The 57,378-nt window shown below is 52.7% G+C and carries 52 protein-coding genes and 1 rRNA gene (1 of these 53 only partly in view); 34 read left to right on the forward strand and 19 right to left on the reverse strand.

Annotation, left to right across the window (positions count from 1 at the left end):
* Positions 1–90: ribosomal RNA gene (gene rrf, locus J4E05_RS00005) — 5S ribosomal RNA — on the forward strand; the annotation flags it as partial.
* Between the two features lie 325 nt (positions 91–415).
* Here the strand turns inward: rrf and pdxR are convergent.
* Positions 416–1,849 carry a MocR-like pyridoxine biosynthesis transcription factor PdxR gene (pdxR, locus tag J4E05_RS00010; RefSeq protein ID WP_349591507.1) on the reverse strand — a complete coding sequence of 478 codons (1,434 nt, stop codon included), beginning with the start codon at positions 1,847–1,849 and terminating at the stop codon, positions 416–418.
* Between the two features lie 91 nt (positions 1,850–1,940).
* Here pdxR and J4E05_RS00015 point away from each other — a divergent pair, with 91 nt between their 5' ends.
* The 3 genes from J4E05_RS00015 to J4E05_RS00025 all read left to right on the forward strand — a co-directional run bounded on the left by J4E05_RS00015 (position 1,941) and on the right by J4E05_RS00025 (position 3,629).
* Positions 1,941–2,372, forward strand: coding sequence for a GNAT family N-acetyltransferase (locus J4E05_RS00015; protein ID WP_349591509.1), 432 nt, complete (start codon positions 1,941–1,943; stop codon positions 2,370–2,372).
* 56 nt (positions 2,373–2,428) lie between these two features.
* A complete protein-coding gene (locus J4E05_RS00020) occupies positions 2,429–2,860 on the forward strand; it encodes a carboxymuconolactone decarboxylase family protein (RefSeq protein WP_349591511.1) in 432 nt (143 codons plus the stop codon).
* A 145-nt stretch (positions 2,861–3,005) separates the two neighbouring features.
* Positions 3,006–3,629, forward strand: a complete 624-nt coding sequence (locus tag J4E05_RS00025) for an FMN-dependent NADH-azoreductase (protein WP_349591513.1) — start codon at positions 3,006–3,008, stop codon at positions 3,627–3,629.
* A gap of 83 nt (positions 3,630–3,712) precedes the next feature.
* Here the strand turns inward: J4E05_RS00025 and J4E05_RS00030 are convergent, their stop codons facing one another.
* The 8 genes from J4E05_RS00030 to J4E05_RS00065 form a co-directional block, all read right to left on the reverse strand.
* On the reverse strand, positions 3,713–4,471 hold the full coding sequence (locus J4E05_RS00030; RefSeq protein WP_349591515.1) for a siderophore-interacting protein: 759 nt from the start codon (positions 4,469–4,471) through the stop codon (positions 3,713–3,715).
* Positions 4,472–4,520: 49 nt separating this feature from the next.
* On the reverse strand, positions 4,521–4,946 hold the full coding sequence (locus J4E05_RS00035; RefSeq protein WP_085592444.1) for a MarR family winged helix-turn-helix transcriptional regulator: 426 nt from the start codon (positions 4,944–4,946) through the stop codon (positions 4,521–4,523).
* 79 nt (positions 4,947–5,025) lie between these two features.
* A complete protein-coding gene (locus J4E05_RS00040) occupies positions 5,026–6,408 on the reverse strand; it encodes an MFS transporter (RefSeq protein ID WP_349591518.1) in 1,383 nt (460 codons plus the stop codon).
* Positions 6,409–6,775: 367 nt separating this feature from the next.
* A complete protein-coding gene (gene ade, locus J4E05_RS00045) occupies positions 6,776–8,482 on the reverse strand; it encodes an adenine deaminase (RefSeq protein WP_349591520.1) in 1,707 nt (568 codons plus the stop codon).
* Positions 8,483–8,644: 162 nt separating this feature from the next.
* Positions 8,645–9,913 (reverse strand): F390 synthetase-related protein, encoded by a 1,269-nt coding sequence (locus tag J4E05_RS00050; RefSeq protein WP_349591522.1) that lies wholly within the window; start codon positions 9,911–9,913, stop codon positions 8,645–8,647.
* Entirely contained in the window at positions 9,910–10,692 is a 783-nt protein-coding gene (locus J4E05_RS00055) for an MBL fold metallo-hydrolase (RefSeq protein ID WP_349591524.1), read from the reverse strand. The genes J4E05_RS00050 and J4E05_RS00055 overlap by 4 nt, the downstream gene beginning before the upstream one ends.
* The gene (locus J4E05_RS00060; RefSeq protein WP_349591525.1) at positions 10,680–11,615 is read right to left on the reverse strand and encodes an NAD-dependent epimerase/dehydratase family protein; all 936 of its coding nucleotides are present in this window, start codon (positions 11,613–11,615) and stop codon (positions 10,680–10,682) included. Before J4E05_RS00060 ends, J4E05_RS00055 begins: the two co-directional genes overlap by 13 nt.
* Positions 11,615–12,541 (reverse strand): 3-oxoacyl-[acyl-carrier-protein] synthase III C-terminal domain-containing protein, encoded by a 927-nt coding sequence (locus J4E05_RS00065; RefSeq protein ID WP_349591527.1) that lies wholly within the window; start codon positions 12,539–12,541, stop codon positions 11,615–11,617. The genes J4E05_RS00060 and J4E05_RS00065 overlap by 1 nt, the downstream gene beginning before the upstream one ends.
* Before the next feature lie 162 nt (positions 12,542–12,703).
* On the opposite strand from J4E05_RS00065, the gene J4E05_RS00070 reads away from it, so the two are divergent.
* The gene (locus J4E05_RS00070) at positions 12,704–13,291 is read left to right on the forward strand and encodes a TetR/AcrR family transcriptional regulator (protein WP_349591529.1); all 588 of its coding nucleotides are present in this window, start codon (positions 12,704–12,706) and stop codon (positions 13,289–13,291) included.
* 315 nt (positions 13,292–13,606) lie between these two features.
* Here the strand turns inward: J4E05_RS00070 and J4E05_RS00075 are convergent, their stop codons facing one another.
* Positions 13,607–14,161, reverse strand: coding sequence for a class I SAM-dependent DNA methyltransferase (locus J4E05_RS00075; RefSeq protein WP_349591531.1), 555 nt, complete (start codon positions 14,159–14,161; stop codon positions 13,607–13,609).
* Positions 14,162–14,484: 323 nt separating this feature from the next.
* On the opposite strand from J4E05_RS00075, the gene J4E05_RS00080 reads away from it, so the two are divergent.
* Positions 14,485–16,404 (forward strand): PhoX family protein, encoded by a 1,920-nt coding sequence (locus J4E05_RS00080; RefSeq protein ID WP_349591533.1) that lies wholly within the window; start codon positions 14,485–14,487, stop codon positions 16,402–16,404.
* A gap of 114 nt (positions 16,405–16,518) precedes the next feature.
* Here the strand turns inward: J4E05_RS00080 and J4E05_RS00085 are convergent, their stop codons facing one another.
* Positions 16,519–17,733 carry a TIGR03862 family flavoprotein gene (locus J4E05_RS00085; RefSeq protein WP_349591535.1) on the reverse strand — a complete coding sequence of 405 codons (1,215 nt, stop codon included), beginning with the start codon at positions 17,731–17,733 and terminating at the stop codon, positions 16,519–16,521.
* Positions 17,734–18,077: 344 nt separating this feature from the next.
* On the opposite strand from J4E05_RS00085, the gene J4E05_RS00090 reads away from it, so the two are divergent.
* The 4 genes from J4E05_RS00090 (at position 18,078) to J4E05_RS00105 (ending at position 21,383) form a co-directional block, all read left to right on the forward strand.
* Positions 18,078–19,133: an ABC transporter substrate-binding protein gene (locus J4E05_RS00090; protein WP_085592425.1), complete on the forward strand. Its 1,056-nt coding sequence runs from the start codon at positions 18,078–18,080 to the stop codon at positions 19,131–19,133.
* Between the two features lie 89 nt (positions 19,134–19,222).
* Positions 19,223–19,993, forward strand: coding sequence for an ABC transporter ATP-binding protein (locus tag J4E05_RS00095; protein ID WP_349591537.1), 771 nt, complete (start codon positions 19,223–19,225; stop codon positions 19,991–19,993).
* The gene (locus J4E05_RS00100; protein ID WP_349591540.1) at positions 19,983–20,798 is read left to right on the forward strand and encodes an ABC transporter permease; all 816 of its coding nucleotides are present in this window, start codon (positions 19,983–19,985) and stop codon (positions 20,796–20,798) included. Before J4E05_RS00095 ends, J4E05_RS00100 begins: the two co-directional genes overlap by 11 nt.
* Before the next feature lie 129 nt (positions 20,799–20,927).
* On the forward strand, positions 20,928–21,383 hold the full coding sequence (locus tag J4E05_RS00105; protein WP_085592421.1) for a host attachment protein: 456 nt from the start codon (positions 20,928–20,930) through the stop codon (positions 21,381–21,383).
* Positions 21,384–21,473: 90 nt separating this feature from the next.
* Here the strand turns inward: J4E05_RS00105 and J4E05_RS00110 are convergent, their stop codons facing one another.
* Positions 21,474–21,599 (reverse strand): hypothetical protein, encoded by a 126-nt coding sequence (locus J4E05_RS00110; RefSeq protein WP_349591542.1) that lies wholly within the window; start codon positions 21,597–21,599, stop codon positions 21,474–21,476.
* Positions 21,600–21,633: 34 nt separating this feature from the next.
* On the opposite strand from J4E05_RS00110, the gene J4E05_RS00115 reads away from it, so the two are divergent.
* The 3 genes from J4E05_RS00115 to J4E05_RS00125 all read left to right on the forward strand — a co-directional run bounded on the left by J4E05_RS00115 (position 21,634) and on the right by J4E05_RS00125 (position 24,688).
* Positions 21,634–21,981 carry a hypothetical protein gene (locus J4E05_RS00115; protein ID WP_349591544.1) on the forward strand — a complete coding sequence of 116 codons (348 nt, stop codon included), beginning with the start codon at positions 21,634–21,636 and terminating at the stop codon, positions 21,979–21,981.
* Positions 21,982–21,984: 3 nt separating this feature from the next.
* Positions 21,985–23,190 carry a 3-oxoadipyl-CoA thiolase gene (gene pcaF, locus J4E05_RS00120; protein ID WP_349591546.1) on the forward strand — a complete coding sequence of 402 codons (1,206 nt, stop codon included), beginning with the start codon at positions 21,985–21,987 and terminating at the stop codon, positions 23,188–23,190.
* Positions 23,191–23,347: 157 nt separating this feature from the next.
* Positions 23,348–24,688: a 3-carboxy-cis,cis-muconate cycloisomerase gene (locus J4E05_RS00125; protein WP_349591548.1), complete on the forward strand. Its 1,341-nt coding sequence runs from the start codon at positions 23,348–23,350 to the stop codon at positions 24,686–24,688.
* Between the two features lie 87 nt (positions 24,689–24,775).
* Here J4E05_RS00125 and J4E05_RS00130 read toward each other — a convergent pair whose 3' ends face one another.
* On the reverse strand, positions 24,776–25,504 hold the full coding sequence (locus tag J4E05_RS00130; protein ID WP_085592415.1) for a TenA family protein: 729 nt from the start codon (positions 25,502–25,504) through the stop codon (positions 24,776–24,778).
* 204 nt (positions 25,505–25,708) lie between these two features.
* On the opposite strand from J4E05_RS00130, the gene J4E05_RS00135 reads away from it, so the two are divergent.
* From J4E05_RS00135 to J4E05_RS00155, 5 genes are all read left to right on the forward strand, one after another.
* The gene (locus J4E05_RS00135) at positions 25,709–25,960 is read left to right on the forward strand and encodes a YgaP family membrane protein (RefSeq protein WP_085592413.1); all 252 of its coding nucleotides are present in this window, start codon (positions 25,709–25,711) and stop codon (positions 25,958–25,960) included.
* Positions 25,957–26,862: an MBL fold metallo-hydrolase gene (locus tag J4E05_RS00140; RefSeq protein ID WP_349591550.1), complete on the forward strand. Its 906-nt coding sequence runs from the start codon at positions 25,957–25,959 to the stop codon at positions 26,860–26,862. Before J4E05_RS00135 ends, J4E05_RS00140 begins: the two co-directional genes overlap by 4 nt.
* Before the next feature lie 91 nt (positions 26,863–26,953).
* A complete protein-coding gene (locus tag J4E05_RS00145; protein ID WP_349591551.1) occupies positions 26,954–27,367 on the forward strand; it encodes a protein tyrosine phosphatase family protein in 414 nt (137 codons plus the stop codon).
* A gap of 211 nt (positions 27,368–27,578) precedes the next feature.
* Entirely contained in the window at positions 27,579–29,315 is a 1,737-nt protein-coding gene (locus J4E05_RS00150) for a SulP family inorganic anion transporter (protein WP_349591553.1), read from the forward strand.
* 108 nt (positions 29,316–29,423) lie between these two features.
* Positions 29,424–30,533, forward strand: a complete 1,110-nt coding sequence (locus tag J4E05_RS00155) for a GNAT family N-acetyltransferase/peptidase C39 family protein (protein WP_349591555.1) — start codon at positions 29,424–29,426, stop codon at positions 30,531–30,533.
* A gap of 68 nt (positions 30,534–30,601) precedes the next feature.
* Here the strand turns inward: J4E05_RS00155 and J4E05_RS00160 are convergent, their stop codons facing one another.
* Positions 30,602–32,563 (reverse strand): GNAT family N-acetyltransferase, encoded by a 1,962-nt coding sequence (locus J4E05_RS00160; protein ID WP_085592401.1) that lies wholly within the window; start codon positions 32,561–32,563, stop codon positions 30,602–30,604.
* Positions 32,564–32,926: 363 nt separating this feature from the next.
* On the opposite strand from J4E05_RS00160, the gene J4E05_RS00165 reads away from it, so the two are divergent.
* Complete coding sequence (locus tag J4E05_RS00165; RefSeq protein WP_349591557.1) at positions 32,927–34,960, forward strand: autotransporter assembly complex protein TamA; 2,034 nt, start codon at positions 32,927–32,929, stop codon at positions 34,958–34,960.
* Positions 34,960–39,390 (forward strand): translocation/assembly module TamB domain-containing protein, encoded by a 4,431-nt coding sequence (locus J4E05_RS00170; protein ID WP_349591558.1) that lies wholly within the window; start codon positions 34,960–34,962, stop codon positions 39,388–39,390. The genes J4E05_RS00165 and J4E05_RS00170 overlap by 1 nt, the downstream gene beginning before the upstream one ends.
* Positions 39,391–39,477: 87 nt before the next feature.
* Here J4E05_RS00170 and J4E05_RS00175 read toward each other — a convergent pair whose 3' ends face one another.
* The 3 genes from J4E05_RS00175 to J4E05_RS00185 form a co-directional block, all read right to left on the reverse strand.
* Entirely contained in the window at positions 39,478–40,479 is a 1,002-nt protein-coding gene (locus tag J4E05_RS00175; RefSeq protein ID WP_349591560.1) for a sugar kinase, read from the reverse strand.
* Between the two features lie 90 nt (positions 40,480–40,569).
* Positions 40,570–41,454, reverse strand: a complete 885-nt coding sequence (locus J4E05_RS00180; RefSeq protein WP_085592393.1) for a MurR/RpiR family transcriptional regulator — start codon at positions 41,452–41,454, stop codon at positions 40,570–40,572.
* 62 nt (positions 41,455–41,516) lie between these two features.
* Entirely contained in the window at positions 41,517–41,903 is a 387-nt protein-coding gene (locus J4E05_RS00185) for a RidA family protein (protein WP_349591561.1), read from the reverse strand.
* 183 nt (positions 41,904–42,086) lie between these two features.
* Here J4E05_RS00185 and J4E05_RS00190 point away from each other — a divergent pair, with 183 nt between their 5' ends.
* The 5 genes from J4E05_RS00190 (at position 42,087) to J4E05_RS00210 (ending at position 47,728) form a co-directional block, all read left to right on the forward strand.
* Complete coding sequence (locus J4E05_RS00190; RefSeq protein WP_085592389.1) at positions 42,087–42,608, forward strand: TRAP transporter small permease; 522 nt, start codon at positions 42,087–42,089, stop codon at positions 42,606–42,608.
* Positions 42,605–43,885: a TRAP transporter large permease gene (locus J4E05_RS00195; protein ID WP_085592387.1), complete on the forward strand. Its 1,281-nt coding sequence runs from the start codon at positions 42,605–42,607 to the stop codon at positions 43,883–43,885. The genes J4E05_RS00190 and J4E05_RS00195 overlap by 4 nt, the downstream gene beginning before the upstream one ends.
* Positions 43,886–43,994: 109 nt before the next feature.
* Entirely contained in the window at positions 43,995–45,053 is a 1,059-nt protein-coding gene (locus J4E05_RS00200) for a TRAP transporter substrate-binding protein (RefSeq protein WP_349591563.1), read from the forward strand.
* Positions 45,054–45,180: 127 nt separating this feature from the next.
* On the forward strand, positions 45,181–46,647 hold the full coding sequence (locus tag J4E05_RS00205; RefSeq protein ID WP_349591564.1) for a M81 family metallopeptidase: 1,467 nt from the start codon (positions 45,181–45,183) through the stop codon (positions 46,645–46,647).
* A 16-nt stretch (positions 46,648–46,663) separates the two neighbouring features.
* Positions 46,664–47,728: a D-TA family PLP-dependent enzyme gene (locus tag J4E05_RS00210; protein WP_349591565.1), complete on the forward strand. Its 1,065-nt coding sequence runs from the start codon at positions 46,664–46,666 to the stop codon at positions 47,726–47,728.
* A gap of 72 nt (positions 47,729–47,800) precedes the next feature.
* Here the strand turns inward: J4E05_RS00210 and J4E05_RS00215 are convergent, their stop codons facing one another.
* Positions 47,801–48,289, reverse strand: coding sequence for a hypothetical protein (locus J4E05_RS00215; protein WP_349591567.1), 489 nt, complete (start codon positions 48,287–48,289; stop codon positions 47,801–47,803).
* Between the two features lie 236 nt (positions 48,290–48,525).
* Between J4E05_RS00215 and J4E05_RS00220 the strand changes: the two genes are divergently transcribed.
* The 8 genes from J4E05_RS00220 (at position 48,526) to J4E05_RS00255 (ending at position 55,615) form a co-directional block, all read left to right on the forward strand.
* Positions 48,526–49,716: an ABC transporter substrate-binding protein gene (locus J4E05_RS00220; protein WP_085592378.1), complete on the forward strand. Its 1,191-nt coding sequence runs from the start codon at positions 48,526–48,528 to the stop codon at positions 49,714–49,716.
* 75 nt (positions 49,717–49,791) lie between these two features.
* Positions 49,792–50,706 carry a branched-chain amino acid ABC transporter permease gene (locus tag J4E05_RS00225; RefSeq protein WP_085592376.1) on the forward strand — a complete coding sequence of 305 codons (915 nt, stop codon included), beginning with the start codon at positions 49,792–49,794 and terminating at the stop codon, positions 50,704–50,706.
* Entirely contained in the window at positions 50,699–51,706 is a 1,008-nt protein-coding gene (locus J4E05_RS00230; protein WP_085592374.1) for a branched-chain amino acid ABC transporter permease, read from the forward strand. Before J4E05_RS00225 ends, J4E05_RS00230 begins: the two co-directional genes overlap by 8 nt.
* Positions 51,699–52,460 carry an ABC transporter ATP-binding protein gene (locus J4E05_RS00235; protein WP_085592372.1) on the forward strand — a complete coding sequence of 254 codons (762 nt, stop codon included), beginning with the start codon at positions 51,699–51,701 and terminating at the stop codon, positions 52,458–52,460. The genes J4E05_RS00230 and J4E05_RS00235 overlap by 8 nt, the downstream gene beginning before the upstream one ends.
* Positions 52,460–53,146 carry an ABC transporter ATP-binding protein gene (locus J4E05_RS00240; protein WP_085592370.1) on the forward strand — a complete coding sequence of 229 codons (687 nt, stop codon included), beginning with the start codon at positions 52,460–52,462 and terminating at the stop codon, positions 53,144–53,146. The genes J4E05_RS00235 and J4E05_RS00240 overlap by 1 nt, the downstream gene beginning before the upstream one ends.
* A gap of 32 nt (positions 53,147–53,178) precedes the next feature.
* Positions 53,179–54,027 carry an alpha/beta hydrolase gene (locus tag J4E05_RS00245; protein ID WP_349591569.1) on the forward strand — a complete coding sequence of 283 codons (849 nt, stop codon included), beginning with the start codon at positions 53,179–53,181 and terminating at the stop codon, positions 54,025–54,027.
* A 137-nt stretch (positions 54,028–54,164) separates the two neighbouring features.
* On the forward strand, positions 54,165–55,106 hold the full coding sequence (gene lhpI, locus J4E05_RS00250) for a bifunctional Delta(1)-pyrroline-2-carboxylate/Delta(1)-piperideine-2-carboxylate reductase (protein WP_085592366.1): 942 nt from the start codon (positions 54,165–54,167) through the stop codon (positions 55,104–55,106).
* Complete coding sequence (locus tag J4E05_RS00255; protein WP_349591571.1) at positions 55,103–55,615, forward strand: thioesterase family protein; 513 nt, start codon at positions 55,103–55,105, stop codon at positions 55,613–55,615. Before lhpI ends, J4E05_RS00255 begins: the two co-directional genes overlap by 4 nt.
* Positions 55,616–55,629: 14 nt before the next feature.
* On the opposite strand, the gene J4E05_RS00260 is transcribed toward J4E05_RS00255, so the two are convergent.
* The gene (locus J4E05_RS00260) at positions 55,630–56,166 is read right to left on the reverse strand and encodes a GNAT family N-acetyltransferase (RefSeq protein ID WP_349591572.1); all 537 of its coding nucleotides are present in this window, start codon (positions 56,164–56,166) and stop codon (positions 55,630–55,632) included.
* Positions 56,167–56,278: 112 nt separating this feature from the next.
* Between J4E05_RS00260 and J4E05_RS00265 the strand changes: the two genes are divergently transcribed.
* A protein-coding gene (locus J4E05_RS00265; protein ID WP_349591574.1) for a bifunctional alpha/beta hydrolase/OsmC family protein crosses the window boundary here: on the forward strand, positions 56,279–57,378 show its 5' portion. 154 nt of this gene lie beyond the right edge of the window; the window shows 1,100 of its 1,254 coding nt (coding positions 1–1,100); the start codon lies at positions 56,279–56,281; its stop codon lies beyond the right edge, outside the window.

Below are 57,378 nucleotides of genomic sequence, written 5' to 3' on the forward strand. Positions count from 1 at the left end.
CACCTGATCCCTTCTCGAACTCAGCAGTGAAACCTGCCTGCGCCGATGGTACTTTGTCTTAAGGCACGGGAGAGTAGGTCACCGCCGGGCCTTCAAAACACAGTTAAGTACTTTATTCCCTGTCACAGACCTTATAAAACGCTGCATCCTCACAGATGCGGCGTTTTTGTGTTTGAGCCATTAGGGTCATTTTCTGAAAGGCATTTTTTGTAAATTCAATCGGTTTCATTTTGGACCTGATTTTCGAAATTACGCAGGTCCGGATGCCAGACGTTGCCGGAGCGGCACTGTCGCTGCTGCCAATTCAGACCGCAGCCAAATTAAACCTGAGAGACGACATCCGATTTTTGCTTCCACCCGCAAGATAGTCCTCTGACTATACGCTTACGGCGAAACAGTGCTCGGGGGAACATAATCACACGTATTGATGGCCCATCAACGTTTCCAAACGCTGAGCCGATACGATAGCTTCTTCAGCCGTTGTGAAGTTGGCAAATCCCATCAACAAACCACTTTGCGATGATTTCTTGACCTGCCAGTTGGACAACGCCTGAATAGCAAGGCCGTTGGCCTCTGCCGTGGCCGAGAGTGTTTTGTCGCATTGCGAGGTGTTTAGATGCGCCAATACATGAATGCCGCCTGCTTGTGGCTGGACATTCAGACGCGTCCCCATCGTTTGGGTTAGCGCATCGACAAGATAGCGGCGTCTTGTTGCATAAAGCGAACGCATCTTTCGAAGATGTCGGGCAAAGTGCCCTTGTTCCATAAAATCAGCGACCATGGCCTGAGGCAAAATAGAACCGGGACCAGGAAGATGATTTATGGTCTCTCTGAATTTAAGAACTTGCGAGGCAGGCACAACCAGATAGGCTAACCGCAATCCGGGGAACAGTACCTTACTGAAGGTTCCAGTGTAGAGTACCCGTTTACCCCGATCGAGGCTTTTCAATGCGGGCAGCGGGTGCCCGTGATATCGAAATTCACTATCGTAGTCATCTTCTATCACCCATACATTTCGGCGCTTTGCCCATTCCAGTAATTCAAGCCGTCGTGGCAATGACAAGGCTACGCCCATCGGGCTTTGGTGGGTTGGGGTAACTATGACAAAGCTGGCATCGGCACCGCGTTGCTGGCCGGCGCGTACATCTATACCTTCTTCATCTACGGGTATTGGTATCAAACGCATTCCCGCGTGTTCCAGGAACTGCCGGGCAAGAATATATCCAGGATCCTCATACCACCCTGTTTGTCCCACTTGCAGCAACGTGTGACGTACCAGCTCTAACGCGCCCCTGTAACCTGCCGTAACAAATACCTGTTCATGAGAACAACTGATACCGCGTGAAATACCGAGGTAAGTGGCAATCGAGCGTCTGAGAGGTTCGTATCCCGCCGGATCCGGACAGGTCATCGCGACTGTTTCCAGAGTCCGGACGTTACGCCCGGCTAAACGCGCCCAGGCCTTTCGTGGAAAAGCATCCAATGCCGGTAAGCCAAGTTGAAACGGCAGGGGTTTACAGGTTGCAGACTGTATTTGAGGCCGGGGGGAGGCTGGCGAGGCGAACATATGTACAGGGTTATTTTGTTCAACAAGTTTCACCAGCTCGGAAGAAACAATTGTTCCTGCGGCGCCACGCGTAACGAAATAGCCTTCGCTTGCCAGCATTTGATAGGCCGCTTCAACTGTTCCACGTGCCAGGTTTAGTTCACTTGCGAGGCTGCGCACGGAAGGCACCCGATCTCCGGGGGAAAGCTTCCCTAAGGCAATAGCCTCCCGGTAGCGACGATATAGCTGTAGGTAGATCGGTACGTCTTTTTTCCGATTTGGCATCAAGTGCTGCAAATTCATCAATCATGTCCCATTGATTTAGTCAATTCTTGGCCCTGTGTCATAGGCCATGACCTTCTTATATTGGTGGCTGTAACACAAGGAAATCGTCATGAGCATTTTTCGATTAAGCCCTGTCACCACTGATCGGGACTATCAGGCTTGCTTTAACATTATGCGTGAATTGCGCCCGCATCTGACCGATGCATCGGTATTTGCATCGCAAGTGCGTCGTCAGGCCGCGCAGGGATATTCTCTGTTGGCGGGTTGGCAGGAAGAACAGGTCAAGGGGCTGGCCGGTTATCGCATTCAGGAGAACCTGCTGTATGGGCGTTTCCTTTATGTCGATGATTTGATCACGACGTCCGACGCCCGTTGCCACGGTATTGGGGGCAAATTGATAGATGCGCTGCGCGAAGAAGCGCGACAGCAAAACTGTGCACACTTCGTTCTCGATACGGCTTTGGGAAATGCGTTGGGACAGCGTTTCTATTTTCGCCAGGGTTTGCTGGCGAAAGGAATGCATTTCAGCCAGCCGTTATAGATGGCGCCTGCCGTCAATCTGATTAATTTTTCGTCTTACCTTACAGGAGCCCTTCCATGACAACTCTTCGTTTATCTTACTGGACACTCTCTCCCGAAGCTTATCAGGGCTTTGGTGCCACCAAGAAAGCACTGGAAAAAAGCAGTCTTGGAAAACAGTTAATTGAACTGGTTTGGCTGAGAATGTCCCAAATCAATGGATGCGCTTTTTGTCTGGAAATGCATGCCAAAGCGTTGCGCGCCAGTGGTGTTGCCGATGTCAAACTCGATAGTCTGGCAGGGTGGCGCGTCAGCGAGCATTTTACTGAACGTGAATGTGCTGCGTTGGCCTGGGCCGAAGCGCTAACCCATGTCGATCAGACGCACGCCCCGGATGATGTTTTTGACCCTCTCAAGCAACATTTCAACGACGTCGAAATTTCCGATCTTTGCTTTGCTATTGCTTTGATGAGCGGATTTAACCGTTTGGCGGTCGGGATGCGCCAATGATCTTTTTGCTTTGTTTATAAAAATACCCGCCAGACGATGCGTTCGCACACCCGATGTGAAAGCTGAAAATTATTCTGTCTTTGCAGTTTGCAACGAGTTTAAAGCGCGTGTTTGTTGAGTACGAAAGTCGTTAAAAGGACATTCCATGAATATTCTGCATATAGATTGCAGCCCCAGGGACGAATCCCACAGTCGTCAGCTTTCTTCTGCTGTCGTCGCGCGTCTGCGAGGGAAAAACGCCGGGATCGATGTTACCTACCGTGATCTGGGCCGACATCCTATACCGCATACAGGGGCCGAATACGCGATCGCTCTTTCGTCTCCTGCTACCTTGGCTGAAGGGCCGCGAAATAGCGCATTTCAGCTATCTGAGCAATTGATCCGGGAAGTGGAGGCAGCCGAGGTTTTGGTAATCGGCACTCCGATGAACAATTTCACTGTCCCTTCAGTTCTTAAAGCGTGGATCGACCAAATTCTTCGGATTGGTCGTACATTTTCGTCGTCGTCGGAAGGAAAGGTTGGTCTGTTGCGCGACCGCCCCGTTTTTATCTGTGTTGCCTCCGGGGGTGTTTTTGCCGGTGATCGCGCCAATCAACCGGATTTTCTCACGCCTTATATGAAAGTCGCACTTGGTTGTGTTGGGTTAATGGAGTTGTACTTTTTACCCCTGCAGGCGACCGCTTTTCTTGATCAGGAACAGCTTGCGACAGCCAGGGATAGTTTGATTGCCAAGGTCGACCTGGATGAAATCCTCTTTAATTTAACCTGAGTCCTTCAACTTCAGGCAGATAAAAGCAGACCCGAACCCGGCTCTGCTTTTATCATTTTTATGCACCCGTCAAAGAAACTGACTTAGGCTGCCTCCTCCTGCGCCGCATCATCCCGCTTTGCCGATTTATGCGTTTCTTCATTCGCGCCGAGTTTCCAGTAGCTGGAAATATACATTTCGCGTTTATCGATATCGCGTTCATTGCGGAAGTGGTGACGGAGTTTTTGCATGCCGGTGAATTCACACGCAGCCCAGACCGAGGGTTTGCCTTCGGGCCAATCCAGGGCGGAGACGACATTGTGCAGTGCATTGCTGTTCGTGCCGGGGTGCGGGTTGATGACCCAGTGGATGGTAATATGATCGGGTTTGCGGAGCGGCTGGATGTCGGCTTCGCTCGGCACCTCGATTACGGCATAGCCACGCGCAGACTGTGGGAGTTGTTCGAGATTTACCGATATGGCGGGCAGGGCCGTCATATCGCCGACAATGAGCATCCAGTCGGCCGTGTTATCAACCAGTTTTTTAGGGCCGGGACCACCGGTGCTGATTTTGTCGCCCGGTTGGCAATTGATTGCCCAGCTTGAAGCCGGGCCGCCATCTTCGTGCAGAACAAAATCGATATCGATTTCATTTTCCCGCTGGGCACGCACGGTATAGGTGCGCAATATGGGTTTTTCCTGACCCGGATTATCAAACATCAGTTTGACATAGGCGCTGGCCTGATCTTCGGGGAAGGTATTCATGCCCTTGCCGCCCAAAGTAATGCGCAGCATGTTCGGGGTGATGTTGGTTTTGCGGATCACGTCAAATTGCCGGGGAGCGGGTCTGGCTGGTTGTGGCATCGTGATTTCCTTTCTAAAGCTCTGATTGCGGTTGGCGCCAGATTTGCGGTTATTTCGCAAGATTGGCGCTCATGGTTGTGGCAAGGCGGTTGAAATCGGCGATCTCATCGGGGGTGAGGCCGATTGCCATGCGCGAAGCGGCGATTTCTTCGATCTCTTTGATCTGTTTGATCATTTTTTGCCCATCCGGGGTTAGGTGCAGGATGTTGCTGCGTTTATCCCGGGGGTGAGGATGTTTTTCAATCAGCTGTTCGGCCAGCAGGTCCTGTATCAGTCGGGTAACCTGGCCTTTGTCGCGTTTGGTGCGTGAAGACAGGGCAAGGGCCGTACAGTCGGGAATGGCGTTAATGCCTTTCAACGTCCGAATATGCGAGATGGCAAGCGGGATTTCTGCCTGATGATAGGCCTGGCGCAATGCCCGTTTATAGGCATGCAACAGGCTATGAAGGGTTTCGCCAATCGTGCTTTCGGGCATGTGAAGGCTCCGTTATCAAATGCGAGGTAATCATTGGTCCCGTTGGCGTCAATGCCGCCAACGGGTGCAGGCAGTGGCGTTACGAAATGATGCCAACCTGCCAGGCGCGGTTACGAATGGCACTGATGCAGGCCGAGATCAGGGCAAAGCCGGCAGCGGTATACATCAGAAGGGCCAGGTTAAATTCGGTGCTGTAGGATATCAGGATGGCTGCCAATGCAGCCCCACTGGATTGCCCAAGAAGGCGGGCGGTCGAAAGAAGGCCACTGGCAGCACCGCTGCGCTCACGGGGGGCACTGGTGAGCATGATACGGTTATTGGGCGTTTGAAACAGGGAGAACCCGGCACCGCAGATCATAAGGGCAATAATGACGGTATAATTGCCCGCATTGCCGGGGAGCCAGACGGTTGCGCCAAGGCCAATGGCAAAAATTGTCATGCCAAGTGCGGTAAATGGTGCCGCCGAATATTTATCGGCAAGTTTGCCTGCCAGAGGTGCCATCAAGGCGGTCGCCACTGGCCACGGAGTAAGCAACATGCCGGTTTTCACCGCACTATAGCCAATGACATCGTGAAAGTAGAAAGGCAGCGACACAAAGGCGATAAACTGGGCGTTAAAGCCGCAGATCGATGAAATGATCGAGCCTGCAAAGACCGGTCGTTTCAAAAGGTCTATCGGCAAAAGGGGATTGGAGCGAGAGAGCTGGCGCCGGGCGAGAAAAATACCGGCGATGATGGCAATGGCGAACTGCCCTGCGATCAACATGGTATTATTGCTGGTGCCGATACTGCCAAGGGCAGAGATCAGAAAGCCGAAGCTAAGGACATTGAGAATGGCACTGCCAATGTCAAAGCGTGTCTGGTTCAGTTTGTTGTAAGGCAGGGTGAAATAGCCCATGCCAAAGGCAGCAATGGACAATGGCACATTGATCAGGAACAGCCAGTGCCAGCTTGAAATTGCCAGAATGGCCGACGCAATCGAGGGCCCGGCAGCTGCCGATATGGCAACGACCATGGCAACCCGGCTGATCCCCTTACCCAGTTGATTGATTGGCATGATATGGCGGACAAGGGCAGCGTTAATGCTCATGAGGGCTGCCCCGCCCAGGCCCTGTAGCAGGCGGGCGAAGGTCAGAATTTCGATGGTAGGGGAGTACGCGCATAGAATGGAAGCCAAGCAAAAGACAACCAGCCCGGCAAGGTTGATTTTGCGAAAGCCGATGGCTTCGCCCAAGGCAGCCAGAGGCAACAGGGAGACCACCACAGCAAGTTGATAAGCTGTAACGACCCAGATCGCGTGGGCCGGGCTAACCTGCTGGTCATGTGCGATGGTTGGCAGGGCCACATTCATGATCGAGCCATCAAGAACGGCCATCATAACGGCAAGGGAAATGGTTAAAAAGGCCAGGGTGCGTTGGGGCTGGGGCAATCCATCTTCATGAATGACCGTTGATTTTGGCATGCAGAAATTCCTGAAACGGCGCACATATCAGTGCTGCCTGTTATGTTTTCGGGGTGACGCAATACGATATCTGGGACTGTTTCAGGTATGAAAACCTGATGAACATGTCGGAATGGCGCGAAATGCAGATCAGTGACGGGGGTTAAGTGTTGTTGATATAGTCAACTAATAAGAAAAATGGTTGATAATGTCAATGATAATAATTCTTAACTGTAATTTTTCGCAAATATTGTGTAATGCCAATCGGTTATCGAATGGTTTTGCGGTTTAAACATGCAAAACGCAGCCACCCCGGCATTTGAGATCCGGGGTGGCGAAAGGGAATTTGTAAGTTTGATGAAATTCAGGTCGTATTGAAGGGGAAGGGTTAATTGACGAAATCGAATTTATCGACATCAAACAGGCCCCGGTCCGTCATTTTTAGATGAGGGATTACAGGCAGAGCTAAAAACGCGACCTGAAGGAACGGTTCGGGCAATACGCAATCAAGCGATTTGGCAGCATTGCGCAAATGTTCGAGATCGGTTGCGATGGTTTCAAAGGGCTTTTCGCTCATTAATCCGGCGACGGGCAGGGCCAGTTCGGCGGTGATTTTGCCGTCTTCGGCCACGGCAAAACCGCCGCCCATTTCGATCAGGCGGTTTACCGCCAGCGCCATGTCGTCGTCATCGGCACCAACCACGGTGATATTGTGGCTATCATGGCCGACAGACGAGGCGATAGCCCCTTTTTTCAACCCAAAACCGGTGACGAAGCTGCGGCCGATATTGCCGTTTTTGCCGTGGCGTTCAATGACAGCAACCTTGATGACATCGCGTTCCAGGTCCGGCATCAGGCCGTTTTGCGAAACTTCCAGCGTGGCTTCTTCGCGGAAGGTCAGGATCAGGCCGGGTTTAACGCCAATTACCGGGGTCTGGTTTTGCCCTGGTTTAGGGGTGCAGATAAAGGCATCGCCCGTTACCGGCTTTGCTTTCATTGACGTAAGCCCTACGGCGGGGACAAGCTCGCGGGTGGCGAATAATTCGGGGGTGACCCGTTTGCCACCGGCGAAAACGTCGCTTACCGTGCAATCTTCCAGGCTATCAAGCAAGACAATATCGGCCCGCCAACCCGGACCGATTAAACCACGATCCTTAAGGCCGAAAATGCGCGCCGCCGAATGCGATGCTGCCCGATAGACATGGTGTAAGGGCCGCCCCTTGGCGATCAGGCGGCGGATCAGGGCATCAAGATGGCCTTCCTCGGCAATATCAAGCGGGTTACGGTCGTCGGTGCACAGGGCGACGAAACTTGACGTGTTTTCATCGAGAATTTCCGCCAGGGCTTCCAGATCTTTGGACACCGACCCCTCGCGGATCAGGATTGCCATGCCTTTTGCCAGTTTTTCGCGGGCTTCGTCGGCAGAGGTGGCTTCGTGGTCGGTGCGAATACCTGCCGCCATATACCCGTTAAGGGCCGTGCCGCGCACCAGTGGCGCATGGCCATCCATATGCCCGTCCTGAAACGCCAAAAGCTTTGCCATAATGCCGGGATCGAGATTTAGCACGCCGGGATAATTCATCACCTCGGCCAGGCCAACCACCTTGGGGTGGCTGCGAAATGGCAACAGGTCGTCAATTTCAAGCTGTGCGCCCGATGTTTCAAAGGATGTGGCAGGGACGCAGGACGACAGGTTTACGCGAATATCCATAATCGCGCGTTCGGCACTATCAAGGAAATATTTGATGCCCGGCGCGCCCAGCACATTGGCAATTTCGTGTGGGTCGCACAAAACGGTGGTGACACCATGGGGCAACACGCAGCGGTCAAATTCCAGCGGGGTGACCAACGAGCTTTCGATATGCAAATGGGTGTCGATAAAGCCCGGTGCGGCAAAACGCCCTGTGCCATCAATTTCGACATCGCCCCGGTAAGATGCGTGGGTGCCAACAATGCGGTCATCGACAATGGCAATGTCGGTAATGGTGACCGCCCCGGTCATCACATCAAGCAAGCCGACATTGCGAATAACAATGTCTGCCGGGACCTTGCCCTGACCTGCAAGAATGCATTTTGAAAGCTGGGAATGGTCCATTGCACTGTCCTTTTGTTCTTGTGGTGGGGCTGTGTTGCCGCCGCGCCAAAATGATTTTTGCCTTATATGGGACAGCATTAGACGATCCGCCGCAAGGGGGCGAATATTTTATGTGTTTCAGCACTCCGTTGTCAGCCGTTTGCTGTGCATGCGCCGGTATAATTAAGGGCTGGTTTCGATACGAATTCGGCGTCTTTTAAAATCGGTTTCGCGTGGCAGGCCATGCCGGATGGTGAGGGGGGGCACGGTAACATCCAGCCTGGCGGCCAGGGATGAAAACGCATGATGCAGTTCCGTTTCGCTGGTGGGGGCTGCACCATCCAGCCATACGGTAAGCTGGTTGTTTTTTTCGATCACCCGGTAATCAGTGATCGGGGATGGCAGGCAGGCAATGGTGGTGCGGATGGCATCGGCCGATACCATTTTGCGGCCGGTTGGGCCGTGCCACCACAAGGCATCGTCTTCCCGGCCTTCGATGCGGGTTATTCTGGTGCAGGCCGAACCGCATGGGCATGGCGACGGATCGGGGATCAGAACATCGTTTAGCCGGTAATTCAGCAACAGCAGGCTTTGACGGGTGAAATCATGAATGATCGGGCAAAATGCACCGCTTTGCGGGTCGATGATGTCACGTTCAATCCGCATCCAGGCCTCGTTTAAATGCAGGTTTCCCGCCGGGCAGGTAAAGGCAAGGACGCCTTCTGTTGCCTGATAGACTTCATCGATCTGGCGGCCAAAGGCCTGCTTCGCAATGTTGCGGTCGTCAGGGGACAGGGTTTCGGCGACAGAAATGATGCGCCGGGGCGATACCGCGATTTGCCCGGCATTTTGCGCATCCGCAAGAAGTTTAAGTATACTTGCCGGGGCAATCAGCACAGTGGGGGAAAGGTCCTGAAGGCGAGAAAGGTGCTTTTCAAGCGGGTCAAGCAAGTCGAAAAATTCAAACCGCAGTAACGGGTTGCCCAAGGTACGATATAGCGCATTATCGGCCCGCATGAAAAAGGCAACGCTTTGTGGTTTGGCAAGGTTGGGCCAAAAGCGCCCCGCCAGAATGGCCGCCCACAGCCTGCGTTCCCGGGGTGTTGCCAAAAAAAGGCCGCGCTGCCCGGATGTGCCGGTTGAAAGCCCAACCGACACATCCCCTATCATGGGGGAAAAATCCCGGCTTTGTTCGGCCTGAATGGCAATATCGAAGGCTTTTTCGCGATCAATTCCGCATGTGTTGATGGCCGAAAAGTGATCCATCAGTTTCTGTTTGTTCATGCGTGGCAGTGCCGATAATGCTGTATTTGCATAATCGGCATAGAAAGGCGAACGGGGCATAACCTCGCGGCGAAAACGGACAAAGGCGCGTTGGTGATGGTTTTCGATTGCGGCGCGCGACCGTAAGCCGTTGCCATAACGGGTTTTAAGGAAGGCCTTCAGGCTCATGGTGCGCATTCCCGACAATGAGAGGGAATAAACGAAATATCCGGCCGGGCCTGCATCAAGGCCCGCAATCGGTTAAAGGTATCGCGATAGGCTTTTGCGTTGCCAAGTGTTGCCAGAACAAAGGCCGGTGGCAGGCGACCGGATCGTAAAGCACCGCAAGAATAAGCGGCATCGGCAATTAAAAATGTGGCGGCAGCCGGAAGCCAGATACCGATTTGACCAACCCCGTGCCCGGGAAGGGAAATGGTAATGACATCGCCGGTGTCGGTCAGATCGTTTCCATAGGGAAACTGCGCCAAACCGGTGGCGACGACGGGGTGGTTTTCAATGGCTTGTGGGGTGCGTTTCAAAATGCCGTCGCGCAAATAGTGGGGGCATGCCGCCAAGGTGGCACCTAACGTTGATAATCCGCGCAAATGCGCAATTGCGTCGTGCGATGCCGACACAGGAATATGATCTGGCAGGTCCATTAATCCGGCAACATGGTCGCCATGCATGTGGGTTAGCACCACGCGGTCAGGCAAATGCGGCAACTGTTTTGTCAGATGTTCTTCGGGGGGCAGGACCACGGGCGTGACCAGGCGATAGGCTCGGCCCGGGAATTTTTCGGTTGCGACGAAAAACGCATCCCCATAGCCGCAATCGACAAGCAGTGTGGTTTTGCCGGTTTCAATAAAATGGGCCAGGGCTGGTAACATAACTTTGCCGCGATCCGGCAGGCCTGCTGCGGCGGCGGGTACACGGCAACTGCCAACGCGCAATGTGGTTATTCGAAGCATTCAGCCAATCCTTGTGCCAGGCGGACGGCAGGTTGATAGCCAAGGTCTTCGTGCGCAGCACTGATATCCAGTGTCAGCGATCGGCCAAGCGACACGACGGCCTGCCGTGTCAGGGTGGGTTCTGAACCGCCTTTCCGCAGCGCGCGTTTCTCGGCGAAACCGGCCAGGGCATAGGCTATTTTATAGGGCATCGGAATGCGACGGACCCGGTATCCCCCATGATGGGCCACAAGATCGGCGATGTGGCAAAAGGAAAAGACTTCGCCCGATGTAATGTTCCAAACCCGGCCCCCGGGGCCATTGGCCGCAAGGCGCATGCCGCGTGCGGCGTCGCTGCGATGGGTCAGGTCTATTTGGGCGTTCCCGCCTGCAATCATCGGCACAAAACCGCGCTGCATTACCTTTTGCAGGCGCGGCATCAATGTGCGGTCATGGCGACCATAAATGGCCCGGGGGCGAATGGCTGTGCAGCGCATGTTTTCGTCATTGTTGGCAAGCACGATATTTTCGGCCCGGCGTTTGGTTTCGGCATAGGGCGATAATGCCCGTGACGGCAACGCAGCATCTTCCGCCAGGTTGAATCGATCCATGCCGTTCGCATACAGGCTGGGGGTCGAGGCAAAGATAAATCGGCCCGTACCCGCACGTCGTGCCGCCTGTAACAGGCGTTCGGTGGCGGTAACGTTGGTGGCCTCAAAGTCCTGCGGGCTGCCCCAGCCTGCACTTAACGCGGCACAATGAAAGACGGCATCAACGCCCTTTACCAACGGTGTCAGATCATCATGTATTAAATCTGCGCCTATAAAATCGGGCAGATCAACCCGGTTGCGCGCTGTGGTGCGCACCGCCCAGCCATGGGCCTGAAGGTCGCAAACAAGGGCGCGGCCCAGGCAGCCACTCGCACCTGTGACAAGTGCCTTCATTAAAACCTCACCACTGTTCCGCCCAGTGAAATGCCGGCTGATGTGCCGATCAACAATGCCGTTTGGCCGCGGCACAATGTACCGGAGCGAACGGCATGATCAAGGGCAGTGGGGATGGAACTGGCGATCTGGTTGCCGGTTTGTGCAAAGATATTGACCACCTGATCGCTGCGGAAACCTAGCGCGCGGATGGCGTGTTGCAAGGCGTGCGCACTTGCCTGATGCGGGACGATGCAATCAAGCTTTTCTTGTGCGATGCCTGCGCGGGCCAACAGGGTAGATAAAAATTTTGGTAAATAGCGCGACGTTATACGAAAGGCTTTTCCGCCATCCATGCGAAATTTATCGTCTCCGCAGGCAATGCCGCGGGCTGGATTAACCCGTGTTCCCCCGGCGGCAAGCACACAGGCGTCTTTGCCTTCGCCATAGGTTTCAAACCCGTGTGCCAATATGGCCCCGTCGCCAGGCCCAACAACAACAGCCGCCGCACCATCGCCAAAAATTGCCGCACCTTCCGGCTGTGTCCAGTCCAGCCCGGAGGATGCAATGTCGGATGAAAAAACCAGCACGCGGCGCGCCCGGCCAGCTTCAATCCACATTCCGGCAAGATCAAGTGCCTGAAGAAAACTAAGGCAGGTTGCATTGACATCAAAGGCAGGAATGCCCGATTTGCCAAGACCCAACCTGTCTTGCACCAGCACGGCAGTGGACGGAATGGGCTGTTCCATAACCCCGCAAGCCCCCAGGATAAGATCAATGTCTTTGGCCTGGCATTGGGCCATGTCCAGCGCACGTTTTGCGGCTTTGGCTGCCATGAAAGATGTCGTTTCATGCTGACTGGCGACATGGCGGTTCGCAATGCCAAACCGCGCCAAAGACTGGCCTTCGGACCATCCCAGCAAACGATCAACGGCGTTCGCACTCATGCACTGTTCTGGCAGGTAGTTACCCGTGCCATAAATTGTCACCGAGGTTGGAAACATAACCAAAATCCGTTTGTGAACACTGTTTAATAACGTTGACAGAAGAAAAAATATTGTCAACACTGTTTTTAAACGACGTTCAGAAACTATTTTCAGGAGGGTTGAATGGCGCGACCCAGGCGATATGACTATGCGGAACTGCGCGTCGAGGTGATCCGTGCTGCGCGCACCCTGTTGCAAGAAGGTGGGCCTGCGGCGTTAACCGCGCGGGCGCTGTCAAAGGCAGTCGGGGTTACCAGTGGCACGATCTACGGGCAATTTGGCGATTTACATACTGTGTTGCTGGAGGTTAACCGCGATACATTCAACGAATTAACCCAAATGATCGAAGCCTTGCCCAATGATGAACCTGAACCCTGGTTGTATGCGCTGGCCGAGGGGTATGTAGAGTTTATGTTAAGCCGACACGGTGTTTGGCAGGGCTTGTTTGAAGGGCCACGCGTAACCGAAAAATTCCCTGACTGGTACATGGAAACCATTCACGGGCTATTGGCACGAATTGCGAAACCTCTGGCACAAATCGCGCCGGCGACAGATGCCTTTGCCCGCGCGGAGGAACTGTTTGTTGCAGTTCATGGCGGGGTGGCACTGGCGGCAGTTGGCAGGTTGGATATGGTATCTTCACGTTCTGCCAATGTTTTGGCGCGCGAGGCCGTTGCCACCATGATCGGCGCAATTTCAAAAGCCCCATAATGCACCATGAAATGTCTGGGTTTCGTGGTTTGCGAGGCGGGTTAAAAACTCGCCAAACCAGATATCGGCGGATGGAGATGCAGTGTGGACGTGTTTGTGGTTGAAAGGGCCGCATTCTGGCCGCACCGTGCCCAATCACCTGCTTTTGATCACGCGTGCAGGGCGGCGGTTATTTGCCGCTCGCCCCGCTATCTGGCGGTTAATGCACCCGGTAAATATCGTAATGGATGGTTTTTTCATCGCCGAAATCAGCATGATCGGGGATATAGGGCCGGGGTGGTGAATGATCTATCAGTGACCATGTGCCATCGTCGCCTAATGCCTGCAACGTGTTGGCAAATTTGCCATCATACAGGTCCACGCGATGGCTAAAAACATGATGCCACCCGCCTGCACAAGGCGCGAAAACTCGCGCATTAATCCTTCGATATTATCAACATAGGTTAGCGCGCCAATACATTGGGCAGCGGCAAAGCTGTCATCGGCAAAATCGAGTTGCTGGTTCATGTTCTGGATTTTCAGGGTTTGGTAACACCCCTTTGTTTTTGCCTGTTTTAAAGACTCAGGCGAAATATCAATACCGGTAATATGGGAATATCCCTGGTTCGATAATTCCAGCCCGGTCAGGCCGGTGCCACATCCGGCATCCAGGATCGGGTTGTTGGTGGCTATTCCGTGTTGTCTTATTAATTTTGCGGCCTCGGCCGGGGCGCGATAGCCCATCGCCAGCAAATCCTTTTCATAGGACGTTGCCCATTTATCGTAATAGGCGGCCAGGGCATCGGGGCTGGCATGGGTCATATTGACCAGGTCGGATGCGGTATCGGAAACAGAATCATGGCTGGTGTTGCCATCGCTGGCATCTACCATTTTTCACCTCGCTGATGTGGGTTTTGATTTTATTATGAGGGCATCAGTAACGCACAGGGACCGCCTTATTGCAAGGTGCGGCCCATAAACCGCAATATTGTCGTGGTTTTCAAGGGCGACTAAGTGGCTATTTATCCCGGAAAACGGGGTGCCCGCCAGTGTCGGATCGATTGTTATTTGGAATGACATCAAAGTTTTATCAAACCGTCACAGATCATCGCTAAGGTTTCTGAACTGCCTGTTCCTGTTCAGGGGCTTCCCGGGTGGTTCCATTCTTCTGGCCTCTCTTTACAACATTACCTTCGTTATCAAGGATCATAGTCATGAATAGCCCAACCGGCATTTCCCGCCGCTCGTTGCTTGGTATTCTCGCGGGCGCACCGTTCCTACCATTGCTTGAAACATCGGCCTTAACCATGATTGGTGGCTCGTCCGCCTTTGCTGCCACCAGTAAAAACCGGGTTAAATCAATTGAATTTGTTGGCATGAAAGCACCGACAAGCGATGCTGAACGTGCCACCACCACCGTCAATTCCGGCCTGATTGCCACCTATGAAAATGGTGCCACCCAAAATTTCAAACTGGCATACAAGCCGCTTTTCATCACCGGTGACGAAGTATCGGACGGCAAGGGCGGCAAGGTTGTTGCCGGGGGCTATCGCGACATCAACAACAAACCGATCATTGATGAAAGCGCGCCCGACAAACGCCAGTTCTTTTCCGATTGCCCCGATGGCTATAGCCTGATCAAACTTGATGGCGCCAAAGTACCGGGTGTTAAAGGCAATACCGTGTTTGCCGTGGTTCAGTTTGAATATACTTCGCGCGCGTTTGATGGCACCGACATGTATGGCAAACTGCCATCGCCGATTGCCGTTCTGACCTTTGATCAGGACCCGAAAAGTGGCGAACTTAGCCTGGTTCAGTATCACCCGGTTAACACCAGCAGCGTGCATGGCCTGTGGATTACCTGTGCCGCCAGCCTGTCGCCGTGGAACACCCATTTGTCGAGCGAAGAATACGAGCCGGATGCGACCAAAGCCGCCGCGTCGGAAGAATTTCAGACCTATAGCAAAAGCCTTTACGGCGACCCGACAAAAGCCAATCCGTATCATTACGGGCACCTGCCCGAAGTGGTGGTAAATGCCGATGGTACAGGCGAGATCAAAAAGCATTTCTGCCTTGGCCGTATTTCGCACGAACTGGTCCAGGTTATGCCCGACCAGCGCACGACCCTGATGGGCGATGACGCCACCAATGGTGGCCTGTTCATGTTCATCGCTGACAAACCAACCGACCTGTCATCGGGCAAACTTTACGTTGCCCAGGTAAACCAGCGCGAAGGTGTTGATCTTGATAAAGGCGGCAAGTTCGATCTGAAATGGATATTGCTGGGTCACGCCACCAGCGACGAAATCAAGGCCCTGGCCGATAAACTGACCGCAGCTGACATCATCGACGTTGCCCTTGAAGATCCGAAAGACGACAGCTTTACCGCCATCCAGTTTAGCGGCAAACAACAGTGGGTTCGCATCAAGCCGGGCATGGAAAAGGCTGCCGCTTACCTTGAAACGCACCGATATGCACCGCTGGTTGGCGGCACGCTTGCCTTTACCAAAATGGAAGGCACCACCGTTAACGCCAGGGACAAAATTGGCTATTCCGCCATGTCCTATATCTATAAATCCATGAGCGACGGCAAAAGCGGCATCAAGGTTGATCAGATCAAAGCCGGTGCGGTTTACGCATGGCCAATGACAGGTGGTCAGACCGATAGCGAAGGCAACGCCATTGACAGCGATTGGGTCCCGGTTCACATGGCTGCCGTGCCGGAACTGGTCGGTCACGATCTTGCAACTCCGGATGAAATCGGCAATACCGCTGATATTGACCGCATTGCCAACCCGGACAACATCAAGTTTTCCGAAAAAATGCGTACCCTGTTTGTCGGCGAAGACAGCGGCAACCACGTTAATAACTTCCTGTGGGCCTATAACGTCGACACCAAAAAGCTGGACCGTATCCTGTCCTGCCCGGCCGGTGCGGAATCAACCGGTTTGCATGCTGTTGATGACATGAACGGCTTTGCCTACATCCTCAGCAACTTCCAACACCCAGGTGATTGGGAAAAAGGCCTGCATGACAAGGTTAAAGAAAGCCTTGAACCGCTGATTGACGCCAACTACCGCGACCGTTTTGCCGGTGGTGTTGGCTATATCCACGGTATTCCTGTCGAAGGCTGAGAACTGAATTTATGATGGCTGGCAAGGCTTGTTTGTGTGACAGTTTCTCGCGCAATTGGCTTTGCCAGCCGTTTTTATTTGTACGGCACATTGTCGAGTTTGTGATCCGCAAGTTTAAAGGGTGTCGACGCTCAAACAACCGGTTATCAAATATCCCCCTGTCGGCGCTTCCCAATCCACCATCTCGCCGAGGCAATAGGTGCCGGGGCGTTTTATAAGCTGGAAAGTGTCGTCGAGTTCTTCCCAAGCTAAACCGCCAGCGGTGCTGATCGCTTCGTCAAGCGGGCGAGGGCGGGCGATTGGGATGGGGAGTGACTTTATGGTGCTTGCCAATTTGGCCGGGTCGTTCAAAACCTCGCGCGGGGTGATTTCGAAAATCAGGGCGATTTTGGTGGCATCCAGCCCCAGCGCTTTGCGCAAATGGTTGCCCAGCGAATTTTTGCCGCGCGGTTTGGCAAGGCGGGCGGTGACGTCGGCAAGGTCGCGGTCCGGGGTCAGGTCCAATGTCACGGTGGCGCTGCCGGTTTGTAGCCAGGTATCGCGCAGTTTGGCGGAAACCGCGTAAACGGCGCTGCCTTCGATCCCGGTTTTGGCAATAACAAATTCGCCGCGCACGGTTTGATCCTCGCAGGTCAGGGTCACGGCCTTTACCGGGTTCCCGGCGCATTTTTCAATTAAATGATCGGTCCAGCGCACATCAAACCCGCAATTGGCCGGTTTGAACGGATTGCAGGTAATTCCGGCATCGGTCAGGATTTTCATCCATGCGCCGTTGGAGCCCAGCTTTTTCCAGCTGCCGCCGCCAAGGGCCAAGATGGTGACGTCGGCTTTTGCGGTAACCGTGCCATCTGGCGTGCAAAAAACCGCGTGATTATTGGCATCCCAGCCCGTCCATTGATGGCGGTAATGAATGGTGCAGCCAAGGTTGGCCAAACGGCGCAGCCAGACGCGCAAAAGCGGGCTGGCTTTCATGACTTTGGGGAAAACCCGGCCGCTGGAGCCAACAAAGGTTTCAATACCCAAACCTTCGCACCATGCCCGAATTTCAGCGGGGCCAAATTTACGCAAATGCGGTTCCAGCCGGGCGCGCGATGCGCCATAGCGCGACAGAAACGTTTCCATGTCTTCGTTATGGGTAATGTTCAGCCCGGATTTGCCTGCCATCAGGAATTTACGGCCCGCACTGGGCATCGCTTCGTAAATCGTGACGTTATGCCCGGCACCGGCCAGCCGTTCGGCCGCCATCAACCCGGCAGGACCGGCCCCAATAACAGTGGCGGTTTTCGCGGATGTCGGGGCGTGTGTGTCGGCAGTGGGTATGGCGGGCATTTAACAAGCCTTTGTTAAGAAGGAACCTTGCAGCATTTTAGGAAGTCTGGCGCGGTTATGCCGGTTTCGGCCCGGTTTGGCAATTGATCGCAATATTGCCTGTCCCGGTTATACGATCGAAATACGATTAAACCATCGGCTCTGATCGCGCTTGGGTGGGCGGAAACCATTAAATTTGTCTGACCATACGCCAAACATTGGCAATTCGGGGCTAATTCGTATAACAAAATTCCAGTGCCATTTCGGCAATTCAGTTTGGTGTCTTATCTGGCCCAGGTTATTTCCGGCGGGGACTGGCGGAAACCAGTGGTCAATTAATCAAAAAACGTTAAGTGGAGGAAGAAATGTTCTCATCCCGGATCAGGCGTGTTGCCCGTGGGGCAATGGCGGTTGCAACCGTTGCGACCCTGTCGACCGCCCTTGTTGGCATTGCCCATGCAGCGGAGAAAATTAACATTGCGACGCTGGCGTTTGTGTCGAGCGCGCCGTTGTTTATCGCCAAGGAAAAGGGCTATTTCGCCGATGAAGGCCTGGATGCGGAACTGACATTTTTCCGCGCCGCACAGCCGGTTTCGGTTGCTATTGCATCGGGTGATGCCGATTTTGGTGTTACCGCTTTTACCGGGGGCTTTTTTAACCTGGCTGCCAAAGGCGCGCTTAAGGTTATTGGTGCGCAATTGCATGAAGAACCGGGATATGACGGGTCGGCCATTCTGGTATCAAACAAGGCCTATGACGCTGGTTTGACCAAGGTTGAACAGCTTGCAGGGCACAGCTTTGCCCTTAGCCAGGTAGGGTCGAGCTTTCATTACATGATTGGCAATGTCGCCGAAAAAGCCGGGTTTGACCTTGCCAGCATGGAATTAAAGCCGCTTCAGGCGGTGCCAAACATGATTGGCGCGCTTAAAACCGGGCAGGTCGACAGCATGATTATTGTGCCCCACATTGCCAAGCCGCTGGCCAATGCCGGTGCAGCCCATATCATTGGCTGGGTGAATGATTATGTGCCTTATCAGGTTGGCGGGTTGTTTACATCTTCGCGCAATGTTGAAGAACGGCGGGACGTGGTGGCGCATTTTGTGGCCGCTTACCAAAAAGGCGTTGCCGATTATCGTGCCGCCCTGCTGGCAACCGATGGTAATGGCAAACTGGTAAAATCTGACACCACCGATGAAATCCTGAAAATCGTTCATAAATATGTTTATGCCGAAGACCCGGAAGAAAAAGCATTTCCGAAAATTCGCAATGGCGCGATGTTTATTACCCAGGATGCCAAACTTGATGTGAATGACGTTAAAAAGCAGGTCAAATGGTATCAGGACCGGGGCTATGTATCGAAAGATGCCAACCCGGATGACTTTATTGATACGAGCTTTATTCCGCCGCTTGAGGCAAAATAAAGCTGCCAGGGTATGATTTTGGGCCGGTCCGGCAAGCGGGCCGGTCCATTTGTTTTTTCATTTTACGATCAAATAAAAGAGGGCCGGTTATGCGGCTGGAAATTTCCGGTGTAAGCCATCGTTATGATCAGGTTGAAGCCTTGCGCGATATAAACCTGACGATTGAACCGGGCGAAATTGTTGCCCTGATCGGGCCATCGGGTTGTGGCAAGTCAACTTTGTTAAGCATCATTGGCGGTTTGTTAAAACCCAGCGAAGGGCAAATTACCGCCAGTGGCCCTGTACCTGACGGATGTTTGAACCCGCTAACCTATGTGTTTCAGGATTTCGCCCTTTTGCCGTGGCGTACCGTGGCGGGCAATATCAGCCTGGTTCTGGAAGATCATAAATTAAGCAAGGCCGAACGGGCCGCGCGTATTGACGAAGTGTTGGAACAAACCGGCCTGACCGATTTTCGCAATGCATTTCCCAAGCAGTTATCCGGCGGGATGAAACAGCGTGTAGGCATTGCCCGTGCTCTTGCGGTGCGTCCGGCTGTGTTGTTGATGGACGAGCCGTTATCGGCACTGGATGCCCAAACCCGTATTTTGCTGTTGGACGAATTTGCCGCGCTGTTTGCGCGCACCGGCATGACAGCCGTTTATGTGACCCATAATTTGAACGAGGCCGTCCGATTGGCGCACAGGGTGGTGGCATTGCGTCGTCGCCCCGGCACGATTAAGGAAATTCATACAATAGATGTGCCGATTGATCAGCGCCATGAAGGCGATCCGTTAATTGTTGCGCACGAAACGTCGCTTTGGGAATTGATCCGTGACGAGGCGATTGCCGCAGACAAGGAACTTGAAAATGTCGCCTGATCACCTGGACCCTGTAAAAAGCATGAACGAACCGGTTCGTTTCCGCGCGGTTGGTTTTAACCCGCGTTCCAATCCGCTTGCGGCATGGGGCAGCTTTGTTGTGCTGATTATTCTGTGGCAAATCGGGTGCAGTACCGGGTTTATCAGCGAACTTGCCATGCCCAGCCCTGTTGCGGTTAGCAAATCGCTGTGGCAATTAATTGTTAGTGGTGAGCTTTGGGTTCATTTGGCGGCATCGGGCCAGCGCCTGGCGGTGGGCTGGGTGCTGGGCACGGTTGCCGGACTTGTGGTTGGTTTTCTGGTCGGCATGTTTTCCTGGGCGCGGTCGCCCGGTGTGGCGCTGGTTTCCGCCCTGTTTCCCATTCCCAAAATTGCGTTGTTACCACTTTTCATTATCTGGTTTGGCATTGGTGAGCCGTCAAAATTTGCTACCATCGGTTTTGGTGTGTTTTTCCCCACTGTTATCAATACCTTTGGCGGGGTGGATAATGTGGCGCGCAATTTGATCCGCATGGGGCAAAGTTTTGACATGTCGACCTGGTCGATTGTGCGCAAAATCATTTTGCCTGGTGCTTTGCCCACTATCCTGTCTGGCTTTCGTATTTCATCTTCCATCGCCATTATTTTGCTGGTTGCGGCTGAAATGATCGGGGCGCAATATGGTATTGGTGCACTGATATTGTCGGCAGGCAGCTTATACCAGACCGACCAGTTGATTGCCGGTGTGGTGGTGCTGTCGGTATTCGGGCTTGCCATATCGTGGCTATTGGGGCGGCTGGACAAATGGTTGCTGTCGTGGCGCTAGCGGACGATGCTTTGATTTTGAACGTAAAAAAGGGCCAAATGCGGCCCTTTTTTTGTGTCTAACAATCGGAACATCCTCGTGTCAGCTTGCGTTTCGGCCCTGTTAGCAACAACAAAAAGGCAGGTTGTCATGCACAATAATCAGTGGATCGTCGTGGCCGATGGCGGGCGTGCCAATATCATTGCTGTGACCCGCGATGCCGAAGGCCGCCATTTGGACATTGTTCATGAAATGTCGGCGGATAATCGCCCCAGCCAGGAAATTGCCAGCGATAAACCGGGGCGTGGTTTTGCCAATCCCGGTGGAAACCAGCAACGTCATGCCATGCCCCCCTCAACCGATCCGCATCGCCATGCGCAGGACGAATTTGTTGCCGATGTGGTGAGCTATTTGACCGACAAACGAAACCACAACAAATTTGAAAATCTGGTGGTTATTGCTCCGCCACGTATCATGGGTGAAATGCGTGCCAAAATGCCCAAACCCCTTGCCGAGGCCGTGGAAGGTGAAATCACCAAAGACCTGACCAAGATACCGCTTGCCGACTTGCCGCAACATCTTAGCGGGACGGCGGGTTGGCTGTGATCTGGCAATGGTGGCCCTTAACATGATTGTCAGCAATGAAGGTTGTTTTTTCAGCCTCGGTCTGCCCCGCGGCATGTAACCGCGCACGTCCTAGCCATATACCGACATTACGCTGATTTTTGAAAGCGGCACCATTGGCACAAAATCCGGCGTTTTGCCGTTATCGATTGGTGATGGAGAACTGCGCGAAACGGCGGTGAATACTTTACCAGTCACCGGAATGTTCCGGTGACTGGTTACGGCGAGTTTTTTGGGGGTTTTAAAACAAGGCAAACGCGGCTTTGTTGAAAAAATCGATTTTGTCACCTCGCTTGGCTATGGCAAGGGTGGGGATGATCGTGCAAGTTATGGTGTAACAACCAAAGGGCCATCGCGCCTGAGTACGAATTTGTGCATTATGGAACCGCATTCGACGGACAAGGATTTTATCGTGACATCAATCCACCCGGGTATCAGCCGTGGCGATATGATCGCTACAACCGGCTGGCAGGTGGAATTTGTTGATGAAATTGCCCAAACGCCGGTGCCATCTGACCATGAATTACAAGTTTTGTGCGACCTGCATACATGCACCAACGCCGCACACGAGGGGCAATAAAGAATGACCGACGCCTATATTTGCGATTATATCCGCACCCCGATTGGCCGGTTTGGCGGGGCGCTGTCATCGGTGCGGACCGATGACCTGGCCGCCATTCCCTTGCGCGCCTTGTGCGAACGTAATCCCGATGTTGATTTTGCTGCGATTGACGACGTGATATTTGGCTGTGCCAATCAGGCTGGTGAAGATAGCCGCAACGTCGCCCGGATGGCGGTTTTGTTGGCAGGCCTGCCCGAAAATGTGACAGGCACCACAGTAAACCGTTTATGCGGGTCGGGCATGGATGCCATTATTATGGCGGCCCGCGCGATCAAGGCGGGCGAGGCCGATATCCTGATAGCGGGCGGGGTGGAAAGCATGTCACGTGCGCCGTTTGTGATGCCAAAGGCCGGGTCGGCCTTTTCGCGCAACGCCGAAATTTATGACACCACCATTGGCTGGCGCTTTGTTAACCCGGTGATGAAAAAGCAATACGGGGTTGAGTCGATGCCCGAAACCGGCGAAAACGTGGCCGAGGACTTTGGGATTTCGCGCATCGATCAGGATGCTTTTGCTGCCCGTTCCCAAGACAAGGCAGTTGCCGCGCAGGAAAATGGTATTCTGGCCGAGGAAATCGTTGCTGTGAGCATTCCGCAACGTAAAGGTGATGCGGTTGTCGTGGACAAGGATGAGCATCCGCGCCCCGGCACAACAGCCGAAAAACTGGCAAAGTTGCCCACCCCGTTTCGCGAAGGCGGGTCGGTGACGGCGGGCAATGCATCGGGCGTTAATGACGGGGCGGCAGCCCTTATTGTCGCCTCCGAAGCTGCGATTAAAAAATATGGCCTAACCCCGATAGCCCGCATTGTTGGTGGAGCCACCGCCGGTGTGCCGCCGCGCATTATGGGCTTTGGTCCGGCACCGGCCAGCAAAAAGCTGATGGCGCGTTATGGCATGAATGTTGGCCAGTTTGATGTTATTGAACTGAACGAAGCCTTTGCATCGCAAGGCCTGGCAACCTTGCGCGATTTGGGCATTGCCGATGATGATGCACGGGTGAATCCCAATGGCGGGGCGATTGCGTTGGGGCATCCGCTGGGCATGTCTGGTGCCCGCATAACCGGCACGGCAGCCCGCCAGTTAAAACGGGTGGGTGGTAAATATGCGCTGGCGACCATGTGTATCGGTGTGGGGCAGGGCATTGCCGTTGCACTTGAAGCGGTATAGTCCGCTTTGATGGCATGTGCGGTGCGTTGATGCAATTGCACGCTGATGTTCCCCTTGAATTGACCGCGAATTAACTGCGAATTAACTGTGAATTAACAGCGCCATCATGTTGGTTTTACCGATATGATGGCGTTTGTATTTTATCACGGGGAACAAAATGACCCTGTCACCATTTGATTCTGCCCTGCTGGGCCCGCTTTTTGCCGATGGCGAAATTGCTGCCTATTTCACCGATGACGCCGTTATTGCTTCGATGGTGTTGTTTGAAGCTGCCCTTGCCAGCGCGCAGGCCCGCGCCGGAGTTATCCCGGCAGATGCGGCAAAACGCATTGGTGATATCTGCCGCGATTTCGCGCCTGATCCGGCATCGCTGGCCGCTTTAACGGCCAGTACCGGTGTGCCGGTGCCTGCACTGGTCAAGGCATTAAAAGCCGAAATTGGCGGCGATGATGCCCGTTATGTGCATTTTGGGGCCACCAGCCAGGATGTCGTGGATACAGCTTTGGTTTTGCGAATGCGGGATGTTGTTGCTGTCGTACGGCGTCGTTTGCGCAAGGTCATTAAATCCCTGATGAGGTTGGCGGAAGACCATCGCCAAACGATAATGGCCGGGCGCACACGCAGCCAGCAGGCCGTGCCGACCACGTTCGGCCTTAAAGCTGCAGGTTGGCTGTTGCCATTGGTGCGGCTGGATCATCAACTGGTGATCGCGGTCCGGCAATTTTTGCGGCTGTCGTTTGGTGGGGCATCGGGAACATTGGCATCATTAGGTGATGATGCGGCCAGTGTTGAGCGGTATCTGGCCGACGAACTGGGCCTGGACACAACTGAAATGCCGTGGCACAGCCAGCGCGATGTTGTGATAGAGCTGGCGTCAAAGTTAACGATGTTAACCGGGGCGTTAGGTAAAATGGGGCAGGACCTGGTTTTGTTGGCCCAGTCCGAAATTGCCGAGATTACACTGGCAGATGGTGGCGGGTCATCGACGATGCCGCATAAATCGAACCCGATATCGGCTGAAATGCTGGTAACGCTGGCGCGGTTTAGTGCGACGCAGATGTCGCATCTTTATCATTCGCAAATACACGCGCATGAGCGTAGCGGCACGGCGTGGTTGCTGGAATGGCTAAGTCTGCCTGAAATTGTTATGGCAAGCGGCAAGGCATTGGCACTGGCGGCTGAAATGGTGCCATCCTTGCAAATCAATGCTGAAAAAATGCGCGAAAATATGGAAATTTCACATGGTGCCGTGTTGGCGGAAGGGGCCACCTTTGCCCTTGCCAGCCATATGGCGCGGGATGATGCGGACCGGATTGTCAAACAGGCCATTGCGCGGTCCCGGCACAATCACAGCAATATGTTTGATGAACTGCCCGCGCTGAGCAACGCCCCGGTTGATTGGGACCATGTTCGCGACCCGGCCAATTATATTGGCATGAGCAACCATTATATCGACCGGGTTGTCGGTGCTGCCCAGCGGGAGCTGTCGGAAAGCTGAGCAGGGATCGATAACTGTTGAAACGATAAGGGCGGGTGTTGATATGCAACCCGCCCTTTGTTTAATTGCCGTGTTAATGGCTTGGTATTATTCGCCTGCCTGGGCGGTATCAAAAAAGTCGATTTCCAGCTTGGTCGCCCTGGCAAAACGGGCCTGGCAGGCGGCACGTTCGGCATCGCTCAAATCGGGGCCGATTGCGTCAAGTTGACCGTTTAAATAGGCAACCACGCTTTCAAAATATGCACCGGTATGCAGGTCAATCCATTCTGAGAACCAGAAATCCAGCGGCGGATTGGTCGGAACCGTTTTTGCCACCCGATCAGCCCACCCCAGATAAGTACCTTCTGCAACCGCAAGAACCGCAACCATATTGGCATAGCTGGCACTTTCCAGGGCTTCTGCCATCAGGTCTTTGAAGCCCTTGGTGGCGTCCCAGTCAGGTGTGCCCAAACGTTGGTTGTTCCGCACGCCAAGGGCGGTGAAACACCGTTCAAAATAGGTGTTTTCCTTGCCGGTAATCAGGGCCAGGAACTGACAGCCCGGAATGCGGTCGGCCAGTGTCGGCGCGCGCGATACCGCTCCGGCAAGCAAGGCGGCAAAACGGTCTAAAAACCGATGGTCCTGTACCAGATAACGGCGCAAATTCTCGGTGGGCACCTTGCCCTGACCCCAATCGTCGGTAAAGGGGTGGTGGGTAACGGCGTGCCAGTCATCGGCGACAGTTGCTTTTAGCCATTGTGAAAAACCCTGCTGCGGGTTGGCTTTGTGCCATTCGGGCCAATCCACAAACGAACCGGCAGGTGTAGAACCAGACATAGACCAATCTCCAGATGCGAAACCGTAATACGGCTAGCATGGGGTAGATGTTCCCGCAACCGGGATAAAAACATTGGTCAGGGGAGGGGCCCGATTTGAAAACTGGAGCCATTACATATTCCACACGAAAAATTGAGCAAATAACATTTGTAAAACATAATTTAATAATATAAAAAATAACCAACTCAATGAATGGAGGCTCTAATGACTAATCTTGGAAGTCTGGATCGAACCGTGCGCCTTGTTGCCGGAATTGTGTTGCTGGTGTTGCCGTTTGTATTGGCTGGTGAAACCGGCGTTATGGCCGCGATGGGTGGCTATGCATGGCTGTCGCTGCTGGTTGGTGCGGTTTTGGCCATAACGGCGATTTTCCGGTTTTGCCCTGCATACTGGATGTTTGGCATCCGGACCTGCAAAACCGGCGGGGGCGCAAAACCGACAGGAGCCGTAAAATGACAATCGATCCGGCGCAGACGGTAGGTGGAACTACGTCGCCAAATCCGGTTGTTACGGCTTTTTTTGATCAGGCCACATTTACGGTCAGTTATGTGGTGCGTGACCCGTCGTCGCTGGCCTGCGCAATTGTTGACAGTGTGCTTGATTATGACCCGGCGGCTGGACGGACCAGCCATGCTTCGGCTGATGCGATGATAACCTATGTCCGGGATCATAATCTGACAGTGCACTGGATTTTGGAAACCCACGTTCATGCCGATCATTTATCGGCGGCACCGTATTTGAAGGAAAAACTGGGCGGCAGCATGGCGATTGGTGCGCAAATTACTGTCGTACAGGATACGTTCGGCAAAATATTTAATGCCGGAACCGAATTTGCCCGTGATGGTCGCCAGTTTGACAGGTTGTTCAATGATGGCGACCAGTTTGATATTGGTTCCTTGCAGGGCCGTGCAATTCACACACCGGGGCATACACCCGCCTGCATGTCCTATCTGATTGGGGATGCCGTGTTTGTTGGCGATACATTGTTCATGCCTGATTATGGCTCTGCACGTTGTGATTTTCCGGGTGGGGATGCGCATATGTTATATCGTTCGGCCCGGCGGTTGCTGGCCTTGCCGGGCGAAACCCGCATGTTCATGTGCCACGATTACAAGGCATCGGGGCGCGATGAATATTGCTGGGAAACAACCGTTGCGGCCGAACGAGCCAACAATATTCATTTAAACGAGGATGTCACCGAGGAAGAATTTGTGCGCATGCGCACTGATCGCGACGCAACATTGGGCATGCCCCGGTTAATTTTGCCATCTGTTCAGGTAAATATGCGCGCCGGGGAGTTGCCACCAGCCGAAGATAATGGCATCCGTTATATCAAGGTGCCGCTGGATGTTCTGTAAGGATATTTTGCGGCAGTCATTTAACAAAAGCCGCTGGATGTTCTGTAAGGATATTTTGCGGCAGTCATTTAACAAAAACGGATGCCATATTATGAAACGTCTGAGTGATGATCTGACCGTATCGCCGCAAGTACCGCTTGAAGCAATCCCTGCCATTGCCGAGGCGGGTTTTAAAACGATCATGTGCAATCGCCCCGATCAGGAAGATCCCGGTCAGCCATCCTTTGACGAAATAAGCGCCAAGGCAACACAGTGTGGTCTTGAAACCGTATTTTTACCTGTTGTTAGCGGCAATGTTCAGGACAGTGACGCAGATGCCTTTGCTACTGCGCTTGCCAATGCTGCCAAACCTGTTTTCGCGTATTGCCGTACCGGTACGCGCTGTACCATTTTGTGGTCGCTTGCCAGTGCCGATAAAATGACCACGCCAGAAATTGTCACCGCTGCTGCCAATGCCGGTTATGACATGGCAGGTCTGGCCCCGCGGATCGATGCACGCCGCTAGAATATAGCTATTATTTCGGGCCGGGCAGACACGCAATGTCACCACTTTGGGGCAGGCTGGATGCGGTCGGGCCCGAACGGAAACAGGGTGTCTGCGGGCACCCTGTTTTGATCGCAATCATTCTGGCAAAGTGTGGCGATGCAATATGGGCAACAGCGAAAATGGCGAGAACGGAGACCGGCAGGTAAACACCCTGATAAAGGAATGAAATTTGCGCCCGCTTTCCCGTTTTTTCCCCATTCTGGATTGGGGTCGGCATTATAACCGGCAGACCGCCGCCAATGATTTTATCGCGGCGGTTATTGTTTCCATCATGCTGGTTCCGCAAAGTCTGGCCTATGCCATGCTTGCAGGATTGCCGCCCGAGGTTGGACTATACGCCAGTATTTTGCCGCTGGTCGCCTATGCCATTTTTGGCACGTCGGCGACATTGGCTGTTGGTCCGGTTGCCCTTATTTCCCTGATGACGGCTTCGATTATTGGCGCCGTTCATTTGCCTGCCGGGGTAAGCCCGGTTTTAGCCGCGATGACCCTTGCAATCATTTCGGCGGTTATGTTGCTGGCAATGGGCCTGTTCCGATTGGGGTTTATCGCCAATTTTTTAAGCCATCCGGTTATTTCCGGCTTTGTCAGTGCATCTGGCATTTTGATTGCGGTGGGGCAGGTACGTCATTTGGTTGGTTTGCCCAAAACCGACGGCAATTTGCCTGAGATTCTTGCGGGATTGGTGTCGCACGCGGATAAGGTGAATGTCCTGACCGCGTTTTTGGGGTTTGGCTGCCTTGGTTTTTTGTTCTGGGTGCGAAGCGGTCTGCGGCGTGTTTTGTGCCGGTTGGGCATAGCCGGTGTTTGGGCGACTTTTGTGGTTCGGGCCGGGCCGGTGTTGGCCGTTATTATTACCACGCTGGCGAGCTGGTATTTCGATCTGGCGGCGGAGGGTGTTAAAATTGTTGGTACCATTCCCCAAGGTTTCCCGGCATTTTCCGCGCCGTCTTTTAACCCCGATTTGTGGCGTCAACTGGCGTTGCCCGCCCTTTTGATCAGCGTGATCGGTTTTGTTGAAACCATATCGGTGGCCCAGACGTTGGCGGCAAAACGGCGGCAGCGCATTCGCCCTGGCCAGGAACTGATCGCGCTGGGAATGGCCAATCTGGGTGCCGGGTTTGCCGGGGGCTTGCCGGTTACCGGCGGCTTTGCCCGTTCGATGGTTAATTTTGATGCCGGGGCACAAACACCTGCTGCCGGTTTAATGACCGCGGTTGGTATTACCGGGGCGACAGTGTTTTTAACCCCGGTTTTGTATTATCTGCCCCAGGCCACATTGGCGGCTACTATTATTGTGGCGGTGTTAACACTGGTTGACCTTAAAACGATTATTCACATCTGGCGTTATTCGCGGGCCGATTTTGGCGCGATGATGGTGACCGTTGTACTGACGTTGTTTCTGGGGATCGAACCTGGCATTATGGGTGGGGTTGTGGTGTCGCTGATGCTGTATTTGCATCGCACCAGCCGCCCGCATATTGCCGTGGTAGGCCAGGTACCCGGGACAGAGCATTTCCGCAATATTTTGCGCCATGATGTGGCCACGGGAACATCGGTTTTGACCGTGCGCCCCGATGAAAGCCTGTATTTTGCCAATTGCCGGTTTCTTGAAGATCGGATTTACGCGCTGATTGCGGAAAATACCGTATTGAAACATGTGGTGTTGATGTGTTCGGCGATTAATGAAATTGATGCCAGCGGCCTTGAAAGCTTGCGTGAAATAAATGCGCGCTTGCGCGATGCCGGGGTGATGTTTCATCTATCCGAAGTCAAAGGCCCGGTGATGGATCGTTTGGCACCTAGCGGTTTTGTTGATGAATTGGCCGGGCAGGTTTTTTTATCGCAATATGATGCGCTATCCAAACTGGACCCGGCGGCGCTAACGCCGTGCCGTATTGCGTAAATTGCACTGTTCAATTGTAGGGCTTCAGAGGCAATATGCCGTGTTTCGCAACCGGAATATCGCCATTGTTTTTGTGCGAAACCCCTGATGATTGTGGGTTTAAAGTGTATGTCTGATACCGTTTTGCGCCCTGCAACGGATGTTGACCTTGCCGATCTGGTGCGTATCGAAAATATCTGTTTTGATCAGGATCGAATGTCGCGTCGGACGATGCGGCATTTCATCGCCAGTGCGACAGCCGGTTTTTGGGTGGCGGTTTGTTCCGATGTCGTGATTGCCTATGTTGTGGTGATTTATCGCCGCAATACGGCATTGGCGCGTTTATACAGCATGGCGGTGGCCCCGGCCTTTCAGCGTGCGGGCATCGGGCAGATGTTACTGAGGCACGCCGAAGAGGCCACACTGGATTTTGGTGCGCCGATGCTGCGCCTTGAAGTTCATCCGCAGAATGATGCAGCAATTTCATTGTATCGTAAAAACGGCTATCAGGAATTTGCCCTGTATCCTGATTATTTCCCCGATCATAGCCCTGCCTTGCGGATGGAAAAGGTGCTGGTTCCGCAATTAATGCACCGTCCGTCTCCCTTGCATTTTTACCATCAAACCTTGCCGTTCACCTGTGGCCCGGCATCGTTAATGATGGCGATGAATGCGTTGAACCCGGCCATTGAAATGGACCGTCGTAGCGAAATTGCGATCTGGCGTGAAGCCACCACCATTTTCATGACATCGGGGCATGGCGGTTGCGGGCCGTTGGGGCTGGCATTGGCGGCGTATCGGCGCGGTTTTGGTGCGCAGGTGCTGGTATCGCGTGAAGGACCATTATTTGTTGATACGGTGCGCAAGTCTGAAAACCGTAAGGTGGTTGAACTGGTGCATCATGATTTTACGGATCAGGCTGCAAAGGCGGGTATCCCGGTTACGGCAGGCGCGTTTGGCATTGACGAAATTGAACGCCATAGCAGCAATGGGCAAATGGCGCTGGTTCTGATCAGTCAGTATCGCATTTACGGTGATAAAATTCCGCATTGGGTTGTGGTGTCTGGTTTTGATGACCGGTTTGTTTATGTCACCGACCCCGACATTGGCGAGGATGACGAACCCTATAATGGCAGCGATTGTGTTTCGGTGCCGATCCTGCGTCATGAATTTGATTTGATGGCGCGTTATGGCAGGTCCAAATTGCAGGCTGCTGTTTTTATCAACATGCCCAAATAAAACCCCTGCCACTATCTGGTGATAGCTATTTGTGGCAGGGACCTTAAAGCAGGTGTTTGTGGATTGGTCTATAATGTCCAGGGCTGGGCAATCTGGCCTAGCAGGTGGGCAATGATCCGGCGATATAAATCCATGCCAATCACCGCATCTTCTACCCCGCCATCAATGCTGGGATTATCGTTTACTTCGATAATCATGGGGCCATAGGGCGTTTCCTTGATGTCTACACCATAAAGGCCGTTGCCCATCAATCGGGCGGCAGAAAGGGCGGTTGATACAATATCGGCCGGGGCTTCCTCGACCGGAACGGTTTCAAATCCGCCTTCTTCGTAGTTTTTGCCGTCATCTTCATGTTTTACGATCTGCCAATGACCGGGTGCCATGAAATAGCGGCTGGCATAAAGCGGTTCGCCGCCCAAAACCCCAATCCGCCAGTCAAACGTGGTTTCGACATATTCCTGTATCACCAGCAATTCGGAATTTTTGAACATTTCTCCGGCGATCTGATGCAAATTCTCGCGCGAGGTCACTTTGCGAACACCACGTGAAAAACACCCGTCCGGAACTTTCAGGACACTGGGAAAGTTAAACTGGCTGCCAATTTCGTCGATCCGGCGTTTATCAAAAATCGCACTGCGCGGGGCGGGGATATGATGGGTCCTTAACAATTCAGCCAGATACACCTTGTTGGTACAGCGCAGGATTGAGTCGGGATCGTCAATTACGGGGATGCCTTCCTTGCGTGCCCGTTTGGCAAACCGGTAGGTGTGGTGGTCCAGTGCTGTGGTCTCGCGGATCAACAAGGCATCGAATTCAGATAAATGATGAAAATCCTTTGCCGTTATCAGTTCTGCCCGCGCGCCAAGGTCGGCCGCAGCCTGTACAAAGTTTGCCAGCGCATCGCTATCGGATGGTGGCAGGATTTCGTCGGGATCGTACAGAATGGCGACAAGCGCAGTGGGTGCCCGGCCATGAGACGGCTTGCGCACCCGGCCACGCAAATAGGCTTTCAGGGCGATTTCGAATGCGGGCATTTCGCTGGCATCAAGATGATGAAGCGATGGGGCCTCTATTTCGCGCAACAGCTTTTTATCACCTGCATTTAAATGCAGTCGCAAAATCGGGCAGCGAAACTGGTCAAACGCGCGCTGGGCAAGGTCGCGAAAGCGTTTATCGGTGGTTCGGCCAAAATAAACATCTATATGGTCGGGTCGTTCGGCACCGGGTTTGTTAAGCGCATCGGCAATCATGGGGCCAATTTGGGCGCGGGCAGTTTTTTGCAGTCGCTTCCAGTTTAAATCCAGTAATACGTCGGCTTCGGGGATCACGCGTTCGCTGCGTGCTGCGGCCAAAAGGCTGCAATAATACCCGCGCGATAAATATTCATAGGAATGGCACAGGTTAATCACCCGGCGATTGCGAATGCCATGATCAAGGGCAAGGTAATCGCGCACCTTCATTACCCGCGCACCGGCCACGTTAAACGGCAGGTCGCGCAAATGGTCGACCAGAATAAGCGGTGCACCAGTTGAAACGGCGGGCGAAAGTTGCGACGTCGCATCAAATAAATGGCGTTCCATGCGTTTGCCGTTTTCACCGTCTTCATAATAATCGGGCAAAAGGGCGACGTCGATATAGCCATGTCGTTCATAAATGGCACGGGCGGAATGGTTGTCGTCGCGCACTTCCAGGCGCATCTTGTCGCAACCAGCCTCGATTGCGACACTTTCCAGCCCGGCCAGAAGCTGTGTTCCCAAACCCTTGCCACGCCAGTTTTCGGAAATGGCCAGCGAATAAATACGTGCCGTGCCACTGCCTGAGCGTAAGAGCAACATGCCATAACCGACAACGCCATCCTCCCCGGCATCCGCAACCAGAACCCGAGCGGTGGGTTGGCGTAAAAATCGCGAAAATGTCGCGCGTTTCATGCGGTCGGTTGTGAAAACGGCCTCTTCGATGGCGCATAACCCGTCAATATCAGCTTTTTGCGCGGTACGTACAACAATCGGGGTAGTTTGTGAATGTGGCATAAAAGAAACCTTCTGGCCCGATACAGTAACAGTCGTTGCACGAAAACGCCTGACTGCGATAACTGGAATGACTATATATTTTCGATCATTAGCCTGTAACACATTGCTGTGTTAAATATCAGCATTAGTGACGGTGTTCTGGTAACAGGTTACGCACAATAGCGTTGAATTTACGGTCATGTGGTTGCCATTTTTTAATGGTAGCCATCGCGAATTCGCATTGAACTGCAAAGTGATATTGAAACATTTCCAGCGGCACTGCGTATAACATACCGGATTACAATTTCGGGTACAGGGACAAAAGGGACTGGGGCGTTGCCAAAAAGATTTGATCCGTTTTCGGGCGGATGCAGAAAAAGAAGGATGATGCTGTCGGTTTGGGTCGGGGCATCGCTGCTGTCGGCATGTTCCTTTACTGAAAGCCTGCCATTCGGTGACGGTGCGGATTCAGCCACAACACAGGATGTTGGTCGCGCCATTCCCTATTCTGTAACCTATCAGGGTATGGACCCTCATGAAGAACGGTTGTTAGCCGCGCTTAAGGAAAATAGCACCGCCATTCGCTTGCAATCACGACCAACACCGACCAGGGCTGGCCTTGAACGGCGTGCGGACGATGATGTTGAACGGTTTGTTCGTGTTTTACGATCATTTGGTTTTTATGATGCGGTTGTGAATTACGATATTCGCGATGCTGATATTGGCCCGCCAAATGGCGAAACCGACATTACCCCTGATGGCGATAAAATTGAGGCGCCGACTGGTGCGCAAAATGCGTCAAATCCTGAGCCGACGTCAGATGCCGATAAAAAAACGGCTGTTAAAGCGGGTAAAACAGAGGCATCCGATAACAAGGATAAAGCCCCGGATTCGCCGGCATTAGCCAGTAAGACAGCCCCGGAACCGGTTATTCTGGAATACCGGATCGATACCGGCACGCCCTATTTGCTGGCCGATGCCGAAATAACAATAATTCATCCTGATGACAGCCGTGAAACGCGGTCGATGACGGACGAGGAATTAAAAACGGCAAATCTTTCGATTGGAATGCGTGCCGAGGCCGACCCGATCATTTTGGCCGAACAAAGTGTTCTCGATGTTTTTCGTAATCAGGGTTATCCGCTCGCCAAGGCTGGTAACAAAAAGGTTTTGGCGGATACCGCGGAAAAAACCATGCGCGTGACTTACGAAGTTATTACCGGTGAACAGGCGCGTTTTGGCAAAATCAGCGTAGTTGGCGCACAGGATGTCGATGCCGATTTTATTCGTGGTTATCATAGCTGGGGAAAAGGGCAGGTTTATTCGCCACAGGAAGTTACCACCACGCGCCGTGATCTTGCGGAATCCAACCTGTTTAATTCCGTGATTGTCAAACCGGTGGGGCCGGTGGATGAAAATGGCGAAATTCCCGTTGAAATGCGCGTGCAGGAACGCGACCACCGGTCGATCGGTGGCGGGATAGATTTTTCAACGGCGGATGGTCCGGGTGCCAATGCCTTTTGGGAACACCGAAACCTGTTTGGGGAAGGTGAAAAACTGCGTCTGAAACTGGAAGGATCAGGGTTGCAGCAAGGGGCGTCGGCCAGTTTTAGAAAACCCCAGTTTTTGCGCCGCCGTCAGGCCCTTATCGCGGAAAGCGAAGTTACAAAATATAGCACCGATGCCTATGATGGTGACCTTGCAAATGCCTTTACCGGGATTGAGCGCGAATTTTGGGAAAACTGGTCGGCGACCTATGGCGTGACGGTTGAATATTCCGACCTGACAGGTGCCGATTCTCCGAACGAGGAATTTTACCTGGGTGGGTTACGCGGTGTTTTACGCCACGACAACACCAACAATGCCCTTGATCCGACGACAGGCAACCGGATGGAACTTAGCGTTTCACCCTATATCAGCCTTGCCGGGGCGCACACACAGTTTACCTCGATCGCGCTTAACGGGTCGCAATATTATGCTTTCGATGACAGGGGGCATTATGTTTTGGCCGGCCGTGGCCGTATTGGCAGCATCATTGGCGATGATCGATCATCGTTGCCGTCTAACAAACGGTTTTATTCGGGTGGTGGCGGTTCCGTGCGGGGTTACGAATATCAGACCGTCGGGCCGCTTAACCAGGATGGCGACCCGATCGGGGGACGGTCGGTGATCGAAGCCGGGCTGGAATTTCGCGCACGTATCACAGACAGCATCGGTTTGGTGCCGTTTGTTGAAGGGGGCAATGTTTATGAAGGGGTGAAACCCGAAGATGTCAGCCTGATGTGGGCGACGGGGCTTGGCCTACGGTATTACACTGCCATTGGCCCGGTCCGGTTTGATTTTGCTGTGCCGCTCGATAAACGTGAAAATATTGATGACGATTTCCAAATCTATCTTAGCCTGGGTCAGGCATTTTAATGGCTGATATGAATAATTCAAACGGTGCGATCCCTGAACGCCCCGTATGGCGGTGGTTTAAGCGTATTGTGCTGGCTGTTCTGGCACTGTTTGTTGTGCTGGTTGGCATAATAGTGCTGGCTGGAACCGGCCCGGTTTTACGTCAACTCACCCCTTGGATCAATAAAACGGTATCGGATGCCGTGAATGGTACGTTTGTGTTGGGCCGGGTTGAAGGCAACCTGTGGGGCCAACTGGACGTGTCGGGGGTGACCCTGGAAATGCCGGAAACCGGCCTGGCAGTTCAGGGTGATGATTTGGTTTTCGCATGGTCGCCATGGGCGTTATTTGGCGCAAAAGTTGATATTGATCGCATTTCGGCATCGCACATGGCTGTGACCTTACCTGACAGGGCGGGCCCCGAAACACCGGTCGAGCCTGCAGATGAAACCGGGTCGGGGTTTGTTTTGCCTGTGTCGGTAAAACTTGGCACCCTCGAAATTCCGGACATCCAAATCACCAACCCGGTGGATGGACGTGTTTTTTCCTATCAATTAAATGCGAATGCTTCGGCCAGTCAAAATCTGTCGGCGATGCTGGGGGTTAATTTGCAACCCCGTGATGGCAGTGTTGATCATATCCGCGCAAATCTGGATTTTGATGCCGATGCCCAAAAATTAAAGGCGGATATTGACGCCAAACTGGACCGGACCGGTCTGGTTATGGCCTTGGCCGGGTTAAATCCGGACGAGGCCCCTGATGTTACGCTGTTGTTAAAGGGCAGTGGCCCGGCAAACGACTGGCATGGCGATTTGACGTTAACTGCCAGTGACCTTGCAAAAGTTGCCGGTGCTGTAAATGTGCAGTTGGGTGAAAATCGAAATATTGGTTTTGGTCTGGATGTTGCCGCAACCACGCTGGGCCAGCTTGCATCTACATTGCCTGCGCCATTGCAAGGTGATGTTGGTATAAAAACGGCCGGACGGTATGACGGCGAACACGAGAAACTTGAAATTACGTCATTAAACATTACCAGGGATAAATTACTGGCCCTGAAAGGTTCGGCGGATATTGATCTTGCCAACAGCCAGATTGATGCAGAATTGACATCTGATATTGATGGTGCCGCCAGTACCTTGATTGATGATGCGGCAACATGGCAGGGCATGCAGGTTACGGCCCATGCCAGTGGCGATTTGGCAATGCCCGATGTCGACGCGGAAATTTCAGCGCGGAATGTTAAGACGCCCGTGTCGCATCTTGAAACGCTGGTCGTTAACGCAAAGCTGGTACCAACAAATGGCGACTTTGCCATGCAGGCATCGGCCCAGACCACAGGTCACACGTTTGATGATCAAAGCCTGGGGGCAATGGTTGGAACGCAGCAGGATGTGACGATAAATGCCAGTGCCTCTGCCGATTTTTCACAGGTTACTGTTGATGATTTCACATTAAAAACACTAACGCTATCGGTGAACGGGCAGGCGGTAATTGATGCGCAGGGCAATGTGAACCAGGCATCTCTTCATGCCAATATCCAAGACCTTGTTGCCTTTGCGCCCATTTCGGGCATGGACCTGCATGGGCAGGGTACTTTGGATATTTCCGATGCCGCCTGGAATATGGCGGATGGGGGCAAAGCAAATATTGTCCTGCAAACCGCCGACACCGGTTTTGGCATTGCCGAATTGGACCATGTTGTTGGCTCCAGCCCGGCGATCGAGGCTGCGGTTACCATCAGCCCGAAAATGGACCTGATGGTTGATGTGAATAATGTGAAAACCGCGAATGTCAACGGCGGCGCCAAACTGGCGATCACCAATGATTTTAATACTTTGTCGATTGATGCTGATTTGGCATTGGCGCCAGGTATCGTGCCGCCATCGGTGCCGGTATCCTTAAAGGACAAAGCCGGGCGTTTAACGGTGCGCCTTAATGGCCCGCTGGCCGAGCCACAAGGTGATATCAGGCTGGTGGTTCCAATGCTTGGTACATCGGGCGAGGCCTTTAAAAACGTTAATCTGACCAGCCATATGGCGTGGCAACACGATAAAACCGGTAAGAATGCCCCTGCATTGCAATTGGAGAATACAGGCAAATTTGACTGGCGAGGCGCCCCTTATCATCTGGATGCCGATGTCGGTTTGCCTGCCTCCGGCCTTGAGGTATCCAATATCAGCCTGACAGGAGAGCATATCGACCTGACGGGGCGTGTGGCCTTGCCAGGTAATGCCGTGCCACTCAGTGGGAACATCGCGTTAACCCGGTTTGACGCCATGATGGCGCAGGGTTTCGGGGTGCCACTTGCCAATGGTAAAATCACTGCCAGCCTTGATTTTTCGGCAAAAAATGCGGCGCAACATATTACGGCATCACTTTCCGCCAAGGGCTTGCGCATGGTGGACCCGCAAGGGATCGAAACCACTCGGCTGGATAATGTTGCGATTGATGGCACCATCGAAAACGCCTTTGCCGACCCGGAACTGGACTTAAAGGTCTCCGGTTCGGATATTGGTGTGGCCGAGGCACGGGTTGAAAAAATTTCAGCCACGATCAAGGGGGTTCTGGCGAAACTGCAAACGACGGTAAAGGCGCAGGCCATGGTGCAAAACCGTATCCCGGTCAAACTTGATGCCGCGGCTGAAATTGCCCTTTCCAATGACATATCGGTCACTGCGAATAAATTGAACGCCGATGTCGGTACCCAGCATATTGCCTTGCGCCAGCCATTGGTTTTTCGTCAGGGCGCAAATGGCAGCCTGACCGCCGATGCAATGCTGTCTATCGGGAAAGGTCAGCTTGACGCGAAACTTGACCTTGCGCCGGGCAAAAGTTTTGAGGCAACCGCCGATATCAAGTCGCTGGTGTTAGGACCGTGGGGGGCAATGTTTGATGTTGCCGGGCTGGATGGCACCTTAACCTTGAATGCGGATGCCCATGAAAAACCGGGAAAACCTGCCAGCGCCAATATTGATGGTAAAATTAGCGATATCAGTGTTGCTGCGGCGGCGCAATTGCCGCCCCTGGCCCTGAACCTGACGGCATCTTTGCGCGACGGCGGGGTTTCCGCCGATGTTGATATGGGCCGACCTGATATGCGCATCATTACCGCAACCGCCAAATTGCCGGTGGATGTGTCTTTTCTAAAAGGGCAGTTTGCCGTTTCACCAGACCAGCCCCTTTCTGCACAGGTAAAAATGGATGGTGAAATAGGGCAGTTTTGGCCCTATGTGCCCTTACCCGACCATGCGCTTGCCGGGGAAGTAAAGCTGAATGCCAGTGTTGACGGAACTTTGTCCGATCCACAATGGGAGGGTACCGTATCGTTGCGCGACGGGCGCTATGAACATATGCAATATGGTACGCTTGTGCAGGATATCGTACTTGACGGTGTGTTTAACAATGACGGGTTTAAACTGACAAAATTAACAGCCGATGATGGCGGGCAGGGCACGCTGACAGGTAAGGCTGATGTCGAACTTGGTGACGGGATAAATTACACCGCCAATATCACCATGCGTAATATGGCGATAACGCGTATGGACGAATTGCGTGTCTGGACGGATGTTGATGTGGATGTAAAAGGCGATGAAAACAAAGCTGATATTGAAAGCAAAACCACATTACGCCGGGGCGAGGTCGATTTAAGTGTTGCCTTGCCAGCATCAGTGCCGGAACTTGATGTTCAAAACCTTGCCAAAACGCAGACTGAAGAACAGAAAAGGGATGATGCTGATAAGGGTGGTTTTGTCGCTAACCTAAATGCCAGGGTTGATGTGCCTGGGCGCCTGTTTGTGCGGGGCAAGGGGCTTGATTCCGAATGGGGCGGCCACCTTGATATTACCGGTCGGGCGGATAACCCGAAAATTGTGGGTGAATTGCGTGCCTTGCGCGGGCAACTGGATCTGATTGGTAAAACCTTTGTTATCAAGGATTCCAAAATTACGTTTTCCGGGGCACAACCACCTGATCCGCTGCTTGATATCGCCGGTGTTTATACAACAGATGATTTGACGGTTACGGCATCCTTGTCAGGCCCGGCCAACGACCCGCAATTAAGCCTGAGTTCGGAACCCGCCCTTCCGCAGGACGAAATTCTGTCACAGGTATTGTTTGGTAAATCGCAAGGCAGCCTAAGTGCTGTGGAAGCCGTGCAATTGGCGAATGCCGCAGCTCAGCTTTCGGGCAGTGGCGGCGGGCTCGATGTTATTGGCAGCATTCGCAATTTCATCGGTGCTGATGTCTTGCGTGTTGATGGTGGTGACGAAGGGCCAACAGTCAAGGCGGGTAAATATCTGACAGATGATATTTATGTTGGCACCAAACAGGGCACGACGCCGGGTTCCAGCGGGGTTGAAGTGGAAATAGAACTATCCCCGCATATTAAAATCACCACGGAAACCAGCGAGATAGACAGCAAGGCCGGCATTCAGTTCAAACTGGATTACTAAGCGGTATCCTACGAAAAATGCCCCGGCTGCTTTATTGCGCCGGGGCATTTTTATGAAATGGACGATACGACGGGCTGGAGTGGTGGGTTAAAGAACCAGATCGTCGATATCAACCAGTGCGCCGCGTGTCCCAATGACACGACCTGCAACTTTCTGAGCAATTTGAATGGCATTTTCAATGTCGATGCCATTTTTGCGGGCAGCAAGGTAACTGCCATTAAACGAATCGCCAGCCGATGTCGTATCAACAACGCGGTCGATTTTGGGGGGTGTTACAGTGCCGCTTTCGCCGGTCTGGGTAATATAGGTGGATGGTTGCGCGCCATTTTTGACAATAACTTCACCCGCCCCGGCGCTAAGCCAGCGTCTGGCACAATCTGCGGGTGTTTCATCGCCAAAAAGCGCTGCTTCATCATCGAATGTCGGCATCAGGATATCGCACAGCGGTGCCATCGTGGCATAGGCGTTTTTGGCGGTCGTTGTGTCGGCCCAAAGGCGGGGGCGGTGGTTGCTGTCAAAACAAACCCGGGTGCCGTTTTGCCGTAACGTTGCCAGCATTGTGAACAGTTTGGCGCGGTCTGCGTCGGATAGAATAGCCAATGAAATACCCGAAAGATAAACCATGCCATACTGAGCCAGTTTGCCGGTTAGGACAGTTTCATAACCGTCTTTTAGCAATTGTTTTGCTGCAGCATTTTGCCGCCAGTAACTAAAACTGCGTTCGCCGCTGTTATCGGTCTGAATGGCATAAAGCCCGGGCAATTCCCCGTCAATCTGGCGCACAAGGCTGGCATCCAGCCCATCCTGCTGCCAGGCGGTTATCATTGCAGTGCTATAGGGGTCGGTTCCCAAGGCTGTGACATAGGAAATGGCAGCATCGTTTTGCGCCGTATCCAATGCTGTCGGGGCTGTTTTACCCTGTTGTAAAATCAGCTTGCTTGCGCGTGCCATATAGACCGCTGCATTCAGGGTGTCGCCCGCATAAGACAGCTTGGCAGGGCCAAAAGCGGATGAAGGTTCGGCGCTGTTACTGGAACTGGCAGCCGAAATTTCGATCATGCATTCACCGATGAAGGCAGTTTTGGTCATTTAAAAAATCCTGTTTGCGGGTTTACCGTGAAAAGTAAAACCGGTTTTCAATCTGGTTGCAGGGCAACTTGCCGTGAAGTTTGGTGCGGGTCAATCGCCGATGGGCAGGCGGCCCACTGTTGGCAGCAAGGTTAACAGCGATGAGCGGATACGGCGGAGCTTTTCCTTGCTGCGGACGGTATTGCGCCGGGCAACGGCGGTGGCAAGAACATCAATCGTTGCCATAAACACATGCCGGGTGGCAGTGGGTTTATAAATATCGGGGCTTTCGGGCATAATCAGGCTGATAACGATGTCGCTTTCAACGGCAAGCGGGCTATCGGGTTTGGTTAGGGAAATTACCTTGGCCCCATATTGGCGGGCAATCGCGGCACTGTGTATCAGTTCTGCCGGGCGGCCACTGGTGGATATGGCGACGATAACATCTTCCTCGCCCAGCGTGGATGCCAGCATACGCTGTAAATAACCATCATTTTGCGATTGCGCAGGAATACCCAGACGGAAAAATCGGTTGGCGGCGTCAAACGCCACGGTGCTGGACCCGCCGCCAACCCCGAAAAATGCAATTTGTCGGGCGCGTGCAAGGATATCGGCAGCGGCATCAATGTCAGACTGCGGTAACTGTTCACGTAACAGGCGTAAACTGTCGATAATGGTGCCGATAACGTGGCTGCTCAGTAAATCCGGGTCTGTAATGTGGTCTTCAATTGGTTCGGGGGCCAGATACTGCATACTGACAGCAAGGTTTTGTGCCAGTTTCAGTTTAAAATCACGAAACCCTTCACAGCCAAGACTGCGACAAAACCGGATCACGGTCGGTTCGCTAACGCCAATCTGTTTGGCAAGATCGGAAAGCGCAATGGATGTGACGTCTTCAAGATGCTCCACCACATAATCGGCTACTTTTTGTTCGCGGGCGGGCAAAATGCCGGGCGCACGGTTAAGCTGGCTAATAATATCGGCTGGGCGTTGCATGTGAAGTGTCCCGGTTTTTAATCAACAGGGTGCGTTTTGCGGCACCCTGTTGATTGCTACCATCATTCAGGTTTATAGGCGATAGCCTCGATTTCGATTTTGGCATCGACCATCAGTTTTGCCTGTACGGTCGAGCGTGCTGGGCGTTCACCAGGGAAAAATTCGGCATAAACCCGGTTAAAAGTCCAAAAATCGCGGGTATCATCCAGCCAGACGGTCATTTTAAATACGTCGTCCAGCGTGCAATCGGCCAATGCCAGCGCAGATTTGACATTTTCCATCGTGCGTCGTGTCTGTGCTTCGATGCTGCCATATTCAATTTCACCATTTTCCTGCATCGCAACCTGACCGGAAATATATACAAAATCACCAGCACGTACTGCAGGCGAAAACGGCAGCTTCTGCCCGCCAGCACCACTGCGTTCATTCCCGAAATGTTTGATCGTCATGAAAATCTCCTTGATTTTGATAGATGTTTTTGCCGCAAAAGTAGCTTAGCTACTTATTTGAAGGGTGATTGATTTTAATTTGCGCTAATTTTATCGGATTTTCTAGAAAAATATGTAGACAAGCTACAATTATGTGACCAAAGTGTAGGAAAAATACAAACACCTAATCAGTGGAGACAAAAAATGGGTTTGCAGCGCGTTGAGGCTTCTGCCCGGACGCTTAGCAACGGACTGAACTGGGGTGTGGAGCGGATTATTGCCGTTTTAATGCTGGCCCTGGTGCTTGATGTCTGGCTGGGTGTGGTTGACCGCTATCTTGTTCACTGGCAATTGAACTGGCCCGAGGAACTGGCGCGATATCTTATGATCTGGGCTGCATTGCTGGCGGTTTCAGCTGGTATTGCCCGGCGTGAACATATTGGCATTGGCCTGTTTGTTCTTAACCTGCCCATGGCACTACAGCGCACAGTCCTGTTTGCCGTCGATATCATTGCACTTGCGGCATTTATTTACCTGGCATTTTACGGGTTTGATTTTGCCGTTGGTGGCATGAAACGCCACGCCATGATCTTTGGCATGACGCTGGCCCTTCCATATGCCGCCGTGCCGGTTTCAGCTTTGCTTGCTGCTATTCAGTTGTTGCTGGTCGCCCTGCGCGATCAGGGGCGCTACATCCCGGTCGATCTGACGGAGGGCGCGGAATGATCATCGCCATTATTTTTGTTGTTTTAATGGTTTTGGGCATGCCAATCGGCTTTGCCCTTGGCGTTGCCGGTGTGGCAGGTCTTTATGACATGGGCGGGGGGCTGTTTCTGGTGCAGGGCCCCAGCAAGGTTTTTAACGGGCTGAATGTGTTTCCGTTTCTTGCCATGCCGTTCTTTATTCTGGCCGGCGAAATCATGAACCATATCGGCATTACCAGCCGGCTGGTCAAATTCGCCCAATCCCTGGTTGGTCATTTTCGCGGGGGGCTGGCCCATACCAATATGTTGGCCAGTGTGTTTTTTGCAGGCCTTACCGGGGCGGCGACGGCCGATGCGGCGGCCTTTGGCAAAACACTGGTTCCTGCCATGGTCGAACGTGGATATCGCCGCGATTATGCCTGTGCGGTTACCGCTGCGGGTTCCATTATCGGGCCGACCATTCCGCCGTCCGGTTTGATGGTTGTTTATGGCTCGCTAATGGGTGTTTCAATCGGGGGCCTGTTTGCTGCGGGTATTTTACCTGGCCTGATGATTTGTCTGATCTGCATGACGGTGATTGCCGTTACTGCGCGTCGTAAAAACCTGCCCAAGGAAGAACGCCGCGCCAGTCTGCTTGAAATCTGGAAAATCTTTAAATCATCCATTTCGGCCCTGATCATGCCCCTGATCATTCTGGGGGGTATTTTGGGGGGGATTGTAACGCCTACCGAAGCGGCATCTGTCGCGGTGGCCTATGCCCTGTTCATTGGCGTGTTTGTGTATCGTGCCCTGACTGTGGCCGATTTTATCCAGATGCTGATCAGAACGGCACGTGTGACAGGGGTGATTTTCATCATCATCGCCTTTGCCTCGATCCTGGGCTGGTGGCTTAGCTTTAACCGCATCCCGCAAGAAGTTGCCGCTGCCGTACTGGGCGTTTCAAGCAATCCTTACATGGTCATTTTAATGATTGTCGGGTTGTTGATGGCGATCGGCATGGTGATGGATATCAACGCCATTCTGATCATTCTGGCCCCGGTTCTGGTGCCGTTAACCGTGCAAATCGGTATGGACCCGATCCATGCAGGCATCATCTTTGTGCTGGCGCTTAACATTTCCCTTATGACGCCACCGGTGGGGGCCTGCCTGTTTGTGCTGGCATCGGTGACAGGGGAAAAACTTGAAAAAATTGCGGCGCAGTTGTGGCCCTTCCTGATTGCTGAAATTGGGGTGCTGTTGTTGTTCGCTTTCTGGTCCGATCTGGCGCTTCTGGTGCCCAGATTGTTGGGGTTCCGATAACCCCAATGTAACGACGTTACGGTTTTCCGCCCTGGCCCCGGGCGGATCACCCTGGGGGACAGGGTGATTTTGGGGCGCAATGAAAATCAATCCAATCAGGAGAGGTGTTATGAACACATTCAAACGTTTCGGGGCCGCTATGGCTGCGACGGTACTGCTGGCGGGCACCATGGGCACCGCCCACGCCGAAGCCAAAATTTTGAAATTCGCCCACGACAATAAGCTGGACCCGTTTGAAAACCCGGCCCAGGCCTGCACCGCAGTTTTCGCCAATATCGTCGAAGCCGACACCAATGGTGCGATCAAGGTTGAAGTTTATCCGTCCAACCAGCTGGGTTCGGCTGCCGAACATGTCCAGATGGTGCGTGATGGCCTTATTCAGGCAACGCTGACCTCGACCGGCGCAATTGCATCTTATTACCCGCGCATTGACGTTTTGAACCTGCCATTTGCGTTTGATAGCAACGCTGCCACCTATGACGTCTATGACGGGCCGTTTGGTGTGGCTTTGGCCAAAGACATCGAAGCCACCCTGGGCGATGTGGAAGTTTTGGGTTTCCCAGATACTGGCGGGTTCTTTGCTGTGACCAACTCGCAGCACCCGATCAAAAACCTGGAAGATTTCAAGGGCGTTCGTATTCGTACCATGGCCCTGCCGTCACATCAGAAAATCATGCAGGCATTGGGTGCTGAAGCCTACCCGATGGCATGGGGCGAAGTGTATGCCGGCCTTCAGACCGGCGTGATTGATGGTCAGATGAACCCGGTTCCGACTGTTACCTTCGCGAAGTTTAACGAAGTACAGAAATACCTGACCCTGACCAACCATTTGTTCTCGCCCTACACCATGATGCTGTCCAAAGCATTCTGGGATGATCTGACCAAAGATCAGCAGCGCATTATCCGTTATGCTGCACAATCCTGTGTTGTTGCCAGCCGTGGCGTATCGCGCGTGATCGAAGCATCTGATCGTGGTCTTAAAGGTCTGATGGGCAAAATGGAAATCGATGCCCTGACCCCGGAAGAGCGCGAACAGTTCAAGGAAGTTACCCAGCCGGTGATGGAAAAACACGTCAAGGAAACCCTTGGCGAAGATGGTGTTAAATTGCTTGACCTGTTTAAGACTGAAGTCAAGAAAGCCAACGAAAAACAATATCTGACAGATTAATTTCTGTCTGGCGGGGAGGGGGCTTCCTCCCGGTTCCCTCCCGCCACCCTTTTATGAACTGTCTGATTATTTTTATTCTATTTCCTTGATCCATTTACCCAAAACAAAGACCAAGAAGGACCCGGGTATGCGAATTTTTTGCGCTTCCATCGCGACTGAAACCAACACGTTTTCACCCCTGCGCACCGATATTTCCGATTTCCGCGAAAGTTTTTATGCAGGCCCGGGTGACCACCCCGAAACGCCTACATTGTGCAGTGCGGTGTTTACCGTTGCGCGCGCACGTGCAAAGGCCGAAGGATGGGACCTGATTGAAGGTACAGCAACCTGGGCCGAACCAGGCGGGATCGTGAACCGTGATACCTATGAATATCTGCGCGACGAAGTGCTGGCACAGCTAAAAGCGGCCATGCCGGTAGATGGCGTTGTGCTTGGTTTACATGGGGCGATGGTCGCGCAGGATTACCTCGATTGTGAAGGGGATTTGTTACAATCCGTGCGGGACATTGTTGGTCCTGACGTCGTGATTGGTGCCAGCTTTGATCCGCACAGCCATTTAAGCGCCAGGCGCTTTAATGCCGCTGATGTCCTGGTCGCGTTTAAGGAATTTCCCCACACAGATTTTGTCGAGGCCGGTGCGGCAACGGTTGATCTGGTTTTGCGGACAATTCGCGGGGAAATCAAGCCGGTTAAAGCCGCGTTTGATTGCAAAATGATCGAGGTTCTGCCGACCTCGCGTGAACCCATGCGGTCTTTTGTTGATCGGATCAAAGCCATGGAAGGTCATAACGGCATTTTGTCGATCTCGGTCATTCATGGTTTTATGGCAGGGGATGTGCCCGAAATCGGGTCTCATGTTATCGTCATTACCGATAATAAATCTGATCTGGCAACACAGACAGCCAAGGATCTGGGGATGGAGCTGTTTGGTTTTCGTGGCACCACCCGGCCCGATTTTATTACCCCGGAACAGGCGATGGCAAAATTGCCCGACATTATCGCAACGCCGGTTGTTATCGCCGATGTGTGGGATAACCCCGGCGGGGGCGTGCCGGGTGATTCGACGTTGTTGCTAGGCCGGGTCATGAATAGTGGCCTGAAGAACTATGCCTTTGGCACGATATGGGACCCGATGGCCGTGCGGATCTGCTTTTCTGCAGGTGAGGGCGGTGTCTTGCCGTTGCGGTTTGGCGGTAAAACCTCCTCGACCGGGGGTGCCCCGGTTGATGCCGTTGTTCGGGTGAAAAAATTGCAGCGCAATTCCTGGCAAAGTTTTGGCGACAGCATTGTGCCATTGGGCGATTGCGCCTTGATTGAATTGCCAGATGGTGGAGAGGTGATTTTAAACAGCAACCGGGCGCAAAGTTTTGACCCGGATCTTTTTGCCAATATGGGCGTTGACCCTAAAGCAAAGAATTATCTGTTTATCAAATCCACCAATCACTTCTACGATGCATTTGCCAAAATCGCGGGCGAGATTATCTATGTAAATGTTCACGGGCCTTATCCGTCAGACCCGAAAACAAACGGGTATAAACATTTGACGCGTCAAGTCTGGCCGATTGTAGATGATCCGTTTGCAACAGCATCATGATGAAATCGAGTAAAGAATGACCGAATTTGCCGAACTCGACACACCCTGTGCCATCGTCGATCTTGATTGCGTCGAACGCAATCTTCGTACGTTTCAGGAATATTGCGACGAACATGGCATTGCCTTGCGTCCGCATATTAAAACCCACAAAATCCCCGACTTTGCCTTGCAGCAAATTGCGGTCGGGGCAAAGGGCATTACCTGTCAGAAAATCGGCGAGGCCGAGGTTATGGCAGATGCGGGTATCGGCGATATTCTGATTACTTATAATATTCTTGGGGCCCGTAAACTCGCCCGGTTGTGCGCTCTGGCGGATCGCATTGATTTGCTGCGCGTGGTTGTTGATAACGAAACAGTTGCGCAAGGCCTGTCAGATGCATTTTCAGGTCGCGAACAACCGCTGGAAGTGCTGGTGGAATGCGATACCGGTGCTGGTCGTTGTGGGGTCCAGTCCCCTGCTGACGCCGCCAGTCTGGCCCGCATTGTCGATAACCTCGCGGGTTTGAAGTTTATTGGCTTGATGACGTATCCACCTAATGGCGGGATGGCAAAGGTAGAGCAATTTTTTCGGGATGCGATGGATGAATGCGCAAAATTCGGGCTGGAATGCCCGGTGCGCAGTTCGGGCGGCACGCCCGATATGTGGCAGGCGCATGAAGCCCCGGTCGTGACCGAATATCGCATTGGAACATATATTTATAACGACAAATCGGTAATGGCGCGCGGCGGTTGTCTTGAAGAAGATTGTGCCTTGCGTGTGCTGAGTGAAATTGTGTCGTTACCGGCACCGGGCAGGGCAATTATCGATGCCGGATCAAAGGCTTTAACATCCGATTTGTTCGGGTTGGAGCATTTTGGCCATGTTGTTGGTTATGGTGATGTGACGGTAAAGTCGCTGAGCGAAGAGCACGGCATTTTGACATTTGATCCGGAAAGTCAGCCTTTCAAAATTGGACAACGGATACAGATTATTCCCAATCATGTGTGTGTGGTCAGCAACATGTTCGATTATGTGCAACTGTGCCGAAACGGTATTTTCGAAAATCCTGCCTTTGTCGCCGCACGGGGCAAAATGGTTTAAATCTGCACGTCGTTGCAGGGTTGGAACACAAAAACGGCATTCCTGTTTTATCGGGAATGCCGTTTTGCCGTGTTAGACGTCGTTATTGGGTAAATAGCCGATGAATCCGGTGATGCGCCATTTTCCATCGGCACCTTTTTGGCAATAATAATGCGTTTTCCACAAAAGGCGGTCTTCGCTGCCGTCGGATTTTTTAATGCTGCCGTTAAAATGTTTGCGGGCAAGGGCACGGTCGCCGTTAATTTCAATATGTTCCAGTTTTGTGGCGGAAAAAACAGCATCAAATAACGGTTCGGCGTAGTCGGTGTTTTGGCTGGCATGCGCTTGGGAAAGCCATGTTTCTCGATAGGCTAACAAGTCGGGAAAGGCCAGCGTCCAGTCATCAGGATTGGCTGATGTGTGGGCATCAATCCCGTAAAAGCCGTTGGCTGCAAAATCATTTTCCACCAGTGACCAGTCCGCCAGCACGAAGGCGGTAATATCGCGCGGGACAAGCATGTCCCAAATGGCATTGCGGTCGGCATCCTTGGTGGGGAACGGGCAGGTTTGATCGGCTGTCATAATGGGTCCCTGTTCTTGGCAGTATTACATTTTTCAGCGGCGCACTGTGCCATTTTTCCAACGCTGATGACAGGAATATGGGTAAAAAATACGTATTTATACGTAGAAGAAATAAAAAAACTTTAAGCTTAAACAAACTGGTTATTGCAACGGCGCGCGAATTGGGGATGAATAGAAAGGCAACAAAAACAAATCAAAACAAACTCTTCAAAATCAGGCTTCAGGGAGACTGTAAGATGTTGGCAAAAAGCAAAAAGGCAGCCCTTTTAGGGGTGGCAACACTGATGATGGGCACCTGTGTGGCGGGGATTTCCGCACAGGCGGCCGAACCCGTTAAAATTGGCATGATCACCACCCTTTCGACTGGGGCAGGCTATTTGGGTGATGATATGCGCAAGGGATTTGAACTGGCAATTTCCGAACATGATGGCAAACTTGGCGGCTCGGACATTGATTTGATCGTCGAGGATGACGGTTTGAAACCCGAAAGTGCGCGTCAAATTGCCACCCGCATGATGGAAAGTGAACATGTTGATCTTATGACCGGCATTATCTTTTCCAATGTCGCGATGGCCGTGGTGCCCAAGGTGGTACGTGATGGCATGATTTATATTTCCACCAATGCCGGCCCCAGTGTGCTGGCGGGTGCGAAATGTGATGCCAATTATTTTAATGCCGCCTATCAGAACGACAATATTCACGAAGCCATGGGCCAGTATGTGCAGGATCAGGGCTTTAAGAAAGTTTATCTGCTCGCCCCGAATTACCCGGCGGGTAAAGACGCCCTGGCAGGCTTCAAGCGGTATTACAAAGGCGATATCGCCGACGAAGTTTACACCAAACTTGGCCAAACCGACTATGCCGCTGAAATTGCATCCTTGCGAGCGGCAAAGCCTGACGCAGTATTTTTCTTCTATCCCGGTGGCATGGGCATTAATTTTATTAAACAATATGCCCAGGCTGGCTTGAAAGACGAAATTCCGTTATTTGGCCCGGCTTTTTCAGCCGATGAACATTTGGTCGATGCCGTTGGCGAGGCCGCGGTAGGCATGAAAAACACATCCCATTGGTCGCCCGATATGGATAACGAGGCATCAAAGAAATTTGTTGCCGGTTACGTCGCAAAATACGGTGCAAAACCCAGCCTGTATTCGGTTCAGGGATATGATGCTGCCAATCTGATTGGCAGTGCCATTGCTGCTGTGGAAGGTGATATGTCCAAAAAGGATGATTTCCGTGCCGCTTTGAAAAAAGCCGACTTTACCTCGGTTCGGGGGAATTTCAAATTTGGCAATAACAATCATCCGATTCAGGATTTCTATGTCCGCGAGGTTGTCGCCGATCCCGATGGTGGCTTTACCAATAAACTGGTCGGCAAGGTATTTTCAAACCATGTCGATGCCTACGCCTCCGAGTGCAAAATGTAATTTGCCCACGCAATTTAACCAATGGCCGGTCCCGTATCGGCCATTGTGTTTTCGCACTTGCACCGGAAAATAATAATGCTTTTGTTTCTCGAACAGCTTTTAAACGGGCTGCAATTTGGCGTGACCCTGCTTTTGATGGCATCAGGACTGACCCTGATTTTCGGGATCATGAACCTGATCAACCTGGCGCACGGGTCGTTGTTCATGGTTGGTGCCTATGTCGGCGCGACGGCCATTGCGCATGGTTCGGGCTTTTTTCTGGGCCTTCTGGCCGGGGTTGGTGCGGCTGCCATTACCGGGATGGTGATGGAATTTGTCATCATGCGCCGGCTATATCGCCGCGACCATCTTGATCAGGTTTTGGCTACCTTTGGCCTTATTTTGTTTTTTAATGAAATGGTTAGTATCGTTTGGGGACGTCAGCCCATTGCCATGGACCCGCCGGCATTTTTATCGGGCACGGTTGAATTTATTCCAGGTGCGCCGTATCCGGCCTTCCGTTTGGCCGTCATTGCAACCGGTATTCTGGTAACCGGTTTTTTGTATTTTCTGGTGATGAAAACCCGTATTGGCATGTGGATACGGGCCGGGGCTTCCAACCGCGAAATGATTGGGGCCTTGGGGGTTAATATTTCCCTGCTTTATACCTTGCTGTTTGGCTTTGGCGCAGCGCTGGCCGGGTTGGCGGGGGTTATGGCGGCCCCGTTCAGTGCGGTTCAGTCCGGCATGGGTGAAAATATCCTGATCCTGACCTTTGTGGTGATTGTGATTGGCGGCATTGGCTCCATTCGCGGGGCGGTTGCCGGTGCGCTGTTGATTGGCCTTACCGATACCCTGGGCCGGGTTTATATCCCTGACCTGATGCGTTTATGGTTGCCTCCCTCGGTGGCTGACGGGGCGGGTGCATCTTTGGCATCAATGATGATTTATATTTTAATGGCCGTGGTTCTGGCCTTCCGTCCCCGGGGGTTGTTTCAGACACATGGTTAAAAATATTTCCCGTAAAAGCTGGTCGACGATCACAATTTTTGTGGTGCTGGCACTGGTGCCACCGGTGGCACATGCGTTTGATAATTCGTTTTTAATAACGATGTTTAACCGTGCGGTTATTTATGCGGTGGCGGCTGTGGGGCTGGATCTGATCATTGGATTTGGTGGGATGGTCAGCTTTGGGCATGCAGCCTTTTTTGGCATCGGCGCCTATACAGCGGGTATTTTGGGCACCCACGCCTTTGATGGCAGCGATTTTATCTTTGGCTGGACGGGCAGTAATGATGCTTTTGTTGTTTGGCCGTTGGCAATGCTGGTGGCGGCGTTTTTCGGGCTGATTATTGGCCTGATCAGTCTGCGGACATCGGGCGTTTATTTCATCATGATCACGCTGGCCTTTGCCCAGCTGTTTTATTTTTTCTTTGTCTCCCTGTCTCAGTATGGTGGGGAAGACGGGCTGTCTTTATGGGACCGAAACGCTATTCCCGGCCTTGATCTGTATGATCGCAATACGTTTTATTATCTGTGTTGCGCAATCTTGCTGGCAGTGTGGTTTTTGCTGTCGCGCCTTGTCGGGTCGCGGTTTGGCCGCGTTATTATTGGCTGTAAACAAAATGAACGCCGGATGCGTGCGCTTGGTTATGATCCTCTGCTTTATAAGCTGACCGCATTTTGCATTTCCGCCGCCATTGGCGGACTGGCCGGGGCCTTGATTGCCAATCATTCCGAATTTGTCAGTCCGGGGCTTTTGCACTGGTCGCGGTCGGGCGAGTTGATGGTGATTGTTATTTTGGGCGGGCTGGGCACCCTTGTCGGGCCGATTTACGGGGCCCTGGCATTGTTCCTGATGGAAGAAAGCCTGGTATCCTTTACGGAACACTGGCAGGTCATTTTGGGGCCGGTTTTAATATTGGTGGTGGTGTTTTTCCGGGGGGGCATCGTTGGTTTTTTGTCGGGCGCGGGCAAGGCAACGGTAAAGTCAGGGGGTGATCATGGATAATGCACAAGATCGCCCGGTGTTTGAAGCACGCAACCTTTATAAAAGTTATGGCGGATTGCGTGCCACAGATGATTTATCGATCCAGCTTGAAGTTGGTAAAATCCATGCCCTGATTGGCCCCAACGGGGCTGGCAAAACGACGGCCCTGTCGCAATTATCGGGCGAATTACGCCCTGATGGCGGGCAGGTTTGGTTTGACGGACAGGATATTACCCGTTTTTCCATGCCCAAACGCGCCCGAATGGGGGTGGCCCGGTCTTTTCAAATTACCGCGATATTTGATGATTTTACCGTGGCAGAAAATGTTGCTGTGGCCGTTCAATCGCGCACCCGGCATCATTTTTCGTTCTGGCGTGCGGTTACGCGCGATGTGCAAATCAATAAACGCACAGCAGCATTGCTTGACCAGGTTGGTCTGGCCGGTTTTGCCAGCCGACGTGCCGCCGATCTGGCGCACGGGCAAAAACGCCAGTTGGAAATTGCCATGGCGCTAGCTTTGGACCCAAAGGTTTTGTTGCTGGACGAACCTATGGCGGGTATGGGGCCGACGGAAAGCAACCAGTTGGCGGAGCTTCTGGAAAGGCTGAAACCGGATTTCGCGATTTTGTTGGTCGAACACGATATGAATATTGTTTTTCGGTTGGCCGATGTGATTTCGGTATTGGTTAACGGGGCCATGATTGCATCGGGCAGTGTTGATCAGATTCGCGAAAACGAAGACGTTCAAAAAGCCTATCTGGCGGAGGGATACTGATGCTGGAACTGCAAAACGTTGAAACCGGCTATGGCGGTAGTCAGGTTTTGTTTGGCGTAAATATGCAAGTAGAAAAAGGCCAGATTGTTAGCCTTTTGGGGCGTAATGGCATGGGGAAAACCACCACGGTTCGATCCATAATGGGGTTAACCCCGGCCAAAGCAGGATCCATCCGGTTTAAGGGGCAGGAAATTTCACGCCATAAATCCTTTCGCATTGCCCGTGCCGGTATTGGTTTGGTGCCTGAAGGACGACAGATTTTTCCGAACTTGTCGGTGCGCGAAAATCTGGTGGCAACAGCCCGGGGGCAGGGATGGAATCTGGAAAAAATTTACGACCTTTTTCCAAGGTTGGCCGAACGACAAAATAATATGGGCAATCAGTTATCAGGAGGGGAGCAACAAATGCTGGCAATTGGCCGCGCATTGTTAACCAACCCTGATTTACTGATTTTCGATGAGGCGAGCGAAGGGCTGGCACCGGTGATCCGGACCGATATCTGGGCTTGCATTCGTAAATTGCGCGATTTGGCCCAGACAGTTTTGATCATTGATGGCAATCTTGATGCATTAATGGCGGTATGTGACCGGCATTATGTATTGGAAAAAGGGCAAATAGTTTGGAATGGTTCTTCTGAACAATTTGCAAATGCCCCGGAAATAAAGAAAAATCACCTTGGAATTTAACAAAAGGCACTTTTAACAGGGATATATCATCAATGGGCTGGGGCGGTTTTACAGAAGCAGAAGTCGAATGGCAGTATAATCCGCGCGAAACCGTGCCGGATTTTGCCGATCATTTTGCCCGGTTCGTTGCTGCATCAGATGATGTGCGGGCAAAACTTGACCATCAGTCTGATGTGCGTTTTGGGCCTGGCCCCAAAGAAACCTTTGATGTTTTTCCTGCGGGTAGCCCCGACGCACCGGTTCACGTGTTTTTTCATGGGGGGTATTGGCGTAGCCAGGACAAAAAAGATTACGCCTTTATTGTTCGTGATCTGGTAGCCGATGGTTACACAGTGGTTTGTGCCAATTACGATTTATGCCCCGACGTTAAGGTCGAGGACATCACTGCCCAGGCTATTCGCTGCATTAAATATGTTTACGAACATATTGGCGATTTTAACGGGGATCGTGATCGGCTGAGCATTTCCGGGCATTCGGCCGGGGGGCAAATTGTGGCCCGCTTGGCCGCCCATGACTGGGAAAACGAAATTGGTGATGCGACCCCTTTTAATGCCGTAGTGCCGGTGTCGGGTGTGTTTGACCTGGAGCCCTTGCGTTTTACCAGCATGAATACTGATATTCGCCTGACCGAAGACAGTGCTGCCGATAATTCACCAATGCTGGACGCCGTGCCCGTTGGGGCCAGAATGATGTTGGTGGTCGGAGCTGTTGAAACGCCGGAATTTGTCCGACAAAGTCAGGCATATGCTGCATATTGTGCGAAGGCGGGGTTGATCGTGCCGGTGCATCAGGCATGGGGTGCCAACCATTTTACGGTGCTGGAAGAACTGTATCTTCGTGATGGTGCGCTATATGGCAATCTTAAGCGTATGATCGGCTGAAACGGGCGGGAAATGGCAAGAATACGCCTGTTCTGTGTGTGATATTCAGGTCAACATGCGGTGACGTAGAAGACCCGTTGTGATAAGGTAAACCTGCGTTACCAATTGAATAATCACAAATTTTACAGGTAGGCCCCATGCGTTTCGTTACCGCCGAAGACATTGACCGTTCCGTTCCCCCGCGCGACATGGTTGAAGCCCTGCGCCGCTGGTTTGCAAAAGGCTGTGAAACGCCGCTTCGCAGTCATTTTAACATGGAACGAACCGGCGAAGACGACGCAACCCTGTTAATTATGCCATCATGGGAAAAAGACGGGGCTGCCGGGGTAAAAGTGGCGGCAGTCGTACCGGGAAATTCCAGCCGCAACCTGCCCGCTGTTTCAGGGATTTACATTTTACTGGATGGCGTTACCGGGCAACCTGCTGCGGTACTTGATGGCTCGCGTCTGACGACACGTCGAACTGCGGCGGCATCGGCATTGGCAGCGGATTATCTGGCGCGCAAGGATGCCAGCCATTTGGTTATGGTTGGTACTGGTGCCATGGCTCCCAACCTGATTGCGGCACATGCATCGGTGCGCCCGATCAAAAAAGTGACCCTATGGAACCGCCGCCCGGAAAAAGCAGTAACATTGGCCCGCGAAGTTGAATTGCTGGGTTTTGAAGCTTCGGGCACCGATGATTTGGAAATGGCCTGTAAAACAGCGGATATCATATCCTGCGCCACCCTTAGCAATGAACCGCTGGTGCGCGGGGCGTGGTTGCCTGATGGTGTTCATGTTGATCTGGTTGGGGCGTTTAAACCCACCATGCGCGAAACCGACGATGATGTGATGAAAAAATGCCGTATCTTTGTTGACAGTTTCGACGGGGCATCGGCTGAAGGCGGGGATGTGGTACAGGCCATTCAGTCAGGCGCAATTAGCAAAAATGATATTGTGGGTGATTTGTTTGGCCTGACACGCGAACAGGTTAAAGGCCGATTATCCGAAGGGGAATGCACGGTGTTTAAATCGGTCGGCCATGCATTGGAAGATTTTGCCGCCGCTGTCAGTGTTGTCGAGGCGATGGATAAATGATCAGCACCGATTTGTTTGGCCCCGATATGTTGATTAGCTATCGGGGGCATATTGCGCCCGAATGGATCGATTTTAACGGTCATGTAAATGTTGGCTATTATATCGTTGCCTTTAATCTGGGGTCGTTGGGTTTTCTTGATGCGGTCGGTTTGGGGCGAACCTATCCGGCGCGGCGCGGCGGATCGACCTTTGCACTGGAAATGCACGCCACGTATGACCGTGAAATTCATTTGAATGACCCGTTTGAACTTCACACCCGGGTGCTTGATTGCGATTCAAAGCGCATTCACATGTATCATGAGATGCGCCATGCCGATGAAGGCTGGCTGGCTGCAACCAACGAAATTATTACCATGCATATCAATATGGAAACCCGGCGATCTGCGCCCTTTCCGGATGATATTTTTAAGACACTGGATGGTATCCGCCGGGCACACGCCAATTTGCCCATACCCTCGGGTGTGGGGCGCACCATTGCCATTCGGCGGCCCCGGCATGCCGCCCCATAATGTTCAATGATGACTTATGGGGCGAAGCGGTGATGATTTTTTTGATCTGCCGGAACGTAAAGATTACAGGCCTGGCGGTCGTCATCGACAAAAACCTTGCGATCGAACACCATGCCGATGCTTTCAAGTAACCGGATGGATCGGTTATTTTCTGGCAGGGTAAAGCCTATGACGCGGTTAATACCTAAATCATCGTGGGCGTGTTTCAGGGTGGCGCGGGCGGCTTCGCGGGCAAAACCCTGGCCTTGCCAATTATCAAGAAAAGCAAAACCAATATCTGGGTCGGGCAGTGTCTGGCGTTTGACCAGTCCACACAGGCCAATGGTTTCACCGCTTGATTGCAGATCAACCGGGTACAGGCCAAAACCATCGCGGTTATAGGCGGCAATCAGGCGTTCATTAATGTAAACGGCCGCCGCCGCCAGATCGCCAATATTGCGGTCGCCAATATATTCAATCCAGTCGGGCTGGTTTAGTAATTTAAGGATGAACGCGGCATCGTCATGTGTGGCACGTCGTAAAATCAGTCTGGGCGTCTTGATGGGCAGCATCTTGAATGGCCTGTTCTGGCACGTAAAAAACATGCCAAGACTACCCGTTAAGCTGGTAGAGTAACAACACCTTATCCTGGCATATTTCACACAATCCGCGACGGAGAACGACATGGCAGTACGCCCGATCAAACTGGGGTTTGAAGGCGCAATGGGCGCATCGCTTGCAGCCCGGCTGGATTTGCCAGCAGGGCCGGTATTGGCATATGCCCTGTTCGCCCATTGTTTTACCTGCACCAAGGATTTAACTGCAGCCCGTAAAGTTGCCCAGGCATTGAACGAACAGGGTGTCGCTGTTTTGCGATTTGATTTTACCGGTTTAGGTGGGTCTGGCGGCGATTTTGCCTCGACTAACTTTACCTCTAATCTGGAAGATCTTCGTCGTGCGGCACAATATATGCGGGATGAATTCGAAGCCCCGAAATTGTTGATTGGTCATTCTCTGGGTGGGGCGGCGGTGCTGGCCGTTGCCAGCGACATCCCCGAGGCCACCGCCGTTGCGACCATTGCGGCCCCCGCCGACATTGAACATGTCACCGAAAACTTTGCGGATAAACTGGCAGAAATTCGTGCCGCCGGGCAGGCTGATGTATCGCTTAGCGGACGCCCGTTTGTGATTAAAAAGCAATTTCTGGATGATTTGGCAGCGCACAATATCGAAAAATCGGCCGCTTCGTTACACAAGGCATTACTGGTGTTGCACGGCCCGCTGGACCAAACCGTCGGGATCGATAATGCCAGTCGTATTTTTACAGCCGCCCGACATCCTAAAAGCTATGTGTCGCTTGATCATGCGGATCATTTATTGCGTGACCCCGATGATGCAACCTATGCCGCCAACGTGATTGCCGCGTGGGCGCGCCCGTATGTCGGCGGGCACAAAAGTGCTGGATCGCGTGTCGCCAAACCCGTTGATGGCGTAGATGGCGTTTTGGCCCGTGAAACCGGCCTTGGCAAATTCCAGACTATGCTGGTGGCAGGGGCGCACCGGATGCTGGCTGATGAACCCGAGGTTTCAGGGGGGCTGAACAGTGGCCCGTCACCATACGAATATTTGTCGGCAGCTTTAGGGGCCTGCACATCAATGACGGTGCGGATGTATGCCGATTTCAAACAGATCGATCTGGATGGTATTTCGGTACAGGTGTTCCATCAAAAAGTTCATGCCAGCGATTGTGCAGATTGTGGTGAAGGCCCACATCAGCAAAATGC

Source organism: Thalassospira sp. NFXS8, assembly GCF_040148805.1.
Taxonomy (GTDB): domain Bacteria; phylum Pseudomonadota; class Alphaproteobacteria; order Rhodospirillales; family Thalassospiraceae; genus Thalassospira.

What these genes read in the sequence shown, in the direction of transcription:
- J4E05_RS00105 (WP_085592421.1), top strand. Translation starts at nt 20,928, where the DNA reads ATGCACAATAATCAGTGGATCGTCGTGGCCGATGGCGGGCGTGCCAAT.
- J4E05_RS00015 (WP_349591509.1), top strand. Translation starts at nt 1,941, where the DNA reads ATGAGCATTTTTCGATTAAGCCCTGTCACCACTGATCGGGACTATCAG.
- J4E05_RS00095 (WP_349591537.1), top strand. Translation starts at nt 19,223, where the DNA reads ATGCGGCTGGAAATTTCCGGTGTAAGCCATCGTTATGATCAGGTTGAA.
- J4E05_RS00260 (WP_349591572.1), bottom strand. Translation starts at nt 56,166, where the DNA reads ATGCTGCCCATCAAGACGCCCAGACTGATTTTACGACGTGCCACACAT.
- J4E05_RS00055 (WP_349591524.1), bottom strand. Translation starts at nt 10,692, where the DNA reads ATGCTTCGAATAACCACATTGCGCGTTGGCAGTTGCCGTGTACCCGCC.
- J4E05_RS00175 (WP_349591560.1), bottom strand. Translation starts at nt 40,479, where the DNA reads ATGACCAAAACTGCCTTCATCGGTGAATGCATGATCGAAATTTCGGCT.
- J4E05_RS00060 (WP_349591525.1), bottom strand. Translation starts at nt 11,615, where the DNA reads ATGAAGGCACTTGTCACAGGTGCGAGTGGCTGCCTGGGCCGCGCCCTT.
- J4E05_RS00140 (WP_349591550.1), top strand. Translation starts at nt 25,957, where the DNA reads ATGACAATCGATCCGGCGCAGACGGTAGGTGGAACTACGTCGCCAAAT.
- J4E05_RS00020 (WP_349591511.1), top strand. Translation starts at nt 2,429, where the DNA reads ATGACAACTCTTCGTTTATCTTACTGGACACTCTCTCCCGAAGCTTAT.
- J4E05_RS00145 (WP_349591551.1), top strand. Translation starts at nt 26,954, where the DNA reads ATGAAACGTCTGAGTGATGATCTGACCGTATCGCCGCAAGTACCGCTT.
- J4E05_RS00070 (WP_349591529.1), top strand. Translation starts at nt 12,704, where the DNA reads ATGGCGCGACCCAGGCGATATGACTATGCGGAACTGCGCGTCGAGGTG.
- J4E05_RS00130 (WP_085592415.1), bottom strand. Translation starts at nt 25,504, where the DNA reads ATGTCTGGTTCTACACCTGCCGGTTCGTTTGTGGATTGGCCCGAATGG.
- J4E05_RS00235 (WP_085592372.1), top strand. Translation starts at nt 51,699, where the DNA reads ATGGATAATGCACAAGATCGCCCGGTGTTTGAAGCACGCAACCTTTAT.
- J4E05_RS00210 (WP_349591565.1), top strand. Translation starts at nt 46,664, where the DNA reads ATGACCGAATTTGCCGAACTCGACACACCCTGTGCCATCGTCGATCTT.
- J4E05_RS00215 (WP_349591567.1), bottom strand. Translation starts at nt 48,289, where the DNA reads ATGACAGCCGATCAAACCTGCCCGTTCCCCACCAAGGATGCCGACCGC.
- J4E05_RS00245 (WP_349591569.1), top strand. Translation starts at nt 53,179, where the DNA reads ATGGGCTGGGGCGGTTTTACAGAAGCAGAAGTCGAATGGCAGTATAAT.
- J4E05_RS00040 (WP_349591518.1), bottom strand. Translation starts at nt 6,408, where the DNA reads ATGCCAAAATCAACGGTCATTCATGAAGATGGATTGCCCCAGCCCCAA.
- J4E05_RS00240 (WP_085592370.1), top strand. Translation starts at nt 52,460, where the DNA reads ATGCTGGAACTGCAAAACGTTGAAACCGGCTATGGCGGTAGTCAGGTT.
- J4E05_RS00205 (WP_349591564.1), top strand. Translation starts at nt 45,181, where the DNA reads ATGCGAATTTTTTGCGCTTCCATCGCGACTGAAACCAACACGTTTTCA.
- J4E05_RS00080 (WP_349591533.1), top strand. Translation starts at nt 14,485, where the DNA reads ATGAATAGCCCAACCGGCATTTCCCGCCGCTCGTTGCTTGGTATTCTC.
- J4E05_RS00230 (WP_085592374.1), top strand. Translation starts at nt 50,699, where the DNA reads ATGGTTAAAAATATTTCCCGTAAAAGCTGGTCGACGATCACAATTTTT.
- J4E05_RS00190 (WP_085592389.1), top strand. Translation starts at nt 42,087, where the DNA reads ATGGGTTTGCAGCGCGTTGAGGCTTCTGCCCGGACGCTTAGCAACGGA.
- J4E05_RS00195 (WP_085592387.1), top strand. Translation starts at nt 42,605, where the DNA reads ATGATCATCGCCATTATTTTTGTTGTTTTAATGGTTTTGGGCATGCCA.
- J4E05_RS00155 (WP_349591555.1), top strand. Translation starts at nt 29,424, where the DNA reads ATGTCTGATACCGTTTTGCGCCCTGCAACGGATGTTGACCTTGCCGAT.
- J4E05_RS00225 (WP_085592376.1), top strand. Translation starts at nt 49,792, where the DNA reads ATGCTTTTGTTTCTCGAACAGCTTTTAAACGGGCTGCAATTTGGCGTG.
- J4E05_RS00165 (WP_349591557.1), top strand. Translation starts at nt 32,927, where the DNA reads ATGATGCTGTCGGTTTGGGTCGGGGCATCGCTGCTGTCGGCATGTTCC.
- ade (WP_349591520.1), bottom strand. Translation starts at nt 8,482, where the DNA reads ATGGACCATTCCCAGCTTTCAAAATGCATTCTTGCAGGTCAGGGCAAG.
- pdxR (WP_349591507.1), bottom strand. Translation starts at nt 1,849, where the DNA reads ATGAATTTGCAGCACTTGATGCCAAATCGGAAAAAAGACGTACCGATC.
- J4E05_RS00025 (WP_349591513.1), top strand. Translation starts at nt 3,006, where the DNA reads ATGAATATTCTGCATATAGATTGCAGCCCCAGGGACGAATCCCACAGT.
- J4E05_RS00185 (WP_349591561.1), bottom strand. Translation starts at nt 41,903, where the DNA reads ATGACGATCAAACATTTCGGGAATGAACGCAGTGGTGCTGGCGGGCAG.
- J4E05_RS00065 (WP_349591527.1), bottom strand. Translation starts at nt 12,541, where the DNA reads ATGAGTGCGAACGCCGTTGATCGTTTGCTGGGATGGTCCGAAGGCCAG.
- J4E05_RS00125 (WP_349591548.1), top strand. Translation starts at nt 23,348, where the DNA reads ATGACCCTGTCACCATTTGATTCTGCCCTGCTGGGCCCGCTTTTTGCC.
- J4E05_RS00180 (WP_085592393.1), bottom strand. Translation starts at nt 41,454, where the DNA reads ATGCAACGCCCAGCCGATATTATTAGCCAGCTTAACCGTGCGCCCGGC.
- J4E05_RS00170 (WP_349591558.1), top strand. Translation starts at nt 34,960, where the DNA reads ATGGCTGATATGAATAATTCAAACGGTGCGATCCCTGAACGCCCCGTA.
- J4E05_RS00100 (WP_349591540.1), top strand. Translation starts at nt 19,983, where the DNA reads ATGTCGCCTGATCACCTGGACCCTGTAAAAAGCATGAACGAACCGGTT.
- J4E05_RS00085 (WP_349591535.1), bottom strand. Translation starts at nt 17,733, where the DNA reads ATGCCCGCCATACCCACTGCCGACACACACGCCCCGACATCCGCGAAA.
- J4E05_RS00200 (WP_349591563.1), top strand. Translation starts at nt 43,995, where the DNA reads ATGAACACATTCAAACGTTTCGGGGCCGCTATGGCTGCGACGGTACTG.
- pcaF (WP_349591546.1), top strand. Translation starts at nt 21,985, where the DNA reads ATGACCGACGCCTATATTTGCGATTATATCCGCACCCCGATTGGCCGG.
- J4E05_RS00075 (WP_349591531.1), bottom strand. Translation starts at nt 14,161, where the DNA reads ATGGTAGATGCCAGCGATGGCAACACCAGCCATGATTCTGTTTCCGAT.
- J4E05_RS00255 (WP_349591571.1), top strand. Translation starts at nt 55,103, where the DNA reads ATGATCAGCACCGATTTGTTTGGCCCCGATATGTTGATTAGCTATCGG.
- lhpI (WP_085592366.1), top strand. Translation starts at nt 54,165, where the DNA reads ATGCGTTTCGTTACCGCCGAAGACATTGACCGTTCCGTTCCCCCGCGC.
- J4E05_RS00135 (WP_085592413.1), top strand. Translation starts at nt 25,709, where the DNA reads ATGACTAATCTTGGAAGTCTGGATCGAACCGTGCGCCTTGTTGCCGGA.
- J4E05_RS00160 (WP_085592401.1), bottom strand. Translation starts at nt 32,563, where the DNA reads ATGCCACATTCACAAACTACCCCGATTGTTGTACGTACCGCGCAAAAA.
- J4E05_RS00050 (WP_349591522.1), bottom strand. Translation starts at nt 9,913, where the DNA reads ATGAGCCTGAAGGCCTTCCTTAAAACCCGTTATGGCAACGGCTTACGG.
- J4E05_RS00035 (WP_085592444.1), bottom strand. Translation starts at nt 4,946, where the DNA reads ATGCCCGAAAGCACGATTGGCGAAACCCTTCATAGCCTGTTGCATGCC.
- J4E05_RS00090 (WP_085592425.1), top strand. Translation starts at nt 18,078, where the DNA reads ATGTTCTCATCCCGGATCAGGCGTGTTGCCCGTGGGGCAATGGCGGTT.
- J4E05_RS00030 (WP_349591515.1), bottom strand. Translation starts at nt 4,471, where the DNA reads ATGCCACAACCAGCCAGACCCGCTCCCCGGCAATTTGACGTGATCCGC.
- J4E05_RS00220 (WP_085592378.1), top strand. Translation starts at nt 48,526, where the DNA reads ATGTTGGCAAAAAGCAAAAAGGCAGCCCTTTTAGGGGTGGCAACACTG.